Origin of the sequence: Pseudomonas sp. M2(2023) (genome assembly GCF_030263955.1) — a bacterium.
GTDB classification, from domain to species: Bacteria; Pseudomonadota; Gammaproteobacteria; order Pseudomonadales; family Pseudomonadaceae; genus Aquipseudomonas; species Aquipseudomonas asiatica.
Window position 1 is genome coordinate 3806118 of record NZ_CP127114.1, and the last position, 57671, is coordinate 3863788.

Below are 57671 nucleotides of genomic sequence, written 5' to 3' on the forward strand. Positions count from 1 at the left end.
CTGTTCCTTGATCAGTGCCAGCACGTCCAGAACCATCAGATCCTTGCCGCCGGTATCGACCTGGAAGGTCTGCATTTTCGGCGCCGAATCGGTGTCCGGGTTGTAACGATAAACTTCGACTTGCAACATAGCGGCCACCCTTAGTAAGTCCGGACTTTTGGTTCGAAGGCTGGAACAGTCTTCGGCGCAAAGTTGACGCCACGCTTGGCGACGCGCTTCTCACCCGGGTAGTACAGGGTGTGGCACAGCCAGTTTTCGTCGTCACGGTCTTCGTAGTCTTCACGGGCGTGAGCGCCGCGGGACTCTTTACGGGCTTCTGCCGCGATGGCGGTAGCTTCGGCGACTTCCAGCAGGTTCTGCAGCTCCAGCGCTTCGATACGCGCGGTGTTGAAGGCCTGGGACTTGTCGTTGATCTTGACGTTGGCGATACGGTCACGCAGACCGGCCAGCTGCTCGATACCCTTCTGCATGTATTCGCCAGTACGGAATACACCGAAGTAGTTCTGCATGCAGCTCTGCAGCTCGCGCTTCAGGCTGGCAACGTCTTCACCGGTGGTGCGCTCGTTCAGCTTGTTCAGGCGGTTCAGGGCAACATCGACGTCGGTGTCGCTGGCGTCGCGGTATTCCACGCCTTCGGTCAGCGCCTTCTCCAGGTGCAGGCCGGCAGCACGGCCGAACACCACCAGGTCGAGCAGCGAGTTGCCGCCCAGGCGGTTGGCACCGTGAACAGATACGCACGCCACTTCACCTACGGCGAACAGGCCCGGGATGATGTGGTCGTTGCCTTCGGCGTCCATGGTAATGGCCTGGCCATGAATGTTGGTGGCAACGCCGCCCATCATGTAGTGGCAGGTCGGGATGACCGGTACCGGCGCGACCACAGGGTCGACGTGGGCGAAGGTCTTGGACAGCTCGCAGATACCTGGCAGGCGGCTGTGCAGCACTTCCTCGCCCAGGTGGTCCAGCTTCAGCAGTACGTGGTCCTTGTTCGGGCCCACGCCGTTGCCGGCGATGATTTCCTTGACCATGGAACGGGCGACCACGTCGCGGCCGGCCAGGTCTTTCGCGTTCGGCGCGTAACGCTCCATGAAGCGCTCGCCGTGGGCGTTGATCAGGTAGCCACCCTCACCGCGGCAACCTTCGGTGACCAGTACACCGGCGCCGGCGATGCCGGTCGGGTGGAACTGCCACATTTCGATGTCCTGCACCGGCACGCCGGCACGCAGGGCCATGCCCACGCCGTCACCGGTGTTGATCAGGGCGTTGGTGGTGGAGGCGTAGATACGGCCGGCACCGCCAGTTGCCAGCACGGTGGCCTTGGACTTGATGTACAGGGTCTCGCCGGTTTCGATGCAGATCGCGATCACGCCAACGAATGCGCCGTCCTGGTTCTTCACCAGGTCAACTGCGTAGTACTCGTTGAGGAAGGTGGTGCCGGCTTTCAGGTTGCCCTGGTACAGGGTGTGCAGCAGCGCGTGACCGGTACGGTCGGAAGCGGCGCAGGTACGGGCAGCCTGGCCACCTTTACCGAAGTCCTTGGACTGGCCACCGAACGGACGCTGGTAGATGCGACCGGTTTCGGTACGCGAGAACGGCAGGCCCATGTGGTCCAGCTCGAAGACCGCAGCCGGGCCTTCCTGACACATATATTCGATAGCGTCCTGGTCACCGATGTAGTCGGAGCCCTTGACGGTATCGTACATGTGCCAGCGCCAGTCGTCGTTCGGGTCGGCCGAAGCGATGGCGCAGGTGATGCCGCCCTGGGCGGATACAGTGTGCGAACGGGTCGGGAAGACCTTGGTGACTACGGCAGTCTTGTGGCCGCCTTGAGCCAGCTGCAGCGCAGCGCGCATGCCGGCGCCGCCGCCACCGATGATGATGGCGTCGAAGGAAATGGTTGGAATGCTAGCCATGGATCAGATACCCCAGAGAATCTGCACACCCCAGACGAAGTAAGCGAACATCGCAACGCCGCATACCGCCTGGAACAGGAAACGAATCGCAGTTGCCGACTTGCCGAACGACATAGGCGTCAGGTAGTCGGTCGCAATGGTCCACATGCCGACCCAGGCGTGAGCGCCCAGGGCAACGAGGGCCAGCAGACTGAAGATCCGCATCGCGTTGTTGGAGAACAGACCATGCCACTGGGTGTAGTCGATGCCTGGGTGGGCGACCACGTAGCCGATCAGGAAGAGGAAGTAAGCCGCGAGAACGACCGCAGAAACGCGCTGCGCCATCCAGTCATAGAGGCCCGAACGCGACAGGTTCGTGACATTGGTTACCATACCCAAACTCCCACCAGAACGATCAGCACCACGGAGATGACGATCACGATTTTCGAGCCCAGCTTGCCGCCTTCCAGCGTCTCACCGATGCCCATGTCCATGATCAGGTGACGAACACCTGCCACGAGGTGATAAAGCAGGGCGGACAGCAGGCCCCAGGTCACGAATTTGGCCAGCGGGCTGGTCAGACACGCCTTCACCTCACCAAAGCCTTCCTCGGAACCCAGCGACTTGCCCAGTGCATAAAGCATGATGGCAAGGCCGAGGAACAGGATGACGCCGGAGATACGATGCAGGATGGACGTGTACGCAGTGACGGGGAGCTTGATGGTCCTTAGGTCTAGGTTTACAGGTCGTTGGCTTTTCACGGCTTTTTTCACACTGAAGAGCCCCTAGCGAATCAGGGCAAAGTTGTTGGTAAGTGTACTGGTCAGGTACCCACCACCCAGGGAACGGCGACCCCCAGCAGTTCGGGCTTGCAAGCCCCTGGCGGTCGGGTTGCGAGTATAGACAGTTAGGCTGCTTATGACAACGTGACGGGGTAGCCCAAATAGCGCATTGCCTTTAGCGCACAAAAGGCGTAAATGGGCGAGAATTTCGCGAAAAATCAGGCCTCAATGCCTGTTTCAACAAGCCTTTAGGCAAATTGACATCTGAATTTATCCCTCTATAGTGGTGCGGGCCCTGCGTGGGGGGTCTGTCTGATGATTTCAAGCATTAATAGGAGGCCACATGGCTGACAAAAAAGCGCAGTTGGTCATCGAGGGCGCTGCCCCCGTCGAGCTGCCCATTTTAACCGGCACCGTTGGTCCTGATGTAATCGACGTCCGCGGGTTGGGGGCCACTGGTCACTTCACCTTCGACCCTGGTTTCATGGCGACTGCCTCGTGCGAGTCGAAGATCACCTACATTGACGGCGACAAAGGTATCCTGCTGCACCGCGGCTACCCGATCGAACAGCTCGCTGAAAAATCCGACTACCTCGAAACCTGCTACCTGCTGCTCAACGGCGAACTGCCGAATGCCGAGCAGAAGGCCCAGTTCGTCAGCACCGTGAAGAACCACACCATGGTTCACGAGCAGTTGAAGTCCTTCTTCAACGGCTTCCGCCGCGACGCCCACCCGATGGCGGTGATGTGCGGCGTGGTTGGCGCCCTGTCGGCGTTCTATCACGACTCCCTGGACATCAATAACCCGCAACACCGCGAAATTTCCGCGGTGCGCCTGGTCGCCAAGATGCCGACCCTGGCCGCGATGGTTTACAAGTACTCCATGGGCCAGCCGATGATGTACCCGCGCAACGACCTGTCGTACGCGGAAAACTTCCTGCACATGATGTTCAACACCCCGTGCGAGATCAAACCGATCAGCCCGGTGCTGGCCAAGGCGATGGACCGGATCTTCATCCTCCACGCCGACCACGAGCAGAACGCCTCCACCTCCACCGTTCGTCTGGCCGGTTCGTCGGGTGCCAACCCGTTCGCCTGCATCGCCGCCGGTATCGCCGCACTGTGGGGCCCGGCCCACGGCGGTGCGAACGAAGCGGTACTGACCATGCTCGATGAAATCGGCGATGTCTCGAACATCGACAAGTTCATCGCCAAGGCCAAGGACAAGAACGACCCGTTCAAGCTCATGGGCTTCGGTCACCGCGTGTACAAGAACCGCGACCCGCGCGCCACCGTGATGAAGCAGACCTGCGACGAAGTCCTGCGCGAGCTGGGCATCAAGAACGACCCGCAGCTGGAACTGGCCATGCGCCTGGAAGAGATCGCCCTGACCGATCCGTACTTCATCGAGCGCTCGCTGTACCCGAACGTCGACTTCTACTCGGGGATCATCCTCAAGGCAATCGGCATTCCGACCAGCATGTTCACCGTGATCTTCGCCCTGGCACGTACCGTGGGCTGGATCTCGCACTGGAAAGAAATGCTCTCCAGCCCGTACAAGATCGGCCGCCCGCGCCAGCTGTACACCGGCGAGCAGAAGCGCGACATCGTTGCGCTGCAGGACCGCAAGTAAGCTTCCATAGCCGAACGCAAAAAGGCTGCCCTCGGGCAGCCTTTTTTATTCGTCCTGTGCTGGTCTCTTCGCGGGTAAACCCGCTCCCACAGGGACCCCACAGGCCCGAAAGTTTGCGGGATACCTGTAGGAGCGGGTTTACCCGCGAAGAGGCCAGCACAGGTGACACAATGCCTCAGTTTTTCTCAGCCCGCTCCCGCAACCCTTTCAGGGTATTGAACGGCGCATCCACCACGAACTTGTTGGCCACCATCGCCGGCACGCTACCACCCGGTTCGGTGTGCACCTGATAGGTCACTTCCGTGCTGTCGCCCTTGGGCACCAGCTTCCAGAAGCCTTCGACCTTCGCCACCCGCACAAAGCCCTTCTCTTCCGGGATATAGGTCGGCTCTTCCTTCAGGTTGCGCACCAGGCTGCCATCAGCCTCCTTCACAGTAGTCACATGCAACACCGAGTCCCGCGGCGTCACCGGCCATGGCGTATTGAACTGGGTATAGGTCCAGCTTTGGTCACCTTCGTGCTTGAGCAGCTTCTGCGACTTGCATTCGTGAATCCATGCACAAGCCCCGACCACGTCCTCCTGCAACGCCTGCACCTTGGCCAGCGGCGCCTTGATCACAGTGACACCTTGATAGGCCTTGTACTTGGAACCGGCCACTTCGCTAAGGGAAACCTTGATCCCCTCCTCGTCCTTGGCCACCTGCCAGTTTTCGGCCCAGGCCGCAGGCGCCAGCAGAACACCCATGCCACACAGCAGAGCAATACGCTTGAACGATCTCATCATGTTTATCCTTGTTTTCGAAGATCCAGCCTGTCACGCCGCCGTTATCTGTTCCCACCAGCCGAGAATCCTTATAGCCTCATCACGATCACTGCCACACACCTCGACATCCGCCTTGAAACCACCACACACCGCAGGCCTTTCGGGCTTGCCGAACAAGTCGCAGAGGTTGTCGACAGTCAGGTGCAGGCAGCGCTCGCCAGCCGGCTTGCCATTGGGCATGCGCGGCATCGCAGAGGTGATGGACGGGGCGATGCAGCAGGCACCACAGCCCTCACGACAGTTCATGGCTCTTCACCAAAATAACGACTCCCTGGAACAAAACGGGACGAGCGTCCCTGGATAGTAACCGCTCAAACAGGCGTTTGAAATTGCTGGCACGCTGAAATCTGCCATGACCCGGCAGTCAGTTCGTCAGCTACTGGCGGTACTCGAAATCGATGGCCGCCCCTTCCACTTCCCGACGGCTGTCATTGCGTAGCTGCAGCTGCATTTCATTGCTGATCAACCGGCCATTGAGCTGGAACGGGCTGTCGCTGGTCTCCGGCTTTTCAGTGAACATGGGGGGCAGAAGAGGTTTGCGACGCTGTATCGGCGACAGGCTGCCCACATTCGGCTCAAGGTTATCGACCATGTCGGCCGGCAGGCTGAGGTCGAGCTTTGCCTTGGGTAGCGGCTTGGCAACCTCCTTGCTCACCTGCTTGCGCGCCGGCCTGGCCTTGCTGTTACCGGCTTTTTTTGCTGATTGTTTGTGCGCTGGCCTGGCTGCGGCCTTCTGCACCGGCTTGGCCGCCTGCGCCTGGCTTGTCGGCTGTGCAGCCTGGGCAACACCAGCCAGGCTGCAGAGCGGTACAAGGCACAAGATCAGGGCAAAACGGCGCAGAGCATTCATGGCAAATGGACAGACTGGCAGGAAAAGTGCGTATGCTCCCTGTTCCACAGGCGCGTGGCAAGCCTATAAAAAAGCTGCCGCTGGCTCCCGGCACAATTGCTGGGCCAGCAAACCGAGGGTGATCACCGCGCGCTCGGCTTCCTTGTTCCAGGGTATGCCGCAATTAAGGCGGATGCAGTGGTTGAATTGCTCGGTGTTACTGAAGATCAGCCCCGGCGCAATACTGATGCCCTGCTCCAGCGCACGCACATGCAGCTCCTGAGTGTTGACCCGCCCCGGCAGGCTCACCCACAGGATGAAACCGCCCGTCGGCCGGGTCATCTGGGTACCCTCGGGGAAGTGTTGCTGCACCGCCAGCTGGTAGGCACTGAGGTTCTTGCGGTACTCCTGGCGAATGTAACGCAGGTGCCGGTCGTAGCCGCCATTCTCCAGGTAGGCCGCCACCCCCATCTGCGTCACGCTACAGGCCGAGTGGGTGGTGAAGGTTTGCAGGCGCTGGATCTCGTCCTGATAGCGCCCGGCAATCATCCAGCCAACTCGAACACCAGGGGACAGCGTCTTGGAAAAACTCGAGCAATAGATTACTCGGTCCAGGCGGTCGAATGCCTTGAGCGCCTTGGTCTTGCCTTGCTCGAACATCAGCTCGCCATAGATGTCATCCTCGACGATCTGGATATCGAAGTCCGACGCCAGGCGCAGCAACTGCTTCTGCCGCTCTTCCGGGATAGTGCCACCCAGCGGGTTGCTTAGGCGCGCGGTCAGAACCAGGGCCTTGATTGACCACTGGTTGGCGGCCAGTTGCAGCGCCTCGAGGCTGATGCCGGTGGACGGGTCACTGGGGATCTCGATCACCTTCAGGCCTAGCAGGTCGGCCAGTTGCAGCAGCCCGTAATAGGTGGGCGATTCGGCGGCGATCAGGTCGCCGGGACGGGTCAGCACGCGCAGCGACATCTGCAGTGCATCGACACAGCCATGGGTCACGATCACTTCACGCGGGTCGACCAGCACACCGGCATCACGCATGCGAATGGCGATCTGCCGGCGCAGCGGCTCGAAACCGGGGCTGAACATGTAGCTGAAGGCACGCGGGCTGTGGAAGCGCGTGACCTTGGCAATCTGCTGGTGCAAGGCACGGACCGGCAGGTAGTCGACGTGCGGCACCGCGGCGCCGAACGGGAACACGCCATCACGGCGAGCCTCGGTCAGCACCTGCTGGATGATACTGGCGCGGGTGACCAGGCCGGGGCGCTCGACCCGGGCGATGTCCGGGGTCTGCGCGGTCAGGGCCGGGGTCTGGTGCACGTAGTAGCCGGACTGCGGCCGCGCACGGATCAGCCCCTGGTCCTCGAGATTGGCATAGGCCTGCAGCACCGTGGCATGGCTGACATTGAGCTGGGCGCTCATCTTGCGCACGGAGGGTACCCGCTCGCCTGGCTGGTAGACACCACGACGGATGTCATCGGCCAGTTGCTGGGCGATACGCTGGTACAACAGCAGGTTGGTCATGGCGGCAGACTCGTTATTCTTGTACGGCTCAGTGACGGTAGAGGATACCGTAACAGTTGCAAAGTGTACTGGGACAGAATGCAACATAGTCGACAATACAATAGTGTGACAGCTATCGAAACGATTAAGCCGACAAACTGCCGGGGGTGCGCCGCCCCTGTGGGAGCGGGTTCACCCGCGAAGCAGGCGACGCGGTGGATGGCACCGGCTTTGCCGGTGTTCGCGGCTAAAGCCGCTCCCACAAGAGCAGTGCCAAACTCAAGGCATGCACAACGCCTGTAGGAGCGGCCTTGTGTCGCGAAAGGACCGCAGAGCGGTCCCCGGCATTTCAAAGACTCAGCGCGCCGGCGCCAGCTTGCCCTTGTCATCGGAGAACACGATCTCCACCCGACGATTCTGCGCCCTGCCCCGCTCCGAGGCATTGGCCTCGATCGGGTACTGGTCGCCATAGCCCTCGACCTGCAGCCGCTTCTCGTCGATACCCAGGTCTACCAGCATGTCGGCCACGGCCTGCGCCCGATCACGCGACAGCTTCAGGTTGTCCTCCGCCGGGCCGGTGCTGTCCGTATAGCCCTCGATCCGCACCACCCGGCGCGGGTTGAGCTGGAGGAACTGCACCAGCTTGAGCACGGTACGGCTGGCCGAGTTCTTCAGGTCAGCCCGGCCGGTGTCGAACAGCACGTCCCCCAGGGTCATCACCAGACCACGATCGGCCTGCTCCGAGGCCAGCGCGGCGATCTGCGACTCGACCCACTTGCCCTGCTGCTGAACACTGGCCAGCTTGGCCTCGCGCAGGGCCAGCTGCAGGCGCTGGCGCTCCAGGTCGAGCTTGGCCTGGCGTTCCTGGTTCAGCGCCAGCTTGGCATGCTCGCTGGCAATTTCGCTGTAGCGCTGGCTCAGGAAGGCGTAATGGCGCACGTCGGCACCGGTGCCGATGTAGCTGGACAGGCGCTCGGCACGGGCCAGCGACTCGCCTGCGCGAATCACGTCACGCGGCGCGCTGCGCAACACATTGGAATCATCCTTGACCTTCTGGAAAGCTGCAGTGGCATCATCCAGCGCTGCGCTGCTGCGCTGGCTGGCGCAACCTTGCAAACCTGCCGCCAGCGCCAGCACTGCCAGCGCGGCCAATGGCACACGACGGATCATGGCTGCACCTCCAACTGCTTGCGCAGGCGCTGGACCCGCGACTGCAGCAGTTGCAGCTGCTCTTCACTCTTCTGGTTCAGAACCTGGGCCTCGGCCAGGCGCGCATCCAGTTCGGCCTGCTCGGCACGCATGCGCGCATCGCGGTAGTCTTCGGTGAGCATGTTGGCCTTGGCCCGGGCCAGCTTGTCTTCAGCCAGCTTGAGCGCATCGACCTGCTCGGTGGCACCGACGGCCCTGGCCTGCTCCAGTGCCTGTTCGGAAATGCGCATCTGCTCGTTAGGGGCCGGATCGTTGGCGCAGCCAGCCAGGCCGAGCACGGCCAGGGCAAGGATTAGTGGTTGGGTTCTCACGCAATCTTCCTAGTGTTTGGGGGCGTCCGACGGCACCTGCAGCTGCGCTTTCCAGCGCTCGACATTACGTTGCAGCACGGCCTCGGATGCTCCGGAGATCGGCAATTCTGTCAGTTTTTTCGCCAATTGCCCACGCAGCCAGCTGTCATTGCAGGCCGAATTGTGCGACAGCGCCAGGTACAGGCCCGGCCGATCCACCGGCAGGCCGCGGGCGATCAGGTCATTGCTCATGCCCAGGCTCTGAGCCATGGCGATGCCCGAATAGCGGCCAGCGAGCACATAATCCACCTGGCCGAGCACCAGCTTCTGGAATGCCTGGGTCAGGTTCTGTGCCGGCTCCAGCTTCAGCTGGGCCTTGGCGAAAGCGGTAAAGGCCGGGGTCAGCCGCGCGCGCTCGGACAAACTGCCTTGGTACTGGGCCAGGTCCGCCGGGCCCTCGAAGGCCAGTGTGGCGTCGTGACGCGTCCACACCAGGTATTCGTTGAGCTGCAAGGGCGGATGGATGTAGTCCAGCGCGGTCAGTTGCTCCACCTGCATGGGGGTGTCGAGCAGCAGGTCCATGCGCCCGCTACGTACTTCTTCCAGCGCCTGGTCACGACGGCCGGCGCTCAGCACCTCCACCTTCACGCCCAGTTCGCCAGCCACCTGGCGCAGCAGATCGACGTTGGCGCCGATCAGGTGTTTCGGGTCGTTCGGGTCCTGCCATGAATAGGGCGGTGAATCAGGGCTGCCGGTTGCCACCAGGCGTTCACACTTGCCCGCCGCCATGGCCAGCGGCGAAACCAGCACCGCCATGCATGCCAGCAACCCGCCTGCTTTACGCAGCACCATTGCTCACTCCTTGTACAGACCAAAAAAAACCCGGCCCCTGTACAAGGGCCGGGTTCTTTATAAGTGAAGCAGGCGGATCAGACCAGCTTTTCCAGCTCCGGAACCGCTTCGAACAGGTCAGCGACCAGGCCGTAGTCGGCTACCTGGAAGATCGGCGCTTCTTCGTCCTTGTTGATCGCCACGATCACCTTGGAGTCCTTCATGCCGGCCAGGTGCTGGATCGCACCGGAGATACCGACGGCGATGTACAGCTGTGGCGCGACGATCTTGCCGGTCTGACCGACCTGCATGTCGTTCGGCACGAAGCCGGCGTCGACCGCGGCGCGCGAAGCACCGACGGCAGCGCCGAGCTTGTCGGCCAGGCTGTACAGGTGCTTGAAGTTGTCACCGTTGCCCATGCCACGGCCGCCGGAAACGACGATCTTGGCAGCGGTCAGCTCTGGGCGGTCGGACTTGGCCAGCTCTTCGCCAACGAAGGCCGAGATGCCGGCGTTGTGCGCAGCGCCAACGGCTTCGATGGCAGCCGAACCACCTTCGGCGGCCACGGCGTCGAAGCCGGTGGTACGCACGGTGATGACCTTGATGGCGGCGCTCGATTGCACGGTGGCAATGGCGTTACCAGCATAGATCGGGCGCTTGAAGGTGTCGGCGGACTCGACCGAGATGATCTCGGAGATCTGGTCCACGTCCAGCAGCGCGGCAACGCGCGGCAGGATGTTCTTGCCGTTGGTGGTGGCCGGCGCCAGCACGTGGCTGTAACCCTTGGCCAGCTCGACGATCAGCGGCGCAACGTTTTCTGGCAGGACGTGGGCGTAGGCAGCGTTATCTGCAACCAGCACCTTGGCCACGCCAGCGATCTTGGCTGCGGACTCGGCAACGCCGCCCACGTTCTGGCCAGCGACCAGCACGTGCACATCACCACCGATCTTGGCGGCAGCAGCAACAGTGTTCAGGGTGGCCGGGGCTACGGCACCGTTCTCGTATTCAGCGACAACCAGGATAGTCATTTAGATTACCTTCGCTTCGTTCTTCAGCTTCTCGACCAGTTCGGCCACCGATTTGACCTTGATGCCAGCGCTGCGGGCAGCCGGGGCTTCAACCTTCAGGGTCTTGTTGGTGGAGGCGAGGGAAACGCCCAGCGCATCTGGAGTAAGAGTCTCCAGCGGCTTCTTCTTGGCCTTCATGATGTTCGGCAGCGACGCGTAGCGCGGTTCGTTCAGGCGCAGGTCGGTAGTGACGATGGCTGGCAGGTTCAGTGCAACGGTCTGCAGGCCGCCGTCGATTTCACGGGTGACGTTCAGCTTGTCGCCAGCCACTTCGACCTTGGAGGCGAAGGTGCCCTGGGCGAAGCCGGTCAGCGCAGCCAGCATCTGGCCGGTCTGGTTGTTGTCACTGTCGATGGCCTGCTTGCCGAGGATGACCAGCTGCGGCTGCTCTTTGTCGACAACGGCTTTCAGCGCCTTGGCCACGGCCAGGGAATTCAGTTCGTCAGCGGCTTCGACCAGGATGGCACGGTCGGCACCCAGTGCCAGGGCAGTACGCAGTTGCTCCTGGGCAGTGGTCGGGCCGACGGAAACGACGACGATCTCGGACGCGACGCCCTTTTCCTTCAGGCGTACGGCTTCTTCCACGGCGATTTCGCAGAAGGGGTTCATGGACATCTTGACGTTAGCAAGGTCGACGCCGGAGTTGTCCGCCTTGACGCGAACCTTGACGTTGTAGTCGACCACTCGTTTGACAGCTACAAGAACCTTCATGGATTCCTCGTTACTCTCCGGTGAATAGATAGTCGCCAGGGGCAGAGCCCTGCGATGCGCGTGGGTACAAGGGCACCTCTAAAAACGTACCGGGAGGCGGTAACTTCACAGTGACCGAACAGTCTTGTCCGGACTCTTGCGACAAATACTCACGGGTCATTTTCTGTCGTGGCGTGTAAACTCCACTACAAACCGGCCAAAGGCCGCAAAACCCTGCTCCACACCTGGTCTTTAGAGGTGTACCTGCGCCCGGCTGCAAGCCTACGGCGAACGTAAAACCGCTCGTATCTTGACCGTAACACCCAATCCGGTCAATACGGCAAATCGGTCACCCTCCAGCCGCGTTCCTGTGATTTTACTGGCCTGCGGCAAATTCAAACAAACGTTTGTATTGGACCCGCCAAGTGGTGTAGATATAATGCGCGGCCAAGACAAAACGGTGTAGTCCGTCATTTGCCCAGCTACAGTTCCGCCGTTGCGTAGAACCGCTGCGAATGCCCCGCGCACCCAATAAGACAAAGCAACAGCACGAGCCTTGATGAGTAGGAGAGAACCAGTGGAACGCGAATACATGGAATTCGACGTGGTCATCGTCGGCGCCGGCCCGGCGGGCCTGTCCGCCGCCTGCCGCCTGAAGCAGAAGGCCGCCGAAGCCGGTAGCGAAATCAGCGTCTGCGTGGTGGAAAAAGGCTCTGAAGTCGGCGCCCACATCCTCTCCGGCGCAGTGTTCGAACCCCGCGCCCTGAACGAGCTGTTCCCCGACTGGAAAGAGCTCGGCGCGCCGCTGAACACCGAAGTGAAGCGTGACGACATCTACGTGCTCAAGGATGCAGGCAGTTCGACCAAGGTGCCTGACCTGTTCGTGCCCAAGACCATGCACAACCAGGGTAACTACATCATCTCCCTGGGCAACCTGTGCCGCTGGCTGGCCCAGCAGGCCGAGAACCTGGGCGTGGAAATCTACCCGGGCTTCGCCGCCCAGGAAGCACTGTTCGACGACAACGGCGTGGTCCGTGGCATCGTCACCGGCGACATGGGCGTCGACCGCGAAGGCAACCCGAAGGACGGCATGTACACCCCTGGCATGGAACTGCGTGCCAAGTACACCCTGTTCGCCGAGGGCTGCCGCGGCCATATCGGCAAGCAGTTGATCAAGCGCTTCAACCTCGACAGCGAAGCCGACGTCCAGCACTACGGCATCGGCCTGAAGGAAATCTGGGAAATCGACCCGGCCAAGCATGAGCAGGGCCTGGTGGTGCACACCGCTGGCTGGCCGCTGGACGTCATGGCCAAGGACAACACTGGTGGTTCGTTCCTCTATCACCTGGAAAACAACCAGGTGGTGGTCGGCCTGATCGTCGACCTGTCCTACTCCAACCCCTACCTGTCGCCGTTCGACGAGTTCCAGCGTCTCAAGCACCACCCGGTGATGGCGCAATACCTCGAAGGCGGCAAGCGCATCAGCTACGGTGCCCGTGCCATCTGCAAGGGCGGCTTCAACTCGCTGCCGAAAATGGTCTTCAACGGCGGCGCGCTGATCGGCTGCGACCTGGGTACCCTGAACTTCGCCAAGATCAAGGGCAGCCACACCGCAATGAAGTCCGGCATGCTCGCCGCCGAAGCGGTGGCTGATGCACTGATCGCCGGCAGCGAAGGCGGTGACCAGCTCAACGGCTACGTCAGCGCCTTCAAGGCCAGCTGGCTGTACGAGGAGCTGTTCGCCAGCCGCAACTTCGGCCCGGCCATGCACAAGTTCGGCCCGCTGCTGGGCGCGGCATTCAACTATGTGGACCAGAACTGGTTCGGCGGCAAGCTGCCGTTCACCCTGCACGACACCAAGCCGGACTACGCCTGCCTGAAGCTGGCGGCCGAGTCGCAGAAGATCGATTACCCGAAACCGGACGGCAAGCTCAGCTTCGACAAGCTCAGCTCGGTATTCCTCTCCAGCACCAACCACGAAGAGGAACAGCCCTGCCACCTGAAGCTGACCGACCCGAACGTGCCGATCGCCAGCAACCTGCCGCTGTACGACGAGCCGGCCCAGCGCTACTGCCCGGCAGGCGTGTACGAGGTTGTCACCCAGGAAGACGGCAGCAAGCGCTTCCAGATCAACGCGCAGAACTGCGTGCATTGCAAGACCTGCGACATCAAGGACCCGGCCCAGAACATCACCTGGGTCACCCCTGAAGGCGCTGGCGGGCCGAACTACCCGAACATGTAAGGCCCCTGCCCTGCACTGACAAAAAGCCCCCGGTTCTCACGAGCCGGGGGCTTTTTGTTTTACCTGTACCGGCCTCATCGCCGGCAAGCCAGCGATGAGGCCAGAACAAACAACAGAAAACTATTTTTCACCACACATTACCGGCATCGGCTCTGCCGCGAACGCCAATGGCTCCCGACGCCCGAAGTACAAAGCCGTCAGCAACCCCACCGTGCCCATGACAAGACAAAAGCCGACACACACCCACGGGCTCCACGGCATCAGCGCAATCAGCGCCAGCGGCGTGGTGCTGGCCCAAAGAGCGTAGGCCACGTTATAGGTGAAGGAGATGCCCGACACGCGGATCTCGGCCGGGAACAACCCGACCATCACTGACGGCACCACGCCCACCACGCCGCAGGACAGGCCCGCCAGCGCATAGGCCAGCCAGGTCACGCCCCACTGTCCCACCAGGCTGGCATACAACGCGCCGATGCCCACCGGCAGCAACATGCTGTAGAACATCAGTGCGCGCCAGGCGCCTGCACGGTCGACCAGCAGCCCGGCCAGCACGCAGCCGATGTTGAGGAAGACGATGCCCACGCTGCTAAGGGCAAAAGTGTGCCCGGCACTCATGCCGAAGCGCTGCTGCATCACTGTCGGAGTAATCACCACCAGCACCACCACGGCGGAAGTCAGCACGCAGGTCAGCAGCGCCGCCGGGATCAACGCCCGGCGGTGTTCGCCCAGCACCCGCCGCAGCGGGAAGCTCACCGGCTGCTCCTGGCGCGCGCGCAGGGCAAGGAACACCGGTGTTTCGCTGAGCCAACGACGCAGCCACACGCCGATCACGCCGAATACCCCGCCGAGCAGGAACGGGTAGCGCCAGGCGTAGTCGAGGATTTCCTGCGGGGTGAACACTTGCGCCAGCAAGGTCGCGGTCAGTGCCCCCAGCAGATAACCAAAGGTCAAGCCGGCCTGCAGGAAGCCCAGGGCATAACCGCGCCGCCCGGCTGGCGCGTGCTCGGCGACGAAGGTCCAGGCACTCGGCACCTCGCCGCCCACCGCCGCGCCCTGCAAGATACGCAGTGCCAGCAGGATCAGCGGTGCAGCGTAGCCGATGTCGGCGTAGGTCGGCATCACCCCGATCAACAGGCACGGCAGTGCCATCATCAGGATGCTCAGGCTGAAGACCCGCTTGCGTCCCAGGTGGTCGGCGAAGTGCGCCATAAGGATGCCGCCCAGCGGCCGCGCCAGGTAGCCGGTGACGAAGATTCCGAAGCTTTGCAGCAGGCGCAGCCACTCGGGCATCTCGGGCGGGAAGAACAACTGGCTTAGGGTCAGCGCAAAGAATACGAAGATGATGAAATCGTAGATCTCCAGCGCGCCGCCCAACGCCGCAAGGCCCAGGGTCCGGTGGTCGCCGCGGCTGAACCGTGGCGGGCGAGCGGTATCGATGGCAGTCATGGCAGGGTCCGCAAATCGGCAAAGGGCAAGAGGATAGCAAATAGCTGCCCCCTTGCCCCGCCCGCTGCGGCTTTAGCGGTTGAACAGGGTGTTGACGAAATTGGCCTTCGGCAGTGGCCGCGCCGTGGCAACCGGCATGGCGCCCGGCAGCGGTAGCCTGCCGACCTGCAGCGGCGAATCGATGATCGCCATGAATGCCTCCAGTGCCTCGTTGTCGGGCACCTGGGGCAGGCTCATGCTGACGGCCTGGCGCTCGGCCTGCGGCACCAACGGCACTTGCAACTGGTTGGAGTGATAAAGCAGGGCATGCTGGATCTGCGTGCTGACGCGACAGAAGCGCGCCAGATCGACCCCGACATGGCTGGCCAGCTCGATATTGCCCAAAAGCAGGTGGAAAGGCTGCAAGGCACTCAGCACCAGGCGCTGCAGCTCCTCGAAGCTTTCCACTGGCGCTATCCGGTAGTAGCCCAGGCCGTTGAGCAGCCGCTCCAGTTGCAAGCGCTGGCAGGGGTGTGCATCGGCGATGAGGATGCGCAGGGTCTTGTTGGCCATGGTGGGACCTGGGCAGTTGGGTAACGGTTAGGCTCCATGACCATACTGCGCCAGTAACGGCTGCTGCCTAGGCTACGCCTGGCAGGGGTCTTCTTTGATAGAAGTCGGGAAAGCCGTGGAAATCAAGTGATCGACTGACGGAATTTTCATCTGCCTTCAACCCGGCGATCACGATTCCCACTCGCGCATGCGCACACGACAGTGCTTCATGGCGTTGACGATGTGCTTTTCCACCAGGCTGCGGGAAATACCCAGGTGCTCGGCAATCTGCTGGTGTGACAAGCCTTCGAGCTTGCGCAGCAGGAAGCAGTCGCGGCAGATCTTGCTCAGCTCATCCAGGGCACGCTGCATCAGCGCCAGGCGCTGGTCGAGCTGCATGTCATGGGTCGGCGCCGGGGCGTGCCAGCGCTCGTCGTTGTCCAGCACCTCCAGTGGCTCGGCCTGGCGCACCTGGTGCCGGCGGTGGCGGTCGACAACCAGGTTGAGCGCGGTGCGGTAGAGGAAAGCACGCGGGTGCTCGATGCGCTCGGCGTCGGTGCGCTCCAGCACTCGCAGGTAGGCATCATGCGCCACGTCTTCGGCGGCCTGACGACTGCCCAGGCGCGAAGAAAGAAAACCCACCAGTTCGCGATAGTAATGTTCCACGACGTTACCTGAGATCGTCCTGCCAGCCTATGCCAGAAAGCCCTTTCAGGCAGCAACGCGGGACCGAGTGATGTCAACGTGCGATCTTACAAATTATAATTATTCTCAGCAACAAGGGTATGTCATGGGCTATCTAGCGCCTGTCGCCATACACCTGTCAGCCCCTGCTCAATACTCGCTAAATCCCCTCCTGCCGCTTTCGTCTATCTGGCACCCACTCGGCTGGATGTCTGCATGAGACCTTTAACCAACACCCGTCGCCGGCTCCTGCTCAGCGGCCTGGGCCTGCTCGGCCTGGGCAGCCTGCTGGCCTGGAAGGCCCTGCCCTACGGCGCACAGCCGCTCAGCACGGTTGCCGTGACCCGCGCCGACATCGAAAGCAGCGTTACCGCACTGGGCACCCTGCAACCAAGGCGCTACGTGGACGTCGGTGCCCAGGCATCGGGGCAGATCCACACCCTGCATGTGGAGGTCGGCGACATGGTGCGCAAAGGCCAGCTGCTGGTCGAGATTGACCCTTCTACCCAGCAGGCCCGGCTGGATGCCGGCCGCTACTCGATCGACAACCTCAAGGCCCAGCTGGCCGAACAACGCGCTCAGTTCCAACTGGCCCGGCAGCAGCTCAAACGCCAACGGGAGCTGGCCGCCGCCGGCGCCACCCGTGGCGAGGACGTGCAAACGGCCGCCGCACAGCTGAAAGTCACCCAGGCACGCATCGACATGTTCCAGGCGCAGATCCGCCAGGCCCAGGCCAGCCTGCGCAGCGACGAGGCCGAGCTGGGCTACACGCGCATCTACGCGCCGATGGACGGCACGGTAGTGGCGGTGGATGCCCGTGAGGGGCAAACCCTCAATGCCCAACAGCAAACCCCGTTGATCCTGCGCATCGCCAAGCTCTCGCCGATGACCGTGTGGGCCCAGGTGTCGGAGGCCGACATCGGCAAGGTCACCCCGGGCATGACCGCCTACTTCACCACCCTGGCCGGCGGCAAGCGCCGCTGGACCAGCACCGTGCGGCAAGTGCTGCCGATCCCGCCCAAGCCACTGGAGCAGGCCAGCCAGGGCGGCGGCAGCCCGGCCAGCGTCAGCAATGGCAGTGCCGGAAGCCAGGTGGTGCAGTACAGCGTGCTGCTGGATGTCGACAACCCGGACGGCGCCCTGATGGCCGAGATGACCACGCAGGTGTTCTTTGTCGCCGGCAAAGCCAGCCAGGTGCTGACCGTACCACTGGCCGCGCTGGACGAAGGCGATGGCCTGCGCCTGGCGCATGTGCTGACCCGCGACGGCAAGGTGGAACAGCGCCAGGTGCGCACCGGCCTGAGCGACCGCCTGCGGGTGCAGGTGCTGGACGGCCTGAACGAAGGCGAACGCCTGGTGATAGGCGCCCCTGGCGTCAGCGGAGGTTGAATGAGCACACCCCTGATCGAGCTGGTCGACATCCGTAAATCCTACGGCGGCATCGAAACGCCCAAGGTCGATATCCTTCATGGCATCAGCTTGCGCATCCATCCCGGCGAGTTCGTCGCCATCGTCGGCGCCTCTGGCTCCGGCAAATCGACCTTGATGAATATCCTCGGCTGCCTCGACCGCCCCACTTCCGGCAGCTACCGCTTCGCCGGCAAGGATGTGGCCGAGCTGGGCAGCGACGAACTGGCCTGGCTGCGCCGCGAGGCATTCGGCTTCGTGTTCCAGGGCTACCACCTGATCCCCTCGGGCTCGGCCCAGGAAAACGTCGAAATGCCGGCCATCTATGCCGGCATCGCCGCCAACGAACGCCACGCCCGTGCCAGCGCCCTGCTCGGCCGCCTGGGCCTGGCCAACCGCACTGGCAACCGCCCGCACCAGTTGTCTGGCGGCCAGCAACAACGGGTGTCGATTGCCCGGGCGTTGATGAACGGTGGCCATATCATCCTCGCCGATGAACCCACTGGCGCCCTCGACAGCCACAGCGGCACCGAAGTGATGGCGTTGCTCGACGAGCTGGCCAGCCAGGGCCACGTGATCATCCTGATCACCCATGACCGCAATGTCGCGGCGCGGGCGCAGCGCGTGATCGAAATTCGCGACGGCCTGATCATCAGCGATTCGGCCGCCGAAAAGCCCATGGTCGAAAATAGTCGCGGGCTACAGGCCGACCAGCTGCGCCAGCGCCTGGACCATGGCGCAACCTTGCACGGGGCATGGAAAGGTGAATTGTTCGAAGCCCTGCAGGCGGCCTGGCGGGTGATGTGGGTCAACCGCTTCCGCACCGCCCTGACCCTGCTGGGGATCGTCATCGGCGTGGCCTCGGTGGTGGTGATGCTGGCAGTGGGCGAAGGCAGCAAGCGCCAGGTCATGGCGCAGATGGCAGCCTTCGGCTCGAACATCCTCTACCTGAACGGCAAGCCGGCGAGCCTGGGCGAGCAGGCCGGCACCATCACCCTCGACGATGTCGCTGCCATCGGCCAACTGCCGCAGGTCAAGCACGTGATGCCGGTGATCGGCGAAAAGATGATGGTGCGCCACGGCAACAACAGCCAGCGGTTCTATGTGGGTGGCAACAACACCGGGTTCCCCGATATTTTCAACTGGCCGGCGGTGCAAGGCAGCTTCTACAGCGATGCCGATGAAGCCAACGCTGCCGCGGTGGCGGTGATCGGCCAAAAAGTGCGGGAGAAGATGCTCGACCCTGGGCGCGGCCCTTTGGGGCAGTACCTGTTGATCGGCAATGTGCCGTTCCAGGTGGTCGGTATCCTGGCCGGCAAGGGCGCCAGCTCTGGCGACCAGGACAGCGACGGGCGCATCGTGGTGCCCTACTCCGCCGCAGCCATCCGCCTGTTCGGCCAGCGCGACCCGGACTACATCGCCGTTGCCGCCCTGGACTCCACGCGGGTCAACGAAGCCGAAGCGGCCATCGACAAGCTGCTGCGCCAGCGCCACAACGGCCGCCAGGACTTCGAGCTGACCAATGACGCGGCGCTGATCCAGGCCGAAGCGCGCACGCAGAACAGCCTGTCGCTGATGCTGGGGGCGATCGCCGCGATCTCGTTGCTGGTGGGTGGCATCGGCGTGATGAACATCATGTTGATGACCGTGCGCGAGCGCACCCGTGAAATCGGTATCCGCATGGCCACCGGCGCGCGCCAGCGCGACATCCTGCGGCAATTCCTCAGCGAGGCGGTGATGCTGTCGATGGTCGGCGGCCTGGCCGGCATCGTCCTGGCCCTGGCCATCGGTGGCGGCCTGATGCTGGCCGAAGTGGCGGTGGCCTTTGCCCTGCCCGCCATGCTCGGCGCCTTCGCCTGTGCTGTCGTCACCGGCATCGTGTTCGGCTTCATGCCAGCGCGCAAGGCCGCCCGCCTCGACCCGGTCAAAGCCCTTACCAGCGAATAACCCATGACTCTGCCTAGCCGCATCAGCCTGTTGCCCCTGTGCGTATGCCTCGCCGCCTGCAGCACGCCGCAAACACCCGCCAGCGGTATTGCCGCGCCATCTGCCTGGCAAGGCGAGGCCGCATCACCCTCGGCCCAACTGCCAACGACGCAGTGGTGGCAAGCCTTCGCCAGCCGCGAACTCGACCGCCTGGTGCAGCACGCCCTGCACAATGCCCACGACCTGGCTGCTGCCACGGCACGGGTACGCCAGGCCCAGGCCCGCGCAGTCATCGCCGGCGCGCCGCTGCTACCGGAGCTGAAGCTGGGCCTGGATGGTAGCCGCCAACGCCTGCTGCACGGTGACGGCTACGACCAGCTGGATGTCAGCCGCAGCGAACCCACCAGCACCTCGTTCGACATGCAGCTCAGCGCCAGCTACGAAATCGACTTCTGGGGTGGCCTGCGAGCGACCCGTGACAGCGCCCTGCGCAGCCTGGATGCCAGCCGCTTCGACCGCCAGACCGTGGAGCTGACCTTGGTCAGCGCGGTGGCCGACAGTTACCTGCAGGGCCTGGCTTTGCAGGAACAGTTGCGCATTGCCCGCCTCAACCTGCGCAATGCCCAGGACGTGCTGGGCCTGGTCGAGGCACGCCAGCGCAGCGGTTCCGCCACGCGCCTGGAACTGGCCCAGCAGCGCAGCCTGGTGGCCGCGCAGCAACGCCAGCTGCCGTTACTGGAGCAGAAGTGGCAAGACAGCCGGGTCACCCTGGCGACCCTGCTCGGCGACCCGGTGCAGTCGCTGCCCACCAGCCAGGACGCGATCAACACCCTGCAATGGCCCGCCATTGGCAGCGGCGTGCCCAGCGAGCTGCTCACCCGCCGCCCCGACATTGCCGCAGCAGAAGCTCGGCTCGCCGCCGCCAGCGCCAATGTGCAGGTCGCCCGCGCCGCCATGCTGCCCAAGCTCACCCTCGGGGCCAACCTGGGGGCTGGCGCCAATACCTTTGCCCATTTGTTCGACAGCTCCTACTACACCCTCACCAGCGGCCTGGTCGCACCGATCTTCAACAACGGCCGCCTGCGCGCCGCGCATGAACTGGCCGAGGCTGAACAGGCAGAGTTGCTGGAGAACTACCGCAGCAGCATCCTGGCCGGTTTTGCCGATGTCGAGAAGGCGCTCAATGCGATCCAGGGCGTGGACCGCCAGCGGCAGTGGCAGGATGAAGAAGTGGCGCAGGCGCGCCTGGCATTCGACCTGGCGCAGCAGCGTTATGGCGCGGGAGCGGAGACGCTGTTGAGCGTGCTGGAGACCCAGCGCACCTTGTATGCGGCGCAGGACCAGCAGGCCCAACTGCGCCTGGCCCGGTTGCTGGGTAGCGTGGCGTTGTACAAGGCATTGGGGGGTGGTTGGGTGGTCAGCCAGTAGGGTCACCTGTACCGGCCTATCGCCGGCAAGCCAGCTCCCACAGGATCTGCACCGGGTCAAGACATGCGCTGTACCTGTGGGAGCCGGCTTGCCGGCGATAGGGCCGCTACAGGCAGCAGCTAGTTCCGCACCTTCAGGTTGCGCGCATACCACGGCCGCTGCGGTACCTTGGGCCGCAGCTTGTCGAGCAGGTCGTCATCGCTGTAGATGATGCGCAACGCCAGCTTCATGGTCTCGGGGTCCATCTCTACACTGCGCCCGGGCCGCAAACCCGGCACCGTCGAGCAACCATGGGTATCCGGCCCTAGCCACGGGTCGGCCACCTCCACCCAGCGCCCTGGGGCAAACCATGGCACACCATTGACTTCCAGGCGCCGCACCTCGCCCGGGTGCAGCCGCTCATGAGCGTGGAACCAGTCCTCGATGCGGTCGTCGATCCAGCCATGAAAGTGCCAGAACACCGGGTTCACATGGGATGAAAACGGGTCACCGAGAAAATCGTTCTGTTCTGCGAACCAGCGTTCGGCAAAATCATCCGGCGTGCGCGCCGTCGGCACCGGCATGCCGTTGGAGGGGTCGCGCGGCACCGATGCCCAGCGCATGTGCAGCCAGTCGTGCAGGCCCAGCTCCACTTCCGAACCGAACTGGCCCAGGGTCAAGGTGCTCAGGTACTCCGGGTCGGTGTAGCGTGACTCCCAGACCTGGAAGTTGCCATGGAAGGTATCCGGCGTCTTGATGTCGCGCACCCACTGGGTGTATTCCGCATCACCGCTGGCCAGCCAGGTGGGCGGCAGGGCATTGCCGTCATGGTTGTCGAAGTAGCGGGCGAATCCGGCCCGGTCGCGCTCCAGTTCCGGCTGCGGCAACGGGAAGCGCGTCCATGACGGCAAGTCCTGCAAGGCACGGGCCCTGCCAAGCATGTGCCGGTGCATGAAGAAAAAGTCTTCGCCCGAGCCGTTGCGGTCCTTGTGCCGGCCCCGCGCGTCACGCTCGCGATCACGAGGCCCGGGCTGCCAGCCCAGGCCACGCAGGGCGCCCTGCTTGTCCTTGCCCAGCTTGTGCCATTTGTCCCGCGACGAGTGCCACAGCTGGTGGAACAGGCGATGCTCCGGGGCGGTCAGCCAGGCCAACAACTGCGGGTTCAGCGGGGTACGCTCGCGCGCCTCTGGAAAGGTTCGCTTCAAGGCCAGGAACTGGTTGTCCTCCACGGGCAATGTCAGCGCGCGGTCCAGGCGTGCAATGCGCCCGTTGAGGGTCGCCGGCCCGGCGTTGCCGAACCGGCCCCAGACCTCGTCGAGCACGATATGGCATTCATAGCGGGCACGGGCCGAAAACAGACGCCAGCGCAGGGTGCCCGGTTTGTCTGCCAACAGGTCGCCTACCACGCGGTAGCGCGGCTCTTCCTGCCCCCGCAGGCGCTCGGGGGTATCCAGGTAGCCGCGCAGGGAGCGCCCGCTGGTTGCCACATCCAGGAACAGTTCCAGTTCACCTGTGGGCAGGCCGTCCAACCCCGCATCCTTGCCCAGCAGGGTCCAACGCCAGATCCCGCGCAGGGTATCGCCCAACTGCTGCAGGCGGGTATCGGCCAACTCGACTACGGCCTCGCCAGGGGTTTCCGGGAATTCCTCGGCGGCACGCTGGCGCTGCACATACAGCGCCCCCAGCGCACCGGGCACCACCACACCCGTCAGTGCCACACCGGCGATGAAACCGCGTCGGGAAATCGTCATTGCATACCTGTGCATTCATTGCGGCCATGGAGCACGGCCCGTCCAAGGCTAGAACGTTGCACGGCAGGCGAAATTTAGCGGCGCTCCGGCTGCATCCGGGGCCACCATGCGGCCCCGACAGGCGCTAAATTTCCCGGGTGCGAGCTCGTTCACTGCAGGTAGCGGCGACCTCTGTGCCCATCCCTCGACGGTGAACCTACTGAGACCAAGATGACGACTCCACGCTGGAAGAAAGCCCTGTTTATCAGCCTGTCCGCGGCGGTTGCCGCTGGTGCCGGGTTTGCCGCCTGGCACTACTTCGCCACACCCGCTGGCTATTCCAGGGAGGTGACCCGCCAGGCCAACGACCTGCAGGAACGCATCATCTCGTTCGACAGCCACGTCACCCTGCCGCTGACCTTCGGCACCGAAGGCAGTGAGGCCGACAAGGATGGCGATGGCCGCTTCGACCTGGCAAAGGCCGCACGCGGGCGTTTGTCCGGCGCGGCCCTGACCATCTTCGCCTGGCCAGAGTCCTGGACCGGAGACGGCGGCCCGCACCGCCCGACCCCAGGTTTCGTCGAAGCCGCCCGCCACACCCAGGAGGTGCGCTACAACGCCATCACCGCCATGGTCCGCGACTTCCCGCAGCAGGTGGGTATTGCCTATACCCCGCAAGACATGCGGCGCCTGCACGGCGAAGGCAAGTTCGCGGTGTTCCTCAGCATGCTCAACGCCTATGCGCTGGGCGATGACATCGACCAGCTCGACCGCTGGGCCGCGCGCGGCGTGCGCATGTTCGGCTTCAGCTATGTGGGCAACAACAGCTGGGCCGACTCCTCGCGTCCGCTGCCGTTCTTCAATGACACCGCCGATGCCCTGGACGGCCTGTCGCCGGTCGGCAAGCGCGCCGTGCAGCGGCTGAACGACCTGGGTGTGATCATCGATGTGTCGCAAATGTCCAGCAAGGCGCTGGCCCAGGCCGTTGCCCTCAGCCGCGCGCCGGTGGTGGCCTCGCACTCGGTGCCACGGGCGATGGTCGACATCAGGCGCAACCTCTCCGACAAGGAGCTGCAGCTGATCAAGGACAGCGGCGGCGTGGTCCAGCTGGTGGCTTTCTCCACCTACCTCAAGCCCTTGAGCAGCAAGACCCAGGACAAACTCAACGCCCTGCGCGCCCACTACGACCTGCCACCACTGGCCAACCTCGACTACGCACTGATGCCAGGTGACCCGGTGATTGCCGGCTGGCCCGAGCAGAAGGTCGGCCAATATGCCAACGCGCTGTACGGCATTCTAGAGGAGGAACCGCCGGCCACGCTCAAGGACTATGGCGACGCCATCGATTACACCGTGCGCAAGATCGGCATCGATCATGTCGGCCTGAGCTCGGACTTCAACGAAGGCGGTGGCATCGACGGTTGGCAGAACGCCAGTGAAGCACGCAACGTCACCGCCGAACTGATCAGCCGCGGCTACTCCGAAGCGGATATCGCCAAGCTCTGGGGCGGCAACTTCCTGCGGGTGTGGGAGCAGGTGCAGCGCGCCGCTCAACCTGTCGCCACCTCATCCCCCTGACCCTTGCGAGCCATTTGATGAACGATCGTCGCACCTTTCTCAAGCAGGCCGGCCTGCTTGCGGCCGCCCTGCCCCTCACAGGCCCACTGCTGCCTGCCGCCCAAGCGGCGGCTGCGCAGCCTGCAACCGCCAGCGACTGGGCCGGGTTTCGCAACCTGTTCGAGCTGGACCCGGCGTACGCGCACTTTGCCAACTTCCTGATCACCTCGCACCCAAGGCCCGTGCGCGAAGCCATCGAGGCGCTGCGCGCCCGCTTCGACCGCCACCCGGCCCGCATGGTCGACTGGGACAGCCAATCGGAGTGGAAGCACGAGGCCGCCGTGCGTGAATGGGCAGCCCGCTACCTCGAAGTGACGCCCCGGCAAATTGCCCTGACCGGCAGCACCACCGAAGGCCTGGGGCTGATCTATGGCGGGCTGAAGATTGCCCCGGGGCAGGAAATTCTCACCACCGTGCACGAGCATTCGGCCGCCCGCCATACCATGGGCTTTCGCACCACGCGCGATGGCACACCGGTGCACCGGTTGCGCCTGTTCGACGACCCCGCCAAGGTCAACAGCGACCAGGTACTGACCACCATCGCCGCGGCCATCGGGCCGAAAACCCGGGTACTGGGCATGACCTGGGTGCACTCGGGCAGTGGCGTGAAACTGCCCGTCGGCGAGATCGGCGCACTGGTGCGCGAGGTCAATCGCCAGCGTGACGAGCAGCACCAGATCATCTACGTGATCGACGGTGTGCACGGCTTCGGCGTCGAAGACATGCGCTTTGCCGATCTCAACTGCGACTACTTCATCGCCGGCACGCACAAGTGGATGTTCGGGCCGCGGGGTACCGGGATCATCTGCGCGGCGTCCACCGAACTGAAGCAGCTGAACCCGACCATTGCCACGTTTTCCGAGAACGAGGACTTTGCCACGGTGATGACGCCCGGGGGTTACCACGCGTTCGAGCACCGCTGGGCATTGGGCAAGGCGTTCGAGTTGCACCTGCAGCTGGGCAAGGCGGCGGTGCAGGCACGGATTCATGGGCTCAATGACTATCTCAGGCAGCGGCTAGAGGCGCTGCCGGGGGTCGAACTGGTGACACCGCGCAGCACGCAGTATTCGGCGGGGTTCACCTTCTTCCGGGTCACGGGGCAGGATGCTGACGAGGTGGCCCGGTATCTCAACAGCCAGCGCATCGTGGTCGATGCGGTGTCTCGGGATGTCGGGCCGGTGGTGCGGACGGCGCCTGGGCTGTTGAATACCGAGGCGGAGATCGAGCGATTGGTCGATGTGTTGAAGAAGCACCTTCGCGGGTGAGGCCGGGGGGCCGCTTTGCGGCCCATCGCGACACAAGGCCGCTCCCACATGGTTCGGTGGGCGCTGTGCTTTGGTGGGAGCGGCCTTGTGTCGCGAAAGGGGCGCAACGCGCCCCCGGCGAGCTCAAGTCAGGACTGGCCACCGACCCGCTTCAACCACGCCCCGACATCCCGGTAAATCCCCTCCACCTGCCCCACGATCCCCGACATGCGCAAGAAGTCATGGGTCAACCCCTCCACCCGGGCAAAGGTCACCGCCGTCCCACCCGCCACCAGCCAGTCACGATAAGCCATGCCCTCATCATGCAACGGGTCATATTCGGCCACGAACAGGTAAGCTGGTGCCAACGGCTGGCGCAGCGTCGACAGCAACGGCGATACCCGCCAGTCAAGGCGCTGCTCGCGCTGCGGCGCATAGTGCTGGTAGAACCACTCCAGGGTAGGCGTCTCCAGCAGGTAACCCTCGGCATGCTCGCGATGGGACTCACGCCAGCAGGAGATATCGGTCACCGGGTAGAACAGCAACTGTGCCAGCGGCTTGAACGCCAGCGCCTCGGGCTGCTCCACTGCCGTAATGGCCAGCACCGCCGCCAGGCTGGCGCCCACGCTGTCCCCTGCCAGCACCACCCGGCGGTTGTCCAGGCCCAGCGAGGCCGCCTGCTCAGCCAGCCAGTTGGCGGCGTCCAGTACATCGTGCAGGGCCTTCGGGAACTGCTGCTCCGGCGCCAGCCGGTAGTCCGCCGCCAGCACCGCGAACTCGCCCAGGGCCGCCAGGCGACGGCACACCGAGTCATGCGAATCGAGGCTGCCGACCACATAGCCGCCGCCATGCAGGTACAGGATCACTGGCTGCAAAGCAGCTCCAGCATTGCCCTGGCGGTACAGACGAGCAGCCAGACGGGCACCGTCGCGCGCGGTAATCTGCAACTCGCTGGCCGTGACGTTGCCGGGCGGGCTCGGGTCGAGTACCTGCGAGCTGCCTTCGAACTCGGCACGGGCCTGGGTCACGTCCATCGCGTGCATGGGCAGGCTCCTGCCCGTCAGCCGGCCAAATTCGACCAGTTCCAGAAATGCCGCCAGATCAGGGTGCAGTGCCATGTGGGTTCCTTGGGTGAACAATGTGACTCGAGCCTCCCTACGGGACGTAGCAGCACGCCGAAAAATTACCCGCCCACACGGCTAAATCGTTGGTGCAGGCACTCGTTATCCCTGCACAACGAAAGACCGCCAGAGGCATACCGTGGACCTTCAGAGCATCCTCAGCAAACTGTTCGCCAACGCCCATGCCGTGGGCATCGAAGGCGTTTTCCAGTTCGTCTTCGGCCAGGACCGGGCCTTCTGGTCGGAGGTGCGTGACAGCAGCCGCACCGGTGCCGGCCGGCACAGCGCCCCGGACGTCACCATCGAGGTGGCCGAGCGTGACTTCCTCGGCATCATGGGCGGCACCGCCAACGTCGAAGAACTGTTCGCCAGCGCCCGCCTGAAGATCAGCGGCAACATGGGTTTGGCCACCCTGCTGCCGCAGATCATCAGCAACGCCCGGCGCGGCGCGCCGGCGACCAAGGTATCGATGAACCAACGCTACCCGACACCGGCACGCCTCAGCGAACGGGTGTCGGCCGCGCAACCGGTGCAGCGCCAGGTGGCACGCGTTGCCCGCGCCGACATGCCGCTGGCGCGCTTCCAGGGCGAATACCTGGCGCACGGCACGCCGGTGGTCATCAGCGATGCCCTGCAGGACTGGCCGCTGTTCACCATGGGCCGCGAAGCTTCGCTGGAGCATTTTGCCGAACTGCAGGGCATCACCCGGCACGGCGACTACGTGAAGAAGACCTTCTCCACCGACCGCGACTTCCGTTCCACTTCCATGGCCGACTTCATCGCCTCGCTGGACACCCCTGCCAAACCCGGCGAAACCCCGGCCTACATGGGCAACAACATCGTGCCGGAAAAGCTGCTGAGGCTGATTCGCTACCCGCATTACTTCGCCCGCGAGAAGTTCATTGCGCCGCGCATCTGGATCGGTCCCAAGGGCACACTGACGCCATTGCACCGCGACGACACCGACAACCTGTTCGCACAGGTATGGGGGCAAAAGTCGTTCATCCTTGCCGCGCCGCACCATCGCCCGGCCCTGGGTACCTGGTCGACCAGCCCCAAGGGCGGCCTGGACGGCTGCGACTTCAACCCCGACGCCCCGGACTACCAGCGCTTCCCGGCGGCGCGCGAGGTGCCGTTCCTGCGCGTGGTGCTGCAGGCCGGTGACCTGTTGTTCCTGCCCGAAGGGTGGTTCCACCAGGTGGAGTCTATGACCACCTCGCTGTCGGTGAACTTCTGGGTGAATTCCGGGCGCGGCTGGTAGCCGGGATTGCCAGGGGCCGCTGCGCGGCCCCGGCAATCGATCAGACCGCCGCGATCAACGCCTCGGCAAAGCGCTGCGCGACCTCGTCGATCTGCTCGCCACTGATGATCAACGGCGGCAGGAAGCGCACCACTGCCCCATGCCGCCCACCGAGTTCCAGGATCAGCCCGCGCTTGAGGCACTCGCGCTGCACCTTCGCCGCCAACTCACGGTTGGCCGCCGGATGCCCAAGCGCATCCCTGTGGCCTTGCGGATCCACCAGTTCCACCCCAAGCATCAGGCCACGCCCGCGAATATCACCCAACTGCGGATAATCTCGCTGCAACTGCTGCAGGTGCTGGCGCAGGCGCTGGCCCATGGCCTCGGCATGCTCTGCCAGGCGATGCTCGACCAGGTAATCGATCACCGCCGAACCCGCCGCCATGGCCATCTGGTTACCACGGAAAGTGCCGGCGTGGGCGCCCGGCTTCCAGGTGTCCAGCCAGTCGCGATACACCACCACCGCCAGCGGCAGGCTGCCGCCAATGGCCTTGGACAAGGTGACCACATCCGGGATGATGCCGGCATGCTCGAAGGCGAACATGCGCCCGGTACGGGCGAAACCGCTCTGGATCTCATCGACGATCAACGCCACGCCGGCCTGCTCGGTGATACGGCGTACCCCCTGGAGCCACTCGATTTCGGCCGGGATCACCCCTCCCTCGCCCTGCACCACCTCGAGGATCACCGCCGCTGGCAGCGGCACGCCGCTTTCCGGGTCGAGCAGCAGGGTTTCCAGGTAATGCAGGTTGGCCCTGACCCCGGCTTCGCCGCCCAAGCCGAACGGGCAACGGTAGTCGTAGGGGTACGGCATGAACTGCACACCGTTGCCCAGCAAGGCCCCCAACGGCTGCTTCGGCCCATGGCTGCCCATCAGGCTCAGCGCCCCCTGGCTCATGCCATGGTAGGCGCCCTGGAAGGCCAGCACGGTGCTGCGGCCGGTGGCAGTGCGCACCAGCTTCAGCGCTGCTTCCACCGCATCGGTACCGGTCGGGCCGCAGAACTGGACCTTGGCTTCACGGCGTAACGCCTCGGGCAGCACACCGAACAGGTCCTGGACGAAACGGTCCTTGACCGGCGTGGTCAGGTCCAAGGTGTGCAGTGGCAGTTCATCGGCCAGTACCCGCTGGATCGCCTCGACCACCACCGGGTGGTTGTGGCCCAGCGCCAGCGTGCCGGCGCCGGCCAGGCAGTCGATGAACTGGCGGCCTTCGACATCCTCCACATGGATGCCACGGGCGCGCTTGAGTGCCAGCGGGATGCGCCGCGGGTAGCTGCGGGCGTTGGACTCCTGTTGTTGCTGACGTTGCAGCAAAGGCGAATCGGTGAACTCGTACAAGCCACGCGGCGCGCTGGCCGACGGGACCTGGGCAAGGCAGGAAGCGGTGGACATGGGTGAATCCTCGCAAGCAAGCGAAAGTGCGGGTGTTCGTCGCTTGAAAAACGCTTGAGTGCGGGGAGGATTTAGCGGTTGCTGTGGGATTTTTGAAAGCAGGCCCGGCCTCTTCGCGGGTAAACCCGCTCCCACAGGATTGGCACAGATCTCAGGGTTGATGCAGTACCTGTGGGAGCGGGTTTACCCGCGAAGAGGCCGGCACAGGCAATAAAAATCAATGCCCCGAGCGCGCCGGCACTTGCAACAACACCCGCAACCCATCACTGCGGCTGTCGAACTTCAGGCTACCGGCACAACGCTGCACGATCGCCTGCACGATCGCCAGCCCCAGCCCGCATCCACCACTCTGCCCGTTACGCCAGAAGCGCTCGGTCAGGTGCTCAAGGTCCGCCTCGGCAATCCCCGGCCCATGGTCCCGCACCATGAAGCCCACCTGGCCGTCAGCCATCTGCACCTCAAGCTCCACCGCCTCGTCGCCGCCATGGCGCAAGGCGTTGTCCAGCAGGTTGCGCAGCGCCGCCACCGCCAACGGCGCAGGCATACCCAGGTAGATCTGCGTAGCGGCTTCAGGCAAGCGCAGCACGATGCGCCGGTTGTCACCGCCGCCGGCATCCTGCACCGCCTGCCGGGCCACCTGCTCGGCGCTGCACTGTATGCCATCCTCGAACGACAGGCTGCCCTCTACCCGCGCTAGCATCAGCAACTGCTCCAGCGTGCGGTGCATGCGGTCGGCGCCCTGCTCGGCATGCTCCAGCGCCTGCTCGCGCACGGCGCCATCGGTCATCCGTGCTACCTGCAGGTGGGTCTTGATCGCCGTCAGCGGGCTGCGCAGTTCATGCGCGGCATCGTCGGTCAGGCGCCGCTCACGCTCGATGGTCTGGGCAATGCGCAGGAACAGCTGGTTCTGAGTTTCCAGCAACGGTTGCAGTTCGCCGGGCATGCCCGCCACCTGCAGCGGCTCGACGCTGTCCGCGCGCCGGCGGCGCAGGGCATCGCGCATGCGGTTGAGCGGCTCCAGGCCCTTGCCCAGGCCGATCCACAACAACCCCAGGCTGCCAAGCAGGGCCATCAGCACCGGCGCCGAGGCCGCCAGCAGGATCGACTGGTTCAGTGCCTCTCGCTCCATGTGCCGGTCGGCGGTAGTAATGCGCACATCGCCATGGTTATAGGTAAAGGTGCGCCACAGGGCATCGTCGATGGTCTGGTCTCGGAAACCACTGCGTTCATCGTCCATGACGCCATCGTGCTTGTGGTTGCTGGCGAGAATCTCGCCACGCAGTGAGCTGACCTGGCAAGCCATGCCGTCCGGCACGCTGAACTGGTCGGCGGAAAAGTGCGCCTCCCCACCCTTGGCAGTCAGCGGCTGCGGCAGCTGGTCTATCAGCCCGGCAACCATGCGCGCCGAAGCCACCAGGCGCTGGTCGAGGGAGAACATCATCTGCTGGCGCAGGTCGCGCAGCATCCACGCGGCGGCCAGCGCCCAGATGATCACGAAGGCGCTGCCCAGGATCAGGCTCAGGCGTACCCGCAGGCTCATGATGCCGCCTCCTCCGGTGCTTGCGCCGGGCCCAGCCGGTAGCCCAGGCCGCGCACGGTCTCGACGATGCCGTTGCCCAGCTTGCGCCGCAGATGATGGATATGCACGTTCAGGGCATTGCTCTCGACTTCGTCGCTGAAGCCGTACACGCAGTCTTTGAGCTGCTCGCTGGACAGCACCCGCCCGGGGTTCTGCAGCAGCGCCTGGAGCAATGCCTGTTCACGCCGGGACAGGTCGACCGGCTGGCCGGCCAGGGTTGCCTCGCAGCTGCTCGGGTCGTAGCGCAGCGGGCCGTGTTCGATCACATTCACCGCCCGCCCGGCTACGCGCCGCAGCAGGGTGTGCAGGCGAGCAGCCAGCTCGCGCAGGTCGAACGGTTTGAGCAGGTAGTCGTCGGCGCCGGCCTGCAGGCCATCGACCCGGTCGGTAACCGCATCACGGGCAGTGAGCACCAGCACTGGCAGCGTCTCGCCTTTCTCGCGCAGGCGGCGCAACAGCTTCAGGCCGTCTTCGTCGGGCAGGCCAAGGTCGAGGATCATCACGTCGAACTGCGCGGCCTGCAGCATCGCCCGTGCATCGGCGGCGTTGCCCACACGGTCCACGGTCAGGCCCTGGGCGGTAAGGCCGGCGCAGATGCCGGCGGCGATCAGGTCGTCGTCCTCGCAGAGCAGAACGTGCATGGTGGGGCTCCCGGAATGGTGTAGCTGGCATTGCACCTTGGGCGGATTAAGGGGGGATTATGGACCTTTTGTGGGGGATTGGGGATGTGTGGCGCCTGCGGCAACGAGCGCCGCGCAACTGCCACATGCCCCGGGAGCGACAAACATCCCCAGCCCCACCCAAGGCACATCCTGACAGCTTAACTCCGCCGAACACGCCGGAAACTAAGTCGCATTTTCCTACAACTGACTCAGAAACTTCCGATCCGAATCCATGATGGGATTTCCCCCTGCACACGCTGTCAGGGAGACACCTCATGTACCTGGATTACCTCGTGCCCTCCTGGCACGAGATCGAGTCACGTGTCATCGCCATGGTGGGCTACCAAAGCGGTGGCCAGTTCCGCACCAGCCTCAATGAAGAAGTCGCCTCGCTAGGCCTCAACCTGCGCCGGATCGAAGCCGTCCGCACAGCCTTCTACCACGCCGAATGGCAGGCGGCGCACATGCTGCGCCAGCGCTTCGCCGACCTCGACATCAACAGCATCGTCGACGAACTGCTGATGGTCGTACGGCAGATGGCGATGATCGTCGCCGGCAGCACCATTACCGGTGGCCTGCTTGGCGCGGGGGTTGGCACATTCGCCGGCGGCGCCGGAACCATTCCGTTCGCCGGCGCGGGCGCGGCTATGGGCCTCAAGGTCAGTGGCTGGATCCTCGGCGCGCTGGGGCTGGCCTCCATCGCCGAGTTCTTCATCGAGGGCTTGCCGCGTATCGGCGAGTACTACGTCGATGGCATTCGCTTCGCCTGGGAAGGCACCTGCGGCAATGAAGGCACGGGCCCGTTCTGCCGGGACGACCCCTATGCGATATCCCGGGCCACGCATCAGATTGCCCAAGGCCATGTGGAAGTCGTGCTGCTGTTGTTGGGAGCGATCGTGTCGTACCTCACCCGCGACCGCGGCGATGCCCGGGTGCTGGCCCAGGAAATGGCGGCCAGCCGCAAAGGTGCGCGGCTGGGGCAATGGATGCTCAAGCATGAAGAGGGCTTGAAGAAACGGCCAGACCTGCAGGTGCCGGAGCGACGCAAGGGGGCGGTGGGTGAGCCGCAACCGATGCAGCCTGATCGGCCGGCTGAGAAAGACAAGGAGCCCTCGACAGGGAAGCCCGGTAGCATGCCGTTGCATACCGTGGCGTGCTTCAAGGCCGACAAATTGCCACCCGCCAAGCATGGCGAGTTTGAACGGCAGTTGAAGGGGCAGCAGGATGGGTTGAATCGGCTGACGGTTGAGGAGTTTTTGGAAAATGTGGCCAACCCCGTCAAACGCGATCCCAAGCTTGCCAAAAAGGCACGAAAAGACTTGTACACAAACATAAGAGATAGGATTCACGAGGATCTATCCAAAACGATGGGTCCGCGTGAAGCAAGAAAACTTTCAGAAATGCAAGCCAAAGAGACAATGTCAACGCTTGCAGCCTTGCATAACCCGGACCTCAGTGCTGGTGGACGGGACGCTATCGCTGATTTTGGAGATAGACAGGTCAACTCGAGCATTGGCCCTCAGTGGAAAAACAGGATAGGCGGACTCAGGCGGGCCGCCGAAGAGATGGCTGGTACAGGTGGTGGCTCCGGCCTTTTAAATGTGAAACTGCACAAGTGCTGAAATATCTGGAGGTTATCATATGGACGAAGCATTTTCCGTATTTATTGAGGAAGTCGGTGAACCTATGCATAGACAGGAGGTGCCTGCATCGACCATTGACCGTTATCGAGGAAAGCTACCGGATAAACTTCTACAGTACTGGATTGAGCATGGATGGTGTGGGTACGGTGACGGCATGTTTTGGACCGTAAACCCACAAGAGTATGATGGCGTGGTTGCATCTGTACTTGAGAGTGCAAACCTAGAGAAGTACGACAGATTTCACCTCATAGCCCGCGGAGCCTTTGGTGATCTTTATTTGTTTGGCGAAGAAACGGGATTCTCACTAAAAATTGCAACGCATATTGGCCGTTATGTTGGGAGAACACATGAATTGACAGCAATTGACATGGACAGGCAAGTGCAAAATTTTTTCGCCTGCAGAGATTTGGATTCGAATGATTTTGATGAAATGTTTGAGCCTGCCAAGAAGAACCTCGGCATACTAGGGCCGGATGAGATGTACGGTTTTGTTCCAGCATTGGTGTTTGGCGGCCCAATTCGTTTCGAAAATCTTGAGAAGCTGAAAGCAATTGAACATCTTGTACTGCTTTCTCAGCTTTGCAGCATCGAGCCCTATAGCTTTTCCGACTTCTAAACACTTAAAAAAGGACTTAATCAAATGGACGTCATATTCAGCATCTTCCTCGAAACCTTCGGCGACCCCGTCGGCCACCAACCAGTACCGCCCTCTGCCCTCGATCATTACCAAGGCAAACTCCCCAACCGTCTCCTGGGATACTGGCAAGAGCACGGCTGGTGCGGCTACGGCGGTGGCCTGTTCTGGCTGGTAAACCCTCAGGATTACGAAGACGTAGTAGCGTATTGGCTGTCAGGCACGCACTTCGAAGCACGCGACACTTATCACCTCATCGCCCGTAGCGCTTTTGGCGACCTGTACCTGTGGGGCGAGAACACCGGCTCGGTGCTGACCATCGCGGCGTACCACTCCCGTTACCTCGATGGCGCCCACAGCTCAGGCGACGAAGAGCGGGACAACAAGATCCACGGCCTGCTCATGTGGCTGATGACCGAATGCATCTATTTCGATGACTTGTTCGAACCCGCCAGAGAACGGCTCGGCACGTTGGCCGCAGACGAAATGTATGGCTTTGTTCCTGCCTTGATGCTGGGAGGGTCAGACAGCCTCGAGCGGCTTGAAAAGCTCAAAGCAGTCGAGCATCTGGTACTGCTCGCCCAACTGAGCGAGCTTCAACCCTATGAGCTGGCTGACGAAGAAGATGAATAGGCCCTGACAAGTGCGTTCACCGGTGCACCGCATCAGGCTTGTCGACATCCAGCAGCACACCGGTATCCGGCACTTCTACCCTGACACAACTCGCCGGGTTGGCCTTGACCACCGAACGCGCCCCTTCATCGCCGGTCAGGCGCGCAAGCGCCGGCCAGAAATCGCGCCCGAACAGCACAGGATGCCCTTGCTGCCCTTCATGGCAAGGCAACACGATGGTCGACGCGCTGGCCCTGGAAGCCAGCCGGGCAAGGGTTGCCTGCTCCAGCCATGGCATGTCACCCAACAGAATCGCTACTGCCTGCGCCTCACTGTCGGCCAGCGAGGCGGCGCCGGCCGCCAGGCTATGGCCCATGCCCAATGCGAAGTCCGGGCTGGAGATGACCCGGCACCCCGCAGGCAGCCCCAGATCCACGCCCCGCTCCCCCTCGCGCAACACCACCCGCACATCGTCGAACACTGCACAGGCCCGCTCCACGCTGTGCACCAGCAAGCTGCGACCATCAACCAACAGCGCCCGACGCTTGTCAGCCCCGAAACGCACGCTGCTGCCAGCAGCCAATATCAGTGCAACCACGCTCACAGCGCCTCCCGCTCGATACCATTGCGCACGCGAAGGATATCGGCCAGCACCGCCAAAGCGATCTCGGCCGGGGTCTTGCTGCCCAGGTTGAGGCCGATCGGGGCGTGGATGCGGCCCAGTTCGACCTCGCCCAGGCCACCGATCCGCCGCAGGCGTTCACGGCGCTTGTCGGAGGTGGCCCGGGAGCCCATCACACCGATATAGAACGCTTCGGTGCGCACCGCTTCGAGCATCGCCAGGTCATCGATCTTCGGGTCGTGGGTCAGCGCCACCACCGCGGTGTCGGCATGGCAACCGCCATGGGCGATGAACTCCGATGGCAGCTCGCGGCGCACCTCGATGCCATCCAGCCGCACGCCGTCGAGCACTTCGTCACGCGGCTCGCAGAGGATGACTTCGAAGCCCATGCCCTTGCCGAACTCGGCACAGAAATGCGCGACGCTGGAGTACCCGGCCAGCAGCAGACGCTGGGCGGCCCCCACACGCAAGCGTACACAGGCACTTTCACGCTCCACACGCGGCCCCTGGCTGTGGTCATCGGCAAGCAGGCGCCTGCCCTCGGGCAGGCTCACTTCACGCAGCACGCGGCGCTGGCCCTGTAATGCGCTTTCCAGCTCACGCAGGTGCGCCTGTACCTCGCATTCGGCCGGCAGGTTCTCCACCAGCACTTCCAGCGTGCCGCCACACGGCAGGCGGATGCTCGAACGCGAGTCGCTGCCATCGCCATAACGCACGATGGCCACCGGCTCGGGAAACTCCCCCCGGCCCACGCGCTCGAGAAAGTCGTCCTCGACGCAACCACCGGACAGCGAACCCAGCCACTGCCCGCTGGTGTTCACCGCCAGCAGCGAACCCGGCGCACGGGGCGCCGAGCCGTAGGTGGCGAGCACCGTGCACAACCACACCCGCTGGCCGCCGCACGACCACTGCAACGCCTGGCGGACCACCTGTAGATCGAGATGCTGCACCCTTTACTCCGCCTTCAGCTCGGCGAGCTGCTGTACGCTCAGGTCACCGGGCAATCCACCCCAGGCCTGGCGCAGGTAGTTGACCATATCCGCCACCTGCTGGTCATCGAGCTTGTCGGCAAAGCCCGGCATCGGCTGCATGCGCTCGAAGCCGGTGAACTGCTGTTCACGGATGCCTTCGAGGATCACCTTGACCAGGTTGCGCGAGTCGGCCTGGCGTAGCACCGTGTTGCCGCGCATGGCCACGGCGATGTGCGGCTTGCCCTCGCCGTCCACCCCATGGCAGCCGGCGCAGACATTCAGGTATTGCTGGCGGCCGCGCCTGGCGCTTTCGCTCATCTGCTCCAGCGCCACCGCCTGGATGGCCTTGGCCGGCGGTGGCTGGTCGCCCAGCAGGTAGGTGGCCATGGCCGCCAGGTCGGCATCCTCCAGGTGCTGGGTGCTGTGGTGCACCACCGGGAACATTTCGTTGAACATGCTGCCCTGGGCACTGATGCCGTGCTTGAGGAAGGTGGTCAGGTCCGGCTGGGTCCAGCCGCGCTCGGCCAGATCCTGGGCCAGCAGGCTCGGGGCCAGGTAGCCACCCAGCAGGCCGCCGCTCAGGCGCTGGTCTTGCTGCAACGCACCGATCGGGTTGCGCGGGGTATGGCACTCGCCGCAATGGCCCATGACTTCGACCATGTACTGCCCACGCTGCCAGGCCGGGCTTTTGCCCTCGGTCGGCTGCAACTGCACGCTTTTACCGTACAGCATGTTCCAGCCGCTCAGCCCCTGGCGAACGTTGAACGGAAAGCGCAACGCAGTCTGCGGTGCCGGGCGGTTGATTGGCGGCACGGTCATCAGGTAGGCGAGGATCGCGTCCGAATCTTCGCGCTTGATCAGGTGGTACGAGGTGTACGGCATCGCCGGGTAGAGGTTGGCGCCGTCCTTGCGCTTGCCCTCGGTTACCGCGGCGAAGAATTCGTCGGCGCTATAGTTGCCGATGCCGTACTGCTTGTCCGGGGTGATGTTGCTGCCGTAAATGGTGCCGAACGGCGAATGGATCGGCAGGCCGCCGGCGTACGGCGCGCCGCCTTCGGCGGTGTGGCAGGCCATGCAGTCAGCCGCGCGGGCCAGGTATTCACCGCGCTTGACCTGCGCCTGGTCGGCTGCCTGGGCAAGCGAGGTAAAGGCAAGGCCGAGAGCCAGCGCCAGTGCGCTACGAACAAGACCCATGCTCAACCCTCCTTGACCAGGCCGAGGTCGTTGAGCACCGTGCGGGTGGCGTCGTAGTAACGCACGTAGCCGGTGCAGCGGCAGATGTGGTGGCCCAGGCTCGCCTCGATGCGGTCTTCCACCTCGCTCTTCTTCAGCGGCTGGCGCTGGGCGGTTTCCACCAGCACCGTGGCGGCATTGACGAAGCCCGGCGCGCAGTAGCTGCACTGGAAGGCGAACAGGTCGACGAACTTCTGCTGGATCGGGTTCAGCGTGAGGTTGCCGGCCTCGTCCTGTTTGGCATGGCCCTCGATGGTGCGGACCTTCTTGCCCTCGAAGTAATGCGCGCCGGTAATGCAGGTGCGCACCTCCTCGCTGGTGCCGTCGGGGTTGTCGACGATCACCACGCAGGCGTGGCAGATGCCCTGGCCGCAGCCCAGGCGCGAGCCGGTGAGGTTCTGGTGTTCGTGCAGGTAGTCGATCATCGCCAGGTCGTCGGGGACCTCGACCGGGCCGACCGGTTGACCGTTGAGGGTCAGTTGCAGTGGACGGTTAGCCATTGAGGGCCTCCTTGATACGGGCTGGGGTGATGGGGAGATCGCGAACGCGCTTGCCGATGGCATGCGCGACAGCATTGCCGATGGCACCGACGACCGGGATCATCACCACCTCGGCGATGCCCTTGGACGGGTCGGTCGGTGACAGCGGCGGGAGGATTTCGCTGGTCTGTTGCCACACCGCCACGTCGCGCGCAAGCGGCAGACGGTAGCGGTTGAAGTTCCAGTCGCCCTCCCCGGGCCCGCCCTCGTACAACGGCATTTCTTCGGTCAAGGCATGGCCGATGCCCATGGCGATACCGCCCTCGAGCTGGCCCTTGACCAGTTCCGGCACCAGCACCCGGCCGCACTCGACCCAGCTGTGGTGGTTGAGCACCTGCACTTCGTGAGTGCCTTTGTTCACCTTGACTTCGACAATGGTCGCCACCGGGCTGTAGTAGGTGACCATGGCGTTGTTCAGCTGGGTGTCGGGGTAGGCGGCGTTCTGCCGGTCGAGCAGGTGGTAGCCGTGGCTGCTCATCTGCGCCTTCTTGGCGCTCACCGCGCCATCGCCGTATTTGACTGCCACCGCATCGAGCGGGAAGCGTTCGCGCACGCCATCGATGACGAAGTCGGCCTCGGCCCAGCTCCAGCGGTTGAAGCCGTGCACGCTGACGCCGGTGACCAGGCCCATTTCATGGGCCTTTTGGGCCAGCTGGGCGAACGGGATCGGTGACAGGCCGTTGCCGGTCAGCTCGCCGTTGACCCATACCGCATTCTCGCGGCGCACCACCAGCGGGTTGGCCTGGCCGCCGTACGGGCCCTGGCGCCAGATGGCCATGGCCGCCGGCCACAGACCGTGGTTGAACAGCACGCGTGCCGCTTCGCGGGTGGCATGGCTGAAGTAGAAGGCCGAGTTGGTCGCCGACGACGGCGAAGCAAGCTTGCCGACCCAGCGCGGGTTGCGCAGCGCTGCGTCCTGCTCGGGCTGGCTGATCAGGTACGGGTTGCCGCTGGTGGTCAGCTGCAGCTCCGGCCATTCGGTGACCGCAGTCTTCACCTCGTCGGCCGAGCGGCCAAGGAAATCGCTGACCACCAGGGCCTGGGAGGTGGACATGCCGGTACCCAGCTCGGTGCCGATGTGGCGCAGGCTGATGCGCCCATCGCGGCTGAACTCGATGCTGGCCATGGGGGCTTCGGAGCCGGTGCCGAAGTCTTTCTGGCAGATGGCAAAGCCCACGCCATACCAGTGGTCCGGGTCCTTGGCGTCCATCTGCTGCTTGCGCGCGTCGCGGTTGCGCCACCAGTCGTGCACGGCGGCCTTGTCGAGAATCTCGTACAGGCGCAGGGCGCCGGCCGGGACCGCGCCCTGGGTGTTCTTCATGCCCGACTTCAGCGCGTTGGCGCGGCGCAGGTCGATGGCATCGACGCCCAGGCGCCCGGCGACCTCATCCACCATCATTTCGGTGGCGGCCATGGTCTGCAGGGTGCCGTAGCCGCGCATGGAGCCGGCCTCGACGCCACGGGAGTGATAGGCAGTGACCGACAGGTCGTTCTGCGGCATGTAGTAGATCGACTGCGCCGCCGTGGCGCCGACCGCCGCCACCGAGGGGCTGTAGTTGATACGCCCGCCGCCGTCGCAAGTCATGTCGGCGCGGAAGATCTTGAAACTGTTGTCCTTCTTGTCCACCGCCAACTGGTAGCGGATATCGAAGGCATGGCGCTTGATGCCGCTCTGGAACTGCTCGTAGCGGTCGTTGGCCAGGCGGATCGGCACACCGGCGCCATACAGCGCGGCCACGGCGGCGTAGAAGACGAAGATGTTGTTGTCTTTCGAGCCGTAGCCCACGGTATAGCCCGGGTGCATGTTCAGCGTGTTCAGGGCGAAGCGCGACGGTTTGATCATGTGCACGCATTCCTGCGCCACTTCGAACGGGCACTGGGTCGCCACCACGAAGTGCAGCGTGCCGCTGGCCGGGTCGTACCAGCCGTTGCCGTTGTCCGGCTCCAGGGCGGCCGGCTCGATGGACGGCGTCTTGTAGCGCTCGTCGAACACCAGCCAGTCCTCGGGCGGGTTGTCCAGCTGCTCGGCCATGCGCTTGGCATGGAACAGGCCCTGCTCGGTCAGGTCGCCATGCTGGTTGGGCTGCTTCGACCACACCGGCTTGCGGTTGAGGATGGTGGGGAACAGCATGGAATTCTTCAGGCTGGAGAATTCATCGTCGTCGAACGGTGTGGCACCGCCCACGCGCACGAAGCGGAAGCTGCCGTAGGGGTCGCGCTGGTACAGCGGCGCCTGGGCGCCATAGCGGATCGCCTGGTCATTGAACTGCAGCTTACGCTTGGCCTGGCGGAAGCGCTCGAAGTCGTGCCAGATCAGGATCGCCACCGGGTGACCGATGAACATCGGCACCTTGCCGGGCGGCAGCAGCGGGTCGGGCGAGTGGGCCTCTGGCCAGGCGATACCGTCCTTTTCCAGGTCGGCAGCGGTGACGATGCGGTCCGGCTGCAGGTCGGCGCCAAGCAGGCTGAGGTCATGGCCGGCATAGATACGGTCGGCCTTGGTCGCCTTGAGCAGCAGCGCATGGCCCTGCTGTGCGGGCCAGCCGGGCATGTCCTTGGCACGGATGTCGCGAGCGAACACCTTGTCGCCGCACACCTTGGACAAGGCATCGTTACGGAAACGTGCCTTGCCATCATGGTTCATCCACTTCTGCGGCGAGGTGGTGACGCGTTCCTCCATCAGCGCGGCGAATGCCTGGCTGCCGAGCGGCGCCATGGTCACGCCGACACCAGCGATCAGGCCGCCTTGCAGGAAGGCGCGCCGGGAAATATCACGGTTGGACATGCTTGATCCTCTGGGCAGCAGGGGGTCTGCCCTTTTTTTGATTCTGGTACTAGCCTGAAAAGCTGACCTGTACGTCAACTTTACAGCAATTGTGTTGGCGCAGGCAAAGTCAAGTCGACAATATGTCGCGACATGCCTGAGGTCTGGGGCGGAATTTGCTCTGGGGCTGGTAGGTGTTTGTCTTAGGATCTCCCAGGCCCAGACAATGCCACGGCAAACACCTGCAAGCCCTGATGCACGCCCCTCACCAAAAACCAGAGTTAACCTTGGGTTAATCGACCCAAGCCAGCATGACCCCTTTCAACGTACTGCCAAGGCGAAGACATGCGCGTCCTCCTGCTTTTCCTGACACTGCTGCTGGCCGGCCCGTTGCAGGCCAACCCGTTCGATGTCAAACCGGACTTCCTGCCGGTCAACCAGGCCTTCGTGCTTACCCACGACCGCCAGGCCGACGGCCAAATGCGCCTGTTCTTCCAGATCCAGCCTGGCTACTACCTGTATCAGAAGCGCCTGAAATTCGACGGCCTGCCTGCCGAACAGCACCCACAACTGCCGGCCGCTCTCAACCACCACGACGAGTTCTTCGGCGACAGTGCGGTGTACCGCGACCAGCTCGAACTGCTGCTTCCGGCCGATGCTCAGGGTCAACTGCGACTGGGTTGGCAGGGTTGTGCCGACGCCGGCCTGTGCTACCCGCCGCAAACCACGTTGGTCGATCTGGGTGGCAGTGTGGCGCCAGCGGCCGAACAAGCCAGTGACCAGGCCCTGGCCAGCGACCTGCAAAAAGGCCACCTGGCCTGGAGCCTGCTCGCGTTCTTCGGCCTGGGCCTGTTGCTGGCCTTTACCCCCTGCTCGCTGCCGATGCTGCCGATCCTCGCCGGGCTGGTGCTGGGCAATGGCGCCAGTGCCCGGCGCGGCTGGATACTGGCCGGGGTCTATGTACTGAGCATGGCCCTGGTGTATGCCGCCCTGGGCGTGGTCGCCGCGCTGCTGGGTGCCAGCCTGCAGGCCTGGCTGCAGCAACCCTGGCTGCTGGGCAGCCTGGCGGGGCTGTTCGTGCTGCTGGCCCTGCCGATGTTCGGCGCCTTCGAACTGCAACTGCCCGCCGCCGTGCGTGACCGCCTCGACCGCGCCGGGCAAGGCACCCGTGGCGGCAACCTGTATGGCGCGGCGCTGCTCGGCGCGCTGTCCGGCCTGCTGATGGGCCCGTGCATGACCGCGCCGTTGGCCGGCGCGCTGCTGTACATCGCCCAGAGCGGCGACGTGCTGCAGGGGGCGCTGGTGCTGTTCAGCCTCGGCCTGGGCATGGGCGTGCCGCTGCTGTTGCTGGTAACCCTGGGCAACCGCTACCTGCCCCGCCCGGGCGCCTGGATGAACCGGGTCAAGGGCGTGTTCGGCTTCGTGTTCCTGGGCATGGCGCTATACACCTTGCGCAGCCTGCTGCCCGCAGCATTGCTGCTGGCCCTGAGCGGCGCCTTGCTGATTGCCCTGGCCTGGGCTGCCTGGCCGGCCCTGCAGCGGTTGCCGGCATTGCGCGCCTTGCCACTGCTGGGTGCCCTGTGGGGCGGCCTGCTGCTGGTGGGGGCGGCAGCCGGTGGCGACGACCTCTGGCAGCCGCTGCGCCCGTTCGCCGGTAGCGGCGCTGCGCCGGCCACCGACCAGCACACCGAGGACGCCTTCGTCACCGTCAGCCGCCCCGAAGACCTGCAACGCGAACTGGATGCGGCCAAGGCCCGTGGCCAGTGGGTGATGCTCGACTACTATGCCGATTGGTGCGTGTCGTGCAAGGTCATGGAAAAACAGGTGTTCGCCCGCAGCGACGTGCAGGCCGGCCTGGCCGGTGTGCACCTGCTGCGCCTGGACGTGACCGCCGACACCCCAGCCAGCCAGGCCTTGCTGCAGCGCTACCAGGTACCCGGCCCGCCCAGCATCATCTGGGTCGGCCCGGAAGGCGACGAACGCCGCGCGCGGCGCATCACCGGTGAAGTGGATGCGGCCGCCTTCCTGCAACACTGGACCCAGACCAGGAGCCAAGGCTGATGCTGACCGTAACCCTCGGGCCATTGACCATGGCCCTCAACCATCTGCTGATGCTCACCGCCCTGGTGATCGCCAGCATGGTCGGCTGGTGGGTTGCCCGGCGTGGCGGCGAGAGCCCGGAATCGGCACTGTTCAACCTTTTCCTGATCGGCCTGCTGTGCGCACGCGCCGGCTTCGTGCTGGCCTACTGGCCGATGTACCAGGACGACCCGCTGCAGATCATCGATATCCGTGATGGCGGCTTCCTGTTCTGGTCGGGTCTTGCCGGCATCGTGCTCGGCGCCCTGTGGCAGGGCTGGCGCCATCCGGGCCTGCGCCGCCCGCTGGGCTGGGCGCTGTTCAGCGGCGCGCTGTTCTGGGGCCTGGCCAGCCTCGGGGGCCACCTGTACAGCAAGGGCACCGAACTGCCCGATTTGAGCCTGCGCAAGGCCAACGGCCAATCCGTGGCGTTGCACAGCTACCGCGGCAAACCGCTGGTCATCAACATCTGGGCCACCTGGTGCCCACCCTGCCGACGCGAAATGCCGGTGCTGCAACAGGCGCAGAGCACTTACCCGCACGTGACCTTCCTGTTCGTCAACCAGGGCGAGACCCCGGAAAACGTCAGCACCTTCCTCGCCACCACCGGCCTGAGCCTGACCCACGTGCTGTTCGACGGCACCGGCCTGCTGGCCCAGCGCGTCGGTTCCATGGCCCTGCCCACCACCCTGTTCTACGACGCCGACGGGCGCCTGGTCGGCAGCCATCTGGGCGAGCTGTCCCGGGCCAGCCTGCGCCACGCCCTGGAGCCTTTCGACCGGGCCACCTCGCCCGCCCCTGCCGCACAAGGAAACTGACATGCGACTGACTGCACTGCTGCCCCTGTCCCTGGCTCTGCTAGCTGCCCCTCCCCTGCAGGCCGAAGAGCTGCCCAAGGCGATTGCGCAACTGCAAGCCAAGGGCGCCGTGATCAAAGGCAGCTTCGACGCCCCCAACGGCCTGCGCGGGTATGCCGCCGAGTACCAGAACAACGGCCTGGCGCTGTACCTCACCCCTGACGGCAAGCATGTACTGGTCGGCAGCCTGTTCGACGAACAGGGCAACGACCTCAGTGCCGAGCCGCTGAAAAAGCTGGTGTATGCGCCGATGAGCAAGGAAATCTGGGCGAAGATGGAGAAAACCTCCTGGATCGCCGACGGCAAGGACGATGCACCGCGCAAGGTATACCTGTTCAGCGACCCCAACTGCCCGTACTGCAACATGTTCTGGGAACAGGCACGGCCGTGGGTGGAGTCGGGCAAGGTGCAGTTGCGCCATATCATGGTCGGCATCATCCGCGAGGACAGCCCGGGCAAATCGGCGGCGCTGCTGGCGGCGAAAGACCCGGCCAAGGCACTGCAGGAACATGAAAAGGCCGGCAAGGCCAGCAAGTTGAAGGCACTGGAGCAGGTGCCGGAGGCGGTGCAGAAAAAGCTGGCGGCGAACATGGCGCTGATGGAAGAAATGGGCTTGCAGGCGACCCCGGCGATCTTCTATCAGGATGACCAGGGCAACCTGCAAAGCCAGCAAGGCGCACCGCGGCCGGAGTTGCTTGGAAAGATTCTCGGCAAGCGCTGATGTGAAATCGCCGGGGTTGCCTTGCAGCCCATTCGTAGCACAAGGCTGTGGCGGCCCTGCGGGAGCGGGCAAGCCCGCGAAGAAGTCGACGCGGTGTTATGGCACCGGCTGCGCCGGTGTTCGCGGGCATGCCCGCTCCCACAGGTACTGCGCCAAACCTCGAGAACAACGCCATATCTGTAGGAGCGGCCTTGTGTCGCGAACGGGCCGCATAGCGGCCCCAGAATTGCTGCATAAAAGCTGAAATTGCTGGGGCTGCTGTGCAGCCCTTTCGCGACACAAGGCCGCTCCTACAAGGGGCGTGCAGGCCTCACCCGCTCATGTCACAACCCCTCCAGCTCGTCCTTGATCACATCGGCCCAGATGCCAGCCAATGGCCAAGTTTACATTTGGCAACACTAAGTTATACCACCTAAGGCGACAAACACTTTTCCGAACCGATCATCGGGAAACAACGCCCGGCAATAAAACATATAACAATCCCACAACAACTTCAGATCCGCCCTACAAAAAACAGAAGTCTTTTTCACTCCCATGATCAGTGAACAGATCGCGATCAGACATACCCCTCAGATAGATCCCACAATACCAACTGCAATTCAAACAACTAGATTACACCCCGCCAATACATCGCCTCCATCAAACTTGACGTACATGCAGCGTGAATATAAAACCTTACCCCCTGCATTCGCGAAGACACTAAAGGCGAGAAAAATGAACAAAAAGCCATGCCCCATAACGCGAACAAAACAGATCCTCATGATCACCAAGGTGTTGATCCTGGAACACCTGCGAGAACCCACTGCGTTGCTGTGGACAGCGGCGGCGCCTTGCTTGATGTTCATACTACTGAGGCAAAGCCGTTCCCTTGCAGCGCCACCTGACTCTCTCTATATATCCTCTGCCGCGTGGTTCTACGCCTACATCGCTGCAAACGTTGCCTTCTTCGGCCTCGGCTTTTATCTAATCGGGCGACGAGAAAGTGGCTTCGTCCGGTCATTCATTTACCAACGCGAGGCAATTGCACTTTTCCTCACATCGCACGCCGTCAGCTACACATTGGTCAGTGTCGTGTACTCCAGCTTTTTCTACTTCATCTCCAGGCCTCTATACGGTTCCTACTCGCTATCAGAACTCCTGTACCTTACAGCCGCGTTCTATACGAGTTACCTGATATTCTCCTGCATCGGCTTGGCGATCGCAGCGATGCCCATCAAATTCAGCACAGCCGGCACGCTATTTTCGCTTCTTTCATTCCTGATGTTACTTTCCGGCTATTTGGGTACCACACAAGACGAACTGACCCACTGGTCAACGTTGATCAACCCCTTGCACCTGAGCACAAGAATAATTACCGGGGAGATACCACTCACCATTAGTTTTCTGACAGCTTTTGCCATTTCAACAGCGGGGCTCTATGCAACAGGAAAGCTATTCAGAATCCACCCCATATGGAGCCGCTATTAAAATGCACCTTCTCACCATCAAAAACCTGGACTTTTCATACAACAGCAGCCCTCTCCTACAGAACATCACGCTACAGTTGAAAAAAGGAGAAGCCGTTGGCGTACTGGGCAGTAACGGAGCAGGAAAGACCACGCTTTTCGACCTGATCTGCAACATCAGAAAACCAAGCAACGGCACAATCATAAACTCATCCAGACAGCAGGCTTATCTGACTCAAGTACTGACACCACCGCCCTTGCTCAGGATGAGCGAAGTTTACCAACTGATTACACATTTAAACTCCAGATCAGCACCGGATCACTGCGAGGTGCTTTCACGCCTCTCTGAATGGTCACCTTCCCTGTCGAAGCGGTATGCTGAAATCTACATGAAAAAGGCATCTACTTGCAGCTATGGCGAAGTCCGGAGTTTTGTCACACTGACGCTACTGCTAATGGGCAGCGACCTGATCATCCTCGACGAGCCTACTGCGGGGGTAGACCCAGAATTCAGACACCACATATGGCTAGGTATAAAGAACGCGTGCAAAAACGGGGCTGGTGTTTTGATTTCATCTCACTATACCGAGGAAATTGCCACAAACTGCCATCATTTCTACATGCTCGCTCATCAACACCTCGAGCCATTTGAGAATGCTCATGAGTTTCTCGCTCGCTACCATGCGAACTCTTATGATGAAGCATTCATCAATGCGTCGATGTCGCAGGAAGAAATCGGAGCTGCATCATGACGGCGAAGAACCGTGGGAAAGATGGGCTTGCAGCTATGGCACCGGCTGCGCCGGTGTTCGCGGGCATGCCCGCTCCCACAGGTGCAGCGCCAAACCTCGAGAACAACGCCGTATCTGTAGGAGCGGCCTTGTGTCGCGAAAGGGCCGCATAGCGGCCCCAGCAATTTCAACTTTTGTGCACCAATCCAGGGGCGGTGCAGGCCTCACCTGCTCAGGTCACAACCCCTCCAGCTCGGCCATCAGGTCACTGAGCCGGTCGACCTTGTCGTCATCCAGCACACTGCCCTGCAGCCCCTGCACATACACCGCCAGCTCCTCCACCGTGCTGCACTCGAACATCGCCCGCAGCGGCACGTTCAGTTGCAGCTGCTTCTGCACCCGCGAGGCGATCTGCGTGGCCAGCAGCGAATGCCCGCCCAGCTCGAAGAAGTTGTCGTGCACCCCGACCCGGTCGGCCTTGAGCACATCCGCCCAGATACCGGCCAGTACCTCTTCCAGCTCATTGCGCGGCGCCTGGTAGGCCTGGCTGTGCTGGCCACCGATGTCGATGGCCGGCAAGGCCTTGCGGTCGAGCTTGCCGTTGGCGTTGTGCGGCAGGCTGTCGAACCAGCCCCAGTGCAGTGGCACCATGTACTCCGGCAACTCGGCACGCAGGCGCAGCTTGAGCTGTTCCAGCAACGCAGCGTCGGCTGCAACGCCCTGATGCGCCACCAGGTAACCCACCAGGTGCTTGCCATTGACGCCCTCCTGCACGCCAACGGCAGCGTCGCGGATCTCCGGCTGTTCGTGCAGGCGGGCTTCGATTTCGCCCAGTTCGATGCGGTAGCCGCGAATCTTCACCTGATGGTCGATGCGCCCGACATACTCCAGCACCCCGTCCGGGCGCTGCCGCGCCAGGTCGCCAGTGCGATACAGGCGTTCGCCCGGCGCACCATGAGGATGGGGAATGAACGCCAGCGCCGTGCGCACCGGGTCGCCGACATAGCCACGGCCCACGCCGGTGCCGGCCACGCACAACTCACCTGTCGCACCCAGTGGTACCAGCGTCTGGTCCTCGCCGTACAGATACAGGCGGTTATTGTCGGTCGGCGTGCCGATCGGCAGGTAGCTGCCACGGGTCGAGGCTGCATCGACGCGGAAGAACGCCACGTCATCGGAGCACTCCGCCGGGCCGTAGGCGTTGACCAGGCCGATCTGCGGGTAGCGCTGCAACCACTGCGCCGCCAGCTCCGGTGGCATGGCTTCGCCGGTCGGCAGCATCCAGCGCAGGCCTTCGAGGGCCTGATGGCCGTTGGCCAGCATGCCCTGGATCAGCGACGGCACGCTCTCCAGCACGCTGATGCCGGTGGCCTGCACATGCGCCAACAGGCCCTGCGGGTCATGGGCGATGGCGTTCGGCACGATCTCCACCCTGGCGCCGAACAGCGGTGCGGCAAGGAACTGCCACACCGAAATGTCGAAGCTCTGCGAGGCCGTCTGGGCGATCACGTCGTGCTCGCCGAGCGCCAGGTAAGGCACCTTGCTCAGCTGGTTGTTGAGCATGCCGCGCTGCTCGACCATCACCCCCTTCGGCAGGCCGGTGGAGCCTGAGGTGTAGATCACATAGGCGAGGTTATCCGGCCCGCTGTGAATGCCGGGGTTGTGGCTGGCCACCGGGCTGGCCTGGATGTCTTCCCAGACCAGCAGCTGAGGCCGTGCTGCCAACGCAAGCTGGTCCAGCAACTGCCGCCCTTGCCCGGCACAGGCCGCGCTGCACACCAGCACGGGTGTACGGCTGAGCTGGATGATGCTTTGCAGGCGCGCCGCCGGCAGGCCCGGGTCCAGTGGCAGGTAGCCGGCGCCGGCCTTGAAGCTGCCGACGATCATGCCCAGCAGCGGTAGCCCACGCGCGGCCAGCAGTGCCACCGGCTGGTCCACGCTCACACCCGCCGCGATCAAGGCATGGCCCAGACGGTTGGCCGCCAGGTTCAAGCCGGCGTAGTCGTAGGACGCGTCCAGGCAGCGGGCCACGGTACGTTGCGGATGCGCGGCCACCTGCGCCTCGAACTGCGCGATGTAACTCTGTTCCAACGGATAGGCGCGCGCGGTGCGGTTGCAGTCTTCCAGCAGGAAGCGCTGCTCTTCCGCACCCAGCAACGGCAGTGCGCTCATCTCCCCTTCAAAGCCTTGCACCAGCGCCAGCAGCAGGCGCTTGAACTCGGCCAGCAGGCGCTCGACGGTCGGGTAGTCGAAATAGCGCTGGTCGAACGACAGGTGCAGGCCAAGGTCATCGCCCGGGTAGCACACCGCTGTCAGCGGGAAGTTGGTGTGGGTACGGCCCGAGTCGGAGCTGGCATTCAGGTGCTGGGCGTGGTCGAGCACGGCAGTTTCCACCGGCGCGTTCTCGAACACGAACAGGCTGTCGAACAGCGGCTGGCCCTTGGGCAGTTCGCTGCATTCCTGGATCGCCACCAGCGGCAGGTATTCATATTCGCGCAGTTCCATGTTGCGCTCCAGCAGGCCTTGCAACCACTGGCGCACACTGCAGCGCTCACCCGCTACCGGCAATTGCACGCGCAGGGCGACGCTGTTGATGAACAGGCCGACGGTACGCTGCATCTGCGGCATGCTCACCGGGCGCCCGGCCACGGTCACGCCAAAGGCCACGTCGCGGTCGCCACTGTAGCGCGCCAGCACCAGTGCCCAGGCCGCCTGGGCGAAGGTGTTGACGGTGAGCTGGTGGGCCTGGGCCAGTTCGCGCAAGCGCACGCCGTCGCTCAACGCCAGGCGGGTGTAACAGTCGCCGACGATCATGCCGCTACCGGCATGGTCGTGGCGCAGCGGGCGGTCGCTGGGGATCGTGGTGGCGCGTTCGAAGCCGGCCAGGTTGGCCTGCCACCAGGCTCGCGCGTCGTCCAGGCCCTGGCGTTGCAGCCAGCCGATGTAGTCGCGGTAGCGCGGTGGCACCGGCAAGCGGGCCTGGCGCCCCTCGCCGAGGGCCTGGTAGATCTCGAAGAAATCGTTCATCAACAGCGAACGGCACCAGGCATCGATGAGGATGTGGTGGTTGCTCATCATGAACCAGTAGCGCTCGTCGGCCACACGCACCAGGCGCAGGTGGAACGGCGCCTCGCTGAGCAGGGCGAAACCAGCCTCGCGTTCCTGCTTGTGCAGGGCCTGCAGGCACTGCTCCTGGACGTCGTCGTCGAGGCCACGCCAGTCCTGATAGTCCACCGGCATGTTGCCCGGTTTGTGGATGATCTGCAGCATCGCCTCGCCGGTGTTCCAGCTGAACGATGCGCGTAGCGCCTCGTGGCGTGCCACCACCGCCTGCCACGCCTGGGCGAAGCGTTCGGGGTCGAGCGCGCTGTTGATGCGGTAGCGGTCCTGCATGTAGTAAAGGCCAGTACCCGGCTCCAGCAGGGTGTGCAACAGCATGCCCTCCTGCATCGGCGTCAGCGGGTAAACGTCCTCGATCTGCGCGGCCGGTACCGGCAGCGCGTCGATCTGCGCCTGGGTCAGGTGCGCCAGCGGGAAGTCCGATGGCGTGAAACTGCCGTTGCCATCAGCCAGGCAATGCTCGACCAGCGCCAGCAGCTCCTGACGATAGGCCTCGGCCAGGCAGGCGATGGTCCGCTCGTCGTAGCGTTCGGCACTGAAGGTCCAGCGCAGTTGCAGGGCACCGCCATACACCTGGCCATCGACACTCAGCCAGTTGGGCAGCGGTGCATCGAGGTCGTGGGCCAGGCCGGCCGGGGCGTCCAGCGGCTGGAACAGGGCTGTGCTGTCGAACTGCTGGTCGAACTGGCCCAGGTAGTTGAAGGTGATGCGTGCCTGCGGCAGGGCCGCCATCTGCTCACGCACTGCCGTATCGGCCAGGTAGCGCAGCACGCCGTAACCCAGCCCTTTGTGCGGCACCTGGCGCAGCTGCTCCTTGATGCGCTTGATCGAGCCTGCCCGCGCCGCATCGTCCTCGCCTGGCAGCGGGCGCAGGCTCAGCGGGTAGGCGTTGGTGAACCAGCCGACGCTGCGGGTCAGGTCCATGTCTTCGAACAGCCCGTCACGGCCATGGCCCTCAAGCTGTACCAGCACTTCTTCATCGCCGCTCCAGCGGCACAGGGCACGCGCCAGCGCGGTCAGCAGCAGGTCGTTGACCTGGGTGTGATAGGCCGCCGGGGCCTGCTGCAGCAACTGCCGGGTCTGCGCCACATCCAGGCCGATGGCCAGGGTACGGGCGTGGCGGTGCAGGTTGCCGCCCTGCGGGTGATCACATGGCAGTTCACGGCGCACACCACCCAACTGGCCTTGCCACCAGCCCAGCTCGTCGCGCAGCGAATCGCTGCCAGCATAGCTGGCCAGGCGTGCGGCCCAGTCGCCCATGGCGTGGGTCTTGGCCGGCAGCGGCTGGCCACGGTACAGCGCCTGCAGGTCTTCCAGCAGCACGCGCCACGACACGCCATCGACCACCAAGTGATGGATAGCCAGCAACAGGCGCTGGCCGCCCTGGCCGTCATTTACCAGCAAGGCGCGCAACAGTGGGCCCTGTTCCAGGTTGAGGCTGCGTTGCAGGTCGGTGTACAGCGGTTGGCAATCGGCGAAGTCGGCGACCGTGGCTGTCCACAGTAACTGCCCGCTGGCAGGCGAAGCATATTCGGCCTGCCAGCGGCCCTGGGCCTGGCCAAAGCGCAGGCACAGGCTGTCGTGGTGCTGCACCAGGTCGGCCAAGGCTCGCTTCAGTACCCCCTCATCCAGCGGCTTGCGTGCCTCCAGCAGAACAGCCTGGTTCCAGTGCTGCGGCTGTGGCACTTCACTGTCGAAGAACCAGTGCTGGATCGGCGTGAGGCCGGCCTGGCCCTGGCGCAGGCCCTGTTCGATGCTGCTGGCGGCTTCGCTGCGCTGAACAATGGCGGCCAGGGTCTGGATGGTCTGATGCTGGAACAGGTCGCGCGGGGTGAACTGCAAGCCGGCCTGACGAGCACGGCTGACCACCTGGATCGACAGGATCGAGTCGCCGCCCAGTTCGAAGAAGTTGTCCTGCACGCCGACCCGGGCAACGTTGAGCACGTCGCGCCAGATCTGCGCCAGTTGCGCTTCCACCTCGTTGCCAGGCGCCTGGTACTGCTGGCGTGCCTGTTCCAGGTCCGGCAGCGGCAGCGCACGGCGGTCGAGCTTGCCGTTGCCCATCAGCGGCAGGCTGTCGAGCAGCACCAGGTGCGCCGGCACCATGTAGTCCGGCAAGTGCTTGCGGGCATCGGCTTTCACCGCGTCGCGCAGCAGGCCCTGGGCCTCGCTGTCGGCAGCGGCCTGCCTGCACACCAGGTAACCTACCAGTTGCTTGCCGCCCGGTAGGTCGAGGGCCAGCACCACAGCTTCGTCGATATCGGCATGCGCCTGCAGGCGGCTTTCGATTTCGCCCAGCTCGATACGGAAACCGCGAATCTTCACCTGCTGGTCGGCGCGGCCGACGTACTCGACCAGGCCATCGCTGCCCAGGCGCACCAGGTCACCGGTGCGATACAGGCGCCCGCCTTCGCTGCCGAACGGGTCGGCGACGAAGCGCTCGGCGCTTAGGCCCGGGCGGTCGTGGTAACCCTGGGCCAGGCCGGCACCGCCGACATACAGCTCGCCAATACCGCCTTGCGGCAACAGGGCAAGGTCTTCGTCGAGGATGTAGGCCGTGCGGCTACCGATGACGCGGCCGATCGGTACGCTGCCCAGCTCCGCCGGCAGTGTCTGTGGTGCCAGGCAGGCCAGCGGCATGACCACGGTTTCGGTCGGCCCGTAGGCGTTGAAGAACTGCTGCGGCGCAAAGGCTTGGCGGATGCGCTGCAAGTGTTCGCCGGTCAGCGCCTCACCACCGGTAATGACCAGGCGCACTGGCAACTGCTCGCCCTGCCCGGCCAGGTACTGCGCCAACTGGCTGCCGTAGCTTGGCGTGAAGCCAAGAATGCTCACCTGCTGCTCGCGCACCAGCTGGCAGATGTCTTCGGCGCCCCACTGCCCCTGGGCGCGCAGCACCACGCGGGCGCCACACAGCAGCGGCACCCACAGGCGTTCGCTGGCGGCGTCGAAATTGATCGAATAGAAGTGCAGCTCGCAGTCATCGCTGCGCATGCCGAACGCCTCGATCACCGCCTGGCAATGCATGGCGAACTCGCCGTGGCTGACTACCACGCCCTTGGGCTTGCCGGTGGAACCGGAGGTGTAGATCAGGTAGGCCTGGTGCTGCGGCAGGTTGAGGTTGTCCAGCGGCGCATCGCTGTAGGCCGACAGGCTGGCGCTGTCGTCCTCCAGGCTCCAGTGCGCCACGCCTTCGGGCAACTGCCCGAGGGTTTGCAGCAGCGCGCGCTGGCTGAGCAGCAGGCCGATGCGGCTGTCTTCAATCATGTAGCGCAGGCGGTCGAGCGGGTATTCGGGGTCGAGCGGCACATAGGCGCCACCGGCCTTGAGGATGGCCAGCAGGCCGACGACCATTTCCAGCGAACGCTCCAGCGCCAGGCCCACACGCACCTGCGGGCCGACGCCACGCTCGCGCAGGGCGCGGGCCAGGCGGTTGGTCTGCTGGTCGAGTTCGGCATAGGTCATGTGCCGGCCGGCGAAGGTCAACGCGCCAGCGTGTGGCGTACGCGCAGCCTGGGCGGCGAACAGGCCATGCACGGTCTGGTCGAGAGCGAGACCCTGCTCGCCCTGCAACTGGCCAGCCAGCAACTGCTGCTCGGCGCTGCTCAGCATCGGCAGCTCGCACAGGCGCTGTTGCGGGTTGTCGAGCAGGCCCACCAGCAATTGCTGCCAGTGCTCGGCCATGCGTGCGATGCGTGGTTCGTCGAACAGGTCACGGCTATAGGTCAGACAGCAACCCAGGCGGCCGTCGAGGTCTGTCACCTCCAGGTACAGGTCGAACTTGGTGGCGCTGGCGTCGTTGACCAGGTAATCCACCTGCATGCCGGCAAGCTGGCGGCTTTGCTGGAAGGCCCAGCGCTGAACGTTGCACATCACCTGGTACAGCGGGTTGTAGGCGCTGCTGCGCGGTGGCTGCAGGGCTTCCACCAGCTGGTCGAACGGCAGGTCCTGGTGCGACTGGCCTTCGATAGCAACCTGGCGTACCTGCTCCAGCAACTGCGCGGCGCTCATCTGGCCGTCCAGCTCGCAACGCAGCACCTGGGTGTTGAGGAACGCGCCAATCAGCCCTTCGCTTTCCGGGCGGATGCGGTTGGCCACCGGCGCGCCAATGCGCAGGTCACGCTGGCCGCTATAGCGGTGCAGCAAGGCGGCCAGGGTGGCAGTCATGGTCATGAACAGGGTCAGGCCGCGCTGGCTGTTGAAGGCATGCACGCGGGCAACCAGCGCCGGGTCGAGCTCGAAGCGGTACAGCTCGCCACGGTGGCTCTGCACTGCCGGGCGCGGGCGGTCGGCAGGCAACGCCAGCACTGGGTGCTCATCGCCCAGGCGGGCCTGCCAGTAGGCCAGCTGGCGGGCGCCCTCGCCGCTTTCCAGCCATTGCCGTTGCCACACGCTGTAGTCCAGGTACTGCACTGGCAGCGGCGCCAGCGGCGATTCGCGGTCATCGACGAAGGCCTCGTACAGCTCGCCCAGTTCGCGGGCGAAGATGTCCATGGCCCAGCCCTCGGTGACGATATGGTGCAGGGTCAGCACGAAGAAATGCTCGCGCTCTTCGGCTTTGACAAGGCAGGCACGCAGCAGCGGGCCGCGCTCCAGGTCGAACGGCTGGTGCGCATGGTCGTCGGCCAGTTGCTGCAGGCGTTGTTGGCGGAGATCGGCGGGCAAGGCGCTGAAGTCTTGCCAGTCGAGGTGCAGGCTGCTGTCGTCGGCCACGCACTGATACGGCACGCCATCGATGCTGGGGAAGGTGGTGCGCAGGGTTTCGTGGCGCACCACCAGCGCCTGCAACGCTCGCTCGAAAGCATCCACATGCAGGGTGCCGCGCAAGCGCGCCATGCCGCCGACGTTGTACGCCGGGCTGCCCGGCTCCATTTGCCAGAGGAACCACATGCGCTGCTGCGAGTACGACAGCGGCACCGCCTGGCGGCGGTCGACGCGGGTGATTGCGCCTTGCAGGTTGCGCTCACCGGCAGCACGAATACGCGTGATCTCGGCACAGAAGGCGCCCAGCTCGCTGGCGTCGAACAGGGCCTTGAGCGGCAGTTCGACATCGCAGGCCTGACGCGTGCGCGAGACAATTTGAGTGGCCAGCAGCGAATGGCCGCCGAGGGCGAAGAAGTCATCCTGCAAGCCGATGCGCGGCAGGTTCAGCACCTCGCGCCAGATGGCGGCGACCTGCTGCTGCAACTCGGTTTGCGGCTCGACGTGTTGCCGCTGCTGCCACACCGGGGCGGGCAATGCCTTGCGGTCGACCTTGCCGCTGGGGCCCAGTGGCATCTGCGCCAGCGGGATGAGTTGTGCCGGCACCATGTAGGCCGGTAGTTGTTCAGCCAGCACCGTCAGCAATGCATCAGGCTGAGCGCTGCCACTGTAGTAGCCGACCAGTTGCGCACCTACGGCATCCTTGTGAATCAGCACCAGCGCCTGTTCGACCCCCGGCTGCGCCAGCAGGCAGGCCTGGACTTCCTCGGGTTCGACACGGAAGCCACGCACCTTGACCTGCTGGTCTAGGCGGCCAAGGTATTCCAGCGCCTCGGTCTGCACCTGCCAGCGGGCGCGGTCGCCACTGCGGTACAGGCGCTCGCCATTGCCGTCAGCCTGGGGCACGAAGCGCTCGGCGGTGAGGCCCGGGCGGCCCAGGTAGCCACGGGCCAAGCCTGCACCGCCGAGGTACAGCTCGCCGGGCACACCGGGGGCGGTCAGTTCCAGCTCGTCATCCAGCACACGGCACAGCACATTGCCCAGCGGGCGGCCGATCGGCGAGCGTTCGCCATCGGTGGACTGGCAGTGCCAATGGGTGACGTTGATGGCGGTTTCGGTCGGGCCATAGCGGTTGTGCAACTGCACCTGTGGCAGCACCTGCAGCACGCGGTCACGCAGTGCCGCGGACAGCGCTTCGCCACCGGAGAACAGCCGGCGCAGGCTGCCGCAGGCACCCGCCTGCGGCTCCTGGACGAACACCTGCAACAGCGGCGGCACGAAGTGCAGCGTGGTCACGCCATGGGCCTGCACCAACGCGGCGATGCGCTGCGGGTCGCGGTGCTCGCCAGGGCCGGCGAGCACCAGCTTGCAACCGGTCACCAGTGGCCAGAAGCATTCCCACACCGAAACGTCGAAGCTGATCGGCGCCTTCTGCATCAGCACGTCGCTGTCGTCCAGCACATAGCTGGCCTGCATCCATTGCAGGCGCTCGGCCAGTGCCGCGTGGGTATTGCCCACGCCCTTGGGCTGGCCGGTAGAGCCGGAGGTGTAGATCACATAGGCCAGGTTGTCGCCATGCAGATGCAACCCGGGGGCATGGCTTGGCCAGCTGTCCAGGTGCAGCTGGTCGAGTGCGATGGCGCTGACGCCATCAACCTGTGGCAGCTTGCCCAGCAGGCTGCTGTGGCTCAGCAACAGGCCAGCGTTGCAGTCGGCGAGCATGTAGGCCAGGCGCTCGGCCGGGTAATCGACGTCCAGCGGCACATAGGCACCACCGGCCTTGAGAATGGCCAGCAGGCCCACCAGCAGCTGCGGCGAACGCTCGATGGCAATGGCCACGCAAGTGTCTGGGCCCACGCCTTTGTCACGCAGGTAGTGGGCCAGACGGTTGGCTTGCTGGTGCAACTCGGCGTAATCCAGGCTGCCACCGTCCCACACCAGGGCGGTGCGCTGAGGGGTCAGGCGTGCCTGTTCATTGAGCTGCTCGACCAGCAGGCGCTGCGGCGCCGCAGCGGGTGCCTCGCCCCAGCTCAGCAGTTGCGCGCGGCCAGACTCGTCGAGCAGTTGCACCTCGCCCAGCGCCCGCTGCGGCCCGGCACACACCTGCTCGAGCAGGGCCAACAGGTGCTGGGCCAGGCGCTTGACGGTACTGGCATCGAACAATTCGGCGGCATAGTCGAAGGCCAGGCTCAGGCGGCCCTGATGGTCTTCTTCACTGTGCAGCTGCAAGTCGAACTTGGCTTCGCGACTGTGCCACGGCAGCTCTTCAGCCAGCAGGCCCGGCAGGCGGCGCAGCGCAGACAGGTCACGTTGCTGGTGGTTGAACATGACCTGGAACAGGCCTTGCTCGCGAGCCTCGGGCAGGGCTTCGAGCAGTTGCTCGAACGGCAGGTCCTGGTTGGCCTGGGCATCCAGGGTGGTCTGGCGCACCTGGGCCAGCAACTGTTCGAACGGCAGGCGGCCGTCGAGCTGCGCACGCAGCACCTGGGTGTTGATGAAGAAGCCGACCATGCCTTGGGTTTCCAGGCGCGGGCGGTTGGCGTTGGGCACGCCGACACGAATATCGGCCTGGCCACTGTAGCGGTGCAACAGCGCCTGCCAGCCGGCCAGCAGTACCATGAACAGGCTGGCCTGCTGTTCGCGGGCCAGGCCCTTGAGCGCTTCGGTGAGCCTGGCCGGTACCTTGAGGTTGAAGCGGGCGGCGCGGTGGCCGCGCTGGCTGGTGCGCGGGTGGTCGGTGCACAGGTCGAGCACCGGCAGATCATCCCCCAGACGCGCCTGCCAGTACTGCAGCTGACGCTCGGCTTCGCCTGCGGCCAGCCACTGTCGCTGCCAGGTGCCGTAGTCGGCATAACCCAGGGTCAGCGGTGCCAGGTTGGCCTCAAGGCCCTGACAATGGGCGGCGTACAGTTTGGCGAATTCGTCGAGCAGGATGTTCAGCGACCAGCCGTCGGCGACGATATGGTGCAGGGTCACCCACAGTTGATGGTGTTCATCGTCCAGGCGCGCCAGGGTCACCCGCAGCAACGGCCCCCGGGTCAGGTCAAACGGCTGGCGAGCTTCGGTTTCACGTTGGGCGGCGACCTGTTCGGCGGCCTGGCCTTCGAGGTCCAGGCGGCGAAGGTCGAACGGCTGCTGCGCCTGGATGCGCTGCAGGG

General features: G+C 64.1%; 43 protein-coding genes (2 of these 43 cut by a window edge). 16 read left to right on the forward strand and 27 right to left on the reverse strand.

Going from position 1 to position 57671, the window contains the following annotated elements; all coding sequences use genetic code 11:
* The 4 genes in view from QN085_RS17580 to sdhC are tightly spaced (at most 11 nt apart) and all read right to left on the reverse strand, a layout consistent with a single transcriptional unit that may run on beyond the window.
* Positions 1–129: the 5' portion of a succinate dehydrogenase iron-sulfur subunit gene (locus tag QN085_RS17580; protein WP_011534752.1), read on the reverse strand. 576 nt of this gene lie to the left of the window's left edge; only the first 129 of its 705 coding nucleotides appear in the window; the start codon lies at positions 127–129; its stop codon lies beyond the left edge, outside the window.
* A gap of 11 nt (positions 130–140) precedes the next feature.
* A complete protein-coding gene (sdhA, locus tag QN085_RS17585; protein WP_013973442.1) occupies positions 141–1913 on the reverse strand; it encodes a succinate dehydrogenase flavoprotein subunit in 1773 nt (590 codons plus the stop codon).
* A gap of 3 nt (positions 1914–1916) precedes the next feature.
* Positions 1917–2285 (reverse strand): succinate dehydrogenase, hydrophobic membrane anchor protein, encoded by a 369-nt coding sequence (gene sdhD, locus QN085_RS17590; RefSeq protein WP_003254214.1) that lies wholly within the window; start codon positions 2283–2285, stop codon positions 1917–1919.
* On the reverse strand, positions 2279–2665 hold the full coding sequence (gene sdhC, locus QN085_RS17595) for a succinate dehydrogenase, cytochrome b556 subunit (RefSeq protein ID WP_012315350.1): 387 nt from the start codon (positions 2663–2665) through the stop codon (positions 2279–2281). The genes sdhD and sdhC overlap by 7 nt, the downstream gene beginning before the upstream one ends.
* Before the next feature lie 352 nt (positions 2666–3017).
* On the opposite strand from sdhC, the gene gltA reads away from it, so the two are divergent.
* Complete coding sequence (gene gltA, locus QN085_RS17600; protein WP_013973445.1) at positions 3018–4307, forward strand: citrate synthase; 1290 nt, start codon at positions 3018–3020, stop codon at positions 4305–4307.
* Positions 4308–4482: 175 nt separating this feature from the next.
* On the opposite strand, the gene QN085_RS17605 is transcribed toward gltA, so the two are convergent.
* The 9 genes from QN085_RS17605 to QN085_RS17645 all read right to left on the reverse strand — a co-directional run bounded on the left by QN085_RS17605 (position 4483) and on the right by QN085_RS17645 (position 11573).
* Positions 4483–5088: an START domain-containing protein gene (locus QN085_RS17605; protein WP_024087417.1), complete on the reverse strand. Its 606-nt coding sequence runs from the start codon at positions 5086–5088 to the stop codon at positions 4483–4485.
* A 33-nt stretch (positions 5089–5121) separates the two neighbouring features.
* The gene (locus QN085_RS17610) at positions 5122–5376 is read right to left on the reverse strand and encodes a YkgJ family cysteine cluster protein (RefSeq protein WP_023661894.1); all 255 of its coding nucleotides are present in this window, start codon (positions 5374–5376) and stop codon (positions 5122–5124) included.
* Between the two features lie 130 nt (positions 5377–5506).
* On the reverse strand, positions 5507–5980 hold the full coding sequence (locus QN085_RS17615; RefSeq protein ID WP_023661893.1) for a hypothetical protein: 474 nt from the start codon (positions 5978–5980) through the stop codon (positions 5507–5509).
* 63 nt (positions 5981–6043) lie between these two features.
* Positions 6044–7486: an aminotransferase-like domain-containing protein gene (locus QN085_RS17620; RefSeq protein WP_041505757.1), complete on the reverse strand. Its 1443-nt coding sequence runs from the start codon at positions 7484–7486 to the stop codon at positions 6044–6046.
* A gap of 336 nt (positions 7487–7822) precedes the next feature.
* A complete protein-coding gene (locus tag QN085_RS17625) occupies positions 7823–8635 on the reverse strand; it encodes an OmpA family protein (RefSeq protein WP_023661850.1) in 813 nt (270 codons plus the stop codon).
* Positions 8632–8985 (reverse strand): DUF4398 domain-containing protein, encoded by a 354-nt coding sequence (locus QN085_RS17630; RefSeq protein WP_023661849.1) that lies wholly within the window; start codon positions 8983–8985, stop codon positions 8632–8634. Before QN085_RS17630 ends, QN085_RS17625 begins: the two co-directional genes overlap by 4 nt.
* 9 nt (positions 8986–8994) lie before the next feature.
* The gene (locus tag QN085_RS17635) at positions 8995–9816 is read right to left on the reverse strand and encodes a substrate-binding periplasmic protein (protein WP_023661848.1); all 822 of its coding nucleotides are present in this window, start codon (positions 9814–9816) and stop codon (positions 8995–8997) included.
* A gap of 77 nt (positions 9817–9893) precedes the next feature.
* Positions 9894–10823, reverse strand: coding sequence for an electron transfer flavoprotein subunit alpha/FixB family protein (locus tag QN085_RS17640; RefSeq protein WP_013973453.1), 930 nt, complete (start codon positions 10821–10823; stop codon positions 9894–9896).
* Complete coding sequence (locus QN085_RS17645) at positions 10824–11573, reverse strand: electron transfer flavoprotein subunit beta/FixA family protein (protein ID WP_023661847.1); 750 nt, start codon at positions 11571–11573, stop codon at positions 10824–10826. It abuts the gene before it with no gap.
* Between the two features lie 556 nt (positions 11574–12129).
* On the opposite strand from QN085_RS17645, the gene QN085_RS17650 reads away from it, so the two are divergent.
* Positions 12130–13794 (forward strand): electron transfer flavoprotein-ubiquinone oxidoreductase, encoded by a 1665-nt coding sequence (locus tag QN085_RS17650; RefSeq protein ID WP_031324687.1) that lies wholly within the window; start codon positions 12130–12132, stop codon positions 13792–13794.
* Positions 13795–13914: 120 nt separating this feature from the next.
* On the opposite strand, the gene QN085_RS17655 is transcribed toward QN085_RS17650, so the two are convergent.
* The 3 genes from QN085_RS17655 to QN085_RS17665 form a co-directional block, all read right to left on the reverse strand.
* Complete coding sequence (locus QN085_RS17655) at positions 13915–15240, reverse strand: MFS transporter (protein WP_041505756.1); 1326 nt, start codon at positions 15238–15240, stop codon at positions 13915–13917.
* Positions 15241–15312: 72 nt separating this feature from the next.
* Entirely contained in the window at positions 15313–15792 is a 480-nt protein-coding gene (locus QN085_RS17660; protein ID WP_013973457.1) for a hypothetical protein, read from the reverse strand.
* A 168-nt stretch (positions 15793–15960) separates the two neighbouring features.
* Positions 15961–16437 carry a sigma-70 family RNA polymerase sigma factor gene (locus tag QN085_RS17665; RefSeq protein ID WP_023663104.1) on the reverse strand — a complete coding sequence of 159 codons (477 nt, stop codon included), beginning with the start codon at positions 16435–16437 and terminating at the stop codon, positions 15961–15963.
* A 234-nt stretch (positions 16438–16671) separates the two neighbouring features.
* Between QN085_RS17665 and QN085_RS17670 the strand changes: the two genes are divergently transcribed.
* From QN085_RS17670 to QN085_RS17680, 3 genes are read left to right on the forward strand one after another with little or no spacing between them, the layout of a single operon-like run.
* Positions 16672–17844: an efflux RND transporter periplasmic adaptor subunit gene (locus tag QN085_RS17670; RefSeq protein WP_041505754.1), complete on the forward strand. Its 1173-nt coding sequence runs from the start codon at positions 16672–16674 to the stop codon at positions 17842–17844.
* The gene (locus tag QN085_RS17675) at positions 17845–19809 is read left to right on the forward strand and encodes a MacB family efflux pump subunit (RefSeq protein WP_023663439.1); all 1965 of its coding nucleotides are present in this window, start codon (positions 17845–17847) and stop codon (positions 19807–19809) included. It begins immediately after the preceding gene.
* 3 nt (positions 19810–19812) lie between these two features.
* Positions 19813–21216, forward strand: coding sequence for an efflux transporter outer membrane subunit (locus QN085_RS17680; RefSeq protein WP_041505753.1), 1404 nt, complete (start codon positions 19813–19815; stop codon positions 21214–21216).
* Positions 21217–21335: 119 nt separating this feature from the next.
* Here QN085_RS17680 and pvdP read toward each other — a convergent pair whose 3' ends face one another.
* Positions 21336–22946 carry a pyoverdine maturation tyrosinase PvdP gene (gene pvdP / locus QN085_RS17685; RefSeq protein ID WP_023662603.1) on the reverse strand — a complete coding sequence of 537 codons (1611 nt, stop codon included), beginning with the start codon at positions 22944–22946 and terminating at the stop codon, positions 21336–21338.
* A 210-nt stretch (positions 22947–23156) separates the two neighbouring features.
* Here pvdP and pvdM point away from each other — a divergent pair, with 210 nt between their 5' ends.
* Complete coding sequence (gene pvdM / locus QN085_RS17690) at positions 23157–24503, forward strand: pyoverdine-tailoring dipeptidase-like protein PvdM (protein ID WP_013973463.1); 1347 nt, start codon at positions 23157–23159, stop codon at positions 24501–24503.
* Between the two features lie 17 nt (positions 24504–24520).
* Complete coding sequence (pvdN, locus tag QN085_RS17695; RefSeq protein WP_023662604.1) at positions 24521–25807, forward strand: pyoverdine-tailoring periplasmic protein PvdN; 1287 nt, start codon at positions 24521–24523, stop codon at positions 25805–25807.
* Positions 25808–25935: 128 nt separating this feature from the next.
* On the opposite strand, the gene QN085_RS17700 is transcribed toward pvdN, so the two are convergent.
* Complete coding sequence (locus tag QN085_RS17700) at positions 25936–26904, reverse strand: alpha/beta hydrolase (protein ID WP_013973465.1); 969 nt, start codon at positions 26902–26904, stop codon at positions 25936–25938.
* Positions 26905–27046: 142 nt separating this feature from the next.
* Between QN085_RS17700 and QN085_RS17705 the strand changes: the two genes are divergently transcribed.
* The gene (locus QN085_RS17705) at positions 27047–28168 is read left to right on the forward strand and encodes a cupin-like domain-containing protein (RefSeq protein WP_023661380.1); all 1122 of its coding nucleotides are present in this window, start codon (positions 27047–27049) and stop codon (positions 28166–28168) included.
* 40 nt (positions 28169–28208) lie between these two features.
* Here QN085_RS17705 and QN085_RS17710 read toward each other — a convergent pair whose 3' ends face one another.
* The 3 genes from QN085_RS17710 to QN085_RS17720 form a co-directional block, all read right to left on the reverse strand.
* Positions 28209–29600 carry an aspartate aminotransferase family protein gene (locus QN085_RS17710; protein ID WP_013973467.1) on the reverse strand — a complete coding sequence of 464 codons (1392 nt, stop codon included), beginning with the start codon at positions 29598–29600 and terminating at the stop codon, positions 28209–28211.
* 217 nt (positions 29601–29817) lie between these two features.
* Complete coding sequence (locus QN085_RS17715) at positions 29818–31140, reverse strand: ATP-binding protein (RefSeq protein ID WP_013973468.1); 1323 nt, start codon at positions 31138–31140, stop codon at positions 29818–29820.
* Entirely contained in the window at positions 31137–31820 is a 684-nt protein-coding gene (locus tag QN085_RS17720) for a response regulator (protein ID WP_013973469.1), read from the reverse strand. Before QN085_RS17720 ends, QN085_RS17715 begins: the two co-directional genes overlap by 4 nt.
* A 296-nt stretch (positions 31821–32116) precedes the next feature.
* On the opposite strand from QN085_RS17720, the gene QN085_RS17725 reads away from it, so the two are divergent.
* The 3 genes from QN085_RS17725 to QN085_RS17735 are packed head-to-tail and all read left to right on the forward strand — an operon-like array spanning position 32117 to position 34751.
* Positions 32117–33463 carry a DUF6861 domain-containing protein gene (locus tag QN085_RS17725; protein ID WP_013973471.1) on the forward strand — a complete coding sequence of 449 codons (1347 nt, stop codon included), beginning with the start codon at positions 32117–32119 and terminating at the stop codon, positions 33461–33463.
* A gap of 19 nt (positions 33464–33482) precedes the next feature.
* Positions 33483–34100 carry a GAD-like domain-containing protein gene (locus tag QN085_RS17730; protein WP_023661099.1) on the forward strand — a complete coding sequence of 206 codons (618 nt, stop codon included), beginning with the start codon at positions 33483–33485 and terminating at the stop codon, positions 34098–34100.
* A gap of 24 nt (positions 34101–34124) precedes the next feature.
* Positions 34125–34751, forward strand: a complete 627-nt coding sequence (locus QN085_RS17735; RefSeq protein ID WP_023661100.1) for a GAD-like domain-containing protein — start codon at positions 34125–34127, stop codon at positions 34749–34751.
* A 16-nt stretch (positions 34752–34767) separates the two neighbouring features.
* Here QN085_RS17735 and QN085_RS17740 read toward each other — a convergent pair whose 3' ends face one another.
* Genes QN085_RS17740 through QN085_RS17760 form a run of 5 tightly spaced genes read right to left on the reverse strand, consistent with a single transcriptional unit; the run spans position 34768 to position 40880 of the window.
* Positions 34768–35334: a nucleotidyltransferase family protein gene (locus QN085_RS17740; protein ID WP_015271120.1), complete on the reverse strand. Its 567-nt coding sequence runs from the start codon at positions 35332–35334 to the stop codon at positions 34768–34770.
* Positions 35331–36302 (reverse strand): XdhC family protein, encoded by a 972-nt coding sequence (locus QN085_RS17745; RefSeq protein ID WP_023661101.1) that lies wholly within the window; start codon positions 36300–36302, stop codon positions 35331–35333. Before QN085_RS17745 ends, QN085_RS17740 begins: the two co-directional genes overlap by 4 nt.
* 3 nt (positions 36303–36305) lie before the next feature.
* Positions 36306–37517: a cytochrome c gene (locus QN085_RS17750; RefSeq protein ID WP_023661102.1), complete on the reverse strand. Its 1212-nt coding sequence runs from the start codon at positions 37515–37517 to the stop codon at positions 36306–36308.
* A gap of 2 nt (positions 37518–37519) precedes the next feature.
* Entirely contained in the window at positions 37520–38056 is a 537-nt protein-coding gene (locus QN085_RS17755; protein WP_013973477.1) for a (2Fe-2S)-binding protein, read from the reverse strand.
* Complete coding sequence (locus QN085_RS17760) at positions 38049–40880, reverse strand: xanthine dehydrogenase family protein molybdopterin-binding subunit (RefSeq protein WP_024087428.1); 2832 nt, start codon at positions 40878–40880, stop codon at positions 38049–38051. Before QN085_RS17760 ends, QN085_RS17755 begins: the two co-directional genes overlap by 8 nt.
* A gap of 324 nt (positions 40881–41204) precedes the next feature.
* Here QN085_RS17760 and dsbD point away from each other — a divergent pair, with 324 nt between their 5' ends.
* The 5 genes from dsbD (at position 41205) to QN085_RS17785 (ending at position 46713) form a co-directional block, all read left to right on the forward strand.
* Positions 41205–42920, forward strand: coding sequence for a protein-disulfide reductase DsbD (gene dsbD / locus QN085_RS17765; RefSeq protein ID WP_013973479.1), 1716 nt, complete (start codon positions 41205–41207; stop codon positions 42918–42920).
* Positions 42920–43756 (forward strand): TlpA disulfide reductase family protein, encoded by an 837-nt coding sequence (locus tag QN085_RS17770; protein WP_013973480.1) that lies wholly within the window; start codon positions 42920–42922, stop codon positions 43754–43756. Before dsbD ends, QN085_RS17770 begins: the two co-directional genes overlap by 1 nt.
* A gap of 1 nt (position 43757) precedes the next feature.
* On the forward strand, positions 43758–44516 hold the full coding sequence (dsbG, locus tag QN085_RS17775; RefSeq protein ID WP_013973481.1) for a thiol:disulfide interchange protein DsbG: 759 nt from the start codon (positions 43758–43760) through the stop codon (positions 44514–44516).
* A gap of 714 nt (positions 44517–45230) precedes the next feature.
* Positions 45231–45983, forward strand: coding sequence for a hypothetical protein (locus QN085_RS17780; protein ID WP_023661978.1), 753 nt, complete (start codon positions 45231–45233; stop codon positions 45981–45983).
* Position 45984: 1 nt separating this feature from the next.
* The gene (locus QN085_RS17785) at positions 45985–46713 is read left to right on the forward strand and encodes an ATP-binding cassette domain-containing protein (RefSeq protein WP_023661979.1); all 729 of its coding nucleotides are present in this window, start codon (positions 45985–45987) and stop codon (positions 46711–46713) included.
* A 216-nt stretch (positions 46714–46929) separates the two neighbouring features.
* On the opposite strand, the gene QN085_RS17790 is transcribed toward QN085_RS17785, so the two are convergent.
* Positions 46930–57671, reverse strand: partial view of a non-ribosomal peptide synthetase gene (locus tag QN085_RS17790; RefSeq protein ID WP_196184028.1) — the 3' portion only. It continues 2212 nt past the right edge of the window; only the last 10742 of its 12954 coding nucleotides appear in the window; its start codon lies off the right edge, out of view; its stop codon occupies positions 46930–46932.

Excerpts from the sequence above, each read along its gene's own strand:
- sdhA (WP_013973442.1), bottom strand. The coding sequence starts at position 1,913 with ATGGCTAGCATTCCAACCATTTCCTTCGACGCCATCATCATCGGTGGC.
- sdhD (WP_003254214.1), bottom strand. The coding sequence starts at position 2,285 with ATGGTAACCAATGTCACGAACCTGTCGCGTTCGGGCCTCTATGACTGG.
- gltA (WP_013973445.1), top strand. The coding sequence starts at position 3,018 with ATGGCTGACAAAAAAGCGCAGTTGGTCATCGAGGGCGCTGCCCCCGTC.
- QN085_RS17605 (WP_024087417.1), bottom strand. The coding sequence starts at position 5,088 with ATGAGATCGTTCAAGCGTATTGCTCTGCTGTGTGGCATGGGTGTTCTG.
- QN085_RS17610 (WP_023661894.1), bottom strand. The coding sequence starts at position 5,376 with ATGAACTGTCGTGAGGGCTGTGGTGCCTGCTGCATCGCCCCGTCCATC.
- QN085_RS17615 (WP_023661893.1), bottom strand. The coding sequence starts at position 5,980 with ATGAATGCTCTGCGCCGTTTTGCCCTGATCTTGTGCCTTGTACCGCTC.
- QN085_RS17620 (WP_041505757.1), bottom strand. The coding sequence starts at position 7,486 with ATGACCAACCTGCTGTTGTACCAGCGTATCGCCCAGCAACTGGCCGAT.
- QN085_RS17625 (WP_023661850.1), bottom strand. The coding sequence starts at position 8,635 with ATGATCCGTCGTGTGCCATTGGCCGCGCTGGCAGTGCTGGCGCTGGCG.
- QN085_RS17635 (WP_023661848.1), bottom strand. The coding sequence starts at position 9,816 with ATGGTGCTGCGTAAAGCAGGCGGGTTGCTGGCATGCATGGCGGTGCTG.
- QN085_RS17640 (WP_013973453.1), bottom strand. The coding sequence starts at position 10,823 with ATGACTATCCTGGTTGTCGCTGAATACGAGAACGGTGCCGTAGCCCCG.
- QN085_RS17645 (WP_023661847.1), bottom strand. The coding sequence starts at position 11,573 with ATGAAGGTTCTTGTAGCTGTCAAACGAGTGGTCGACTACAACGTCAAG.
- QN085_RS17655 (WP_041505756.1), bottom strand. The coding sequence starts at position 15,240 with ATGACTGCCATCGATACCGCTCGCCCGCCACGGTTCAGCCGCGGCGAC.
- QN085_RS17660 (WP_013973457.1), bottom strand. The coding sequence starts at position 15,792 with ATGGCCAACAAGACCCTGCGCATCCTCATCGCCGATGCACACCCCTGC.
- QN085_RS17670 (WP_041505754.1), top strand. The coding sequence starts at position 16,672 with ATGAGACCTTTAACCAACACCCGTCGCCGGCTCCTGCTCAGCGGCCTG.
- QN085_RS17675 (WP_023663439.1), top strand. The coding sequence starts at position 17,845 with ATGAGCACACCCCTGATCGAGCTGGTCGACATCCGTAAATCCTACGGC.
- QN085_RS17680 (WP_041505753.1), top strand. The coding sequence starts at position 19,813 with ATGACTCTGCCTAGCCGCATCAGCCTGTTGCCCCTGTGCGTATGCCTC.
- pvdP (WP_023662603.1), bottom strand. The coding sequence starts at position 22,946 with ATGACGATTTCCCGACGCGGTTTCATCGCCGGTGTGGCACTGACGGGT.
- pvdM (WP_013973463.1), top strand. The coding sequence starts at position 23,157 with ATGACGACTCCACGCTGGAAGAAAGCCCTGTTTATCAGCCTGTCCGCG.
- pvdN (WP_023662604.1), top strand. The coding sequence starts at position 24,521 with ATGAACGATCGTCGCACCTTTCTCAAGCAGGCCGGCCTGCTTGCGGCC.
- QN085_RS17700 (WP_013973465.1), bottom strand. The coding sequence starts at position 26,904 with ATGGCACTGCACCCTGATCTGGCGGCATTTCTGGAACTGGTCGAATTT.
- QN085_RS17710 (WP_013973467.1), bottom strand. The coding sequence starts at position 29,600 with ATGTCCACCGCTTCCTGCCTTGCCCAGGTCCCGTCGGCCAGCGCGCCG.
- QN085_RS17715 (WP_013973468.1), bottom strand. The coding sequence starts at position 31,140 with ATGAGCCTGCGGGTACGCCTGAGCCTGATCCTGGGCAGCGCCTTCGTG.
- QN085_RS17720 (WP_013973469.1), bottom strand. The coding sequence starts at position 31,820 with ATGCACGTTCTGCTCTGCGAGGACGACGACCTGATCGCCGCCGGCATC.
- QN085_RS17725 (WP_013973471.1), top strand. The coding sequence starts at position 32,117 with ATGTACCTGGATTACCTCGTGCCCTCCTGGCACGAGATCGAGTCACGT.
- QN085_RS17730 (WP_023661099.1), top strand. The coding sequence starts at position 33,483 with ATGGACGAAGCATTTTCCGTATTTATTGAGGAAGTCGGTGAACCTATG.
- QN085_RS17735 (WP_023661100.1), top strand. The coding sequence starts at position 34,125 with ATGGACGTCATATTCAGCATCTTCCTCGAAACCTTCGGCGACCCCGTC.
- QN085_RS17750 (WP_023661102.1), bottom strand. The coding sequence starts at position 37,517 with ATGGGTCTTGTTCGTAGCGCACTGGCGCTGGCTCTCGGCCTTGCCTTT.
- QN085_RS17755 (WP_013973477.1), bottom strand. The coding sequence starts at position 38,056 with ATGGCTAACCGTCCACTGCAACTGACCCTCAACGGTCAACCGGTCGGC.
- QN085_RS17760 (WP_024087428.1), bottom strand. The coding sequence starts at position 40,880 with ATGTCCAACCGTGATATTTCCCGGCGCGCCTTCCTGCAAGGCGGCCTG.
- dsbD (WP_013973479.1), top strand. The coding sequence starts at position 41,205 with ATGCGCGTCCTCCTGCTTTTCCTGACACTGCTGCTGGCCGGCCCGTTG.
- QN085_RS17770 (WP_013973480.1), top strand. The coding sequence starts at position 42,920 with ATGCTGACCGTAACCCTCGGGCCATTGACCATGGCCCTCAACCATCTG.
- dsbG (WP_013973481.1), top strand. The coding sequence starts at position 43,758 with ATGCGACTGACTGCACTGCTGCCCCTGTCCCTGGCTCTGCTAGCTGCC.
- QN085_RS17780 (WP_023661978.1), top strand. The coding sequence starts at position 45,231 with ATGAACAAAAAGCCATGCCCCATAACGCGAACAAAACAGATCCTCATG.
- QN085_RS17785 (WP_023661979.1), top strand. The coding sequence starts at position 45,985 with ATGCACCTTCTCACCATCAAAAACCTGGACTTTTCATACAACAGCAGC.